This window comes from Cellulosimicrobium cellulans (assembly GCF_006539945.1).
Classification (GTDB): Bacteria; Actinomycetota; Actinomycetes; order Actinomycetales; family Cellulomonadaceae; genus Cellulosimicrobium; species Cellulosimicrobium cellulans.
In genome coordinates this window covers 1-56883 of sequence record NZ_BJNZ01000028.1, presented here as the reverse complement: position 1 = coordinate 56883, position 56883 = coordinate 1, and the positions used below count along the sequence as shown (strand labels likewise).

The following is a 56883-nucleotide window of genomic DNA, read 5'->3' as shown; positions in this document are numbered from 1 at the left end:
TCCGTCGTGACGACCGGTTACGGTAACGACGGTGACACGGTCGCCCTCGTCGGCTCGATCGGGCCGACCCGCATGGACTATCCCGGGACCATCGCGGCGGTGCGCGCCGTCGCGCGCTACCTGTCACGGGTGCTCGGCACGTGAGCCCCGCCGCGGCCTCCCCGCACGCGGCGGGCACCCTCGACGACCGGCCCCGTACCGGTCTCACGACCCCCACCAGCCCCTTCACGACCGGCCCCGCGCCGGCCTCACGACCCGCACCAGCAGAGAGTGACGTGTGAGCGACTACTACGAGATCCTGGGCGTGGCGCGCGACGCCAGCCAGGACCAGATCAAGAAGGCGTACCGCAAGCTCGCGCGCGAGCTGCACCCGGACGTCGCGGGCGAGGAGGCGGGCGACCGCTTCAAGGACGTCGCGCGCGCGTACGAGGTGCTCTCCAACCCCGAGAAGCGCCAGCAGTACGACCTCGGTGTCGACCCGAGCGCGCCCGGCGGCGGCAGCGGCCCCATGGGCGGCGGCTTCGGCTTCCAGGACATCTTCGAGACGTTCTTCGGCGGCGGGCAGGCGCAGCAGGGCCCGATCCCGCGCGCCCGCCGCGGCCAGGACGCGCTCGTGCGGCTCGACATCGACCTGTCCGAGGCGACGTTCGGTGCGCAGCGCGAGCTCCAGGTCGACACCGCGGTCGTGTGCGGGACGTGCGGCGGCTCGTGCTGTCGTCCGGGCACCTCGCCGCGCACGTGCGACGTCTGCCACGGTCGCGGCACCGTCCAGCGCGTGGCGCGCTCGTTCCTCGGCCAGGTCATGACCAGCGCCCCGTGCGCCGCGTGCCAGGGCTTCGGCACCGTCATCCCCGAGCCGTGCGCCGAGTGCTCCGGCGAGGGTCGCGTGCGCAGCCGCCGCAGCATCACGGTCAACGTCCCCGCGGGCGTCGACACCGGCACGCGCATCAAGCTCACCGCGCAGGGCGAGGTCGGCCCGGCCGGCGGCCCGGCGGGCGACCTCTACGTCGAGATCCGCGAGCGCAACCACGACACGTTCGTGCGCCGCGGCGACGACCTGCACTGCACGCTCCAGGTGCCCATGACCGCGGCCGCGCTCGGCACGGTCCTCGAGCTCGAGACTCTCGACGGAGCGCAGGAGATCGACCTGCGCCCGGGCACGCAGCCGGGCCAGATCGTCACGCTCAAGAACCTGGGCGTCGGGCACCTGCACGGCAGCGGCCGTGGCGACCTCAACGTGCACATCGAGGTCCAGGTGCCGCGCGAGCTCGACGAGGAGCAGGAGCAGCTCCTGCGCACGCTCGCGACGCTGCGCGGCGAGGAGCGACCCGAGCCGCGTCTGTCCGCCGCGCACCCGGGCGTGTTCTCGCGCCTGCGCGACAAGCTCTCCGGGCGCTGAGAGGGGCGGGCGCGTGAGTGCTCCGGTGTTCCTCGCCGAGACCGGGCTCGACGCCGTCGCGCCCGGCGACCGCTACGTCCTCGACGGGGCGGAGGGTCGCCACGCAGGCGTCGTCCAGCGCCGCGCGGCGGGCGAGCGGATCGACGTCGTGGACGGGGACGGGCTGCGCCTGCGCTGCGTCGTCGAGCACGCCGACGCGGGCCGCGTGACCCTGCTCGTGCAGGAGGTCGACCGCGAGCCCGCACCCGCCGTCGTCGTGACGCTCGCGCAGGCCCTGGCCAAGGGCGACCGCGACGAGATGGCGATCGAGGCGGCGACCGAGATCGGGGTCGACGTCGTGGTCCCGTGGCAGGCGGAGCGCTCCGTCGTCGTGTGGCGGGGCGAGCGCGCCGCGAAGTCCCGCGCGCGCTGGCTCGCGACGGTCCGCACCGCGACCAAGCAGGCGCGGCGCGCGCGCCTGCCGCACGTGGAGGTGGCCCTCGACTCGCGCGGCCTCGCCGCCCGGGCGGCCGACGTCGTCGCGCGCGGCGGGTGCGCGATCGTGCTGCACGAGGAGGCGACGACGCCGCTCGCCGACGTCGCGCTGCCCGACGGCGCGACCCCGGACGACGGGTCGGCGCCCGAGGTGCTGGTCGTCGTCGGCCCGGAGGGCGGGATCTCCGACCGCGAGGTCGCCGACCTCACCGCGGCCGGTGCGGTCGCGGCCCGGCTGGGCCCGCACGTGCTGCGCACGTCGACCGCCGGACCCGTCGCCGTCGCGCTGCTCGCCGAGCGCCTCGGCCGCTGGGGCGTGGGGGCCGGGCCTGGACTAGCCTCGGGGTCATGACGAGCACCGACGCACGCACGGACCCGGACTGCCTCTTCTGCCGCATCGTCGCGGGCGAGCTCCCCGCCGACGTCGTGGCGACGAGCGAGCGCTCGATCGCCTTCCGGGACATCGACCCCCAGGCCCCCGTGCACGTGCTCGTCGTGCCGCGCGACCACCACGGCGACATCGCCCAGCTCGCGGCCGCCGACCCGGAGCTGCTGAGCGACGTCGTCGCGCTCGCCGACGAGGTCGCGGGCGACCAGGCCGACGGCCAGTTCCGCCTCATCTTCAACTCCGGCCCGCGCGCCGGGCAGAGCGTGTTCCACGTGCACGGGCACGTCATCGCGGGCGCCGAGCTCGGGTGGACGCCCGCCTGAGCCCTGCGCGAAAGGACGTGTGGGGCCCGGGCGCGCTCGGTACGATGGAGGCGATCTGCGGGGCCCTGGCGGCCCCGGCCCTACCGTCCGACCGAAGGAGCGCAGCGGCGCAAGCCGGCTCATGACCTCTCCGTCCCGAGAACCCGACCCCCAGCAGCACCGGGTCGAGCACCGCATCGTCATCCCGAACCACGTGCCGATGGTGGCGCTCCTCGGCAGCCGCGACTCCGTGCTCCGGGCCGTCGAGGAGGGGTTCGGCTCGGTCGACGTCCACGTGCGCGGCAACGAGATCGCGGTCTCCGGCCCTCCGGGTGACGTCGCGCTCGCCTCCCGCCTGCTCGACGAGCTCGTCGAGGTCGTCGAGGCCGGCACGCAGCTCACCGCCGACGTCGTCGCGCGCTCCATCGCGATGCTCACGGCCGCGACGGCGTCGCGCCCGGCCGAGGTGCTCACGCTCAACATCCTGTCGAGCCGCGGCCGCACGATCCGGCCCAAGACCGTCGGGCAGAAGCGCTACGTCGAGGCGATCGACGCGAGCACCATCACGTTCGGCATCGGGCCGGCAGGCACGGGCAAGACGTACCTGGCGATGGCCAAGGCCGTGCAGGCGCTGCAGTCCAAGCAGGTCAACCGGATCATCCTCACGCGCCCCGCCGTCGAGGCGGGGGAGCGGCTCGGGTTCCTCCCGGGCTCGCTGACGGAGAAGATCGACCCGTACCTGCGCCCGCTGTACGACGCGTTGCACGACATGATCGACCCCGACTCGATCCCCAAGCTCATCGAGGCGGGCACGATCGAGGTCGCGCCGCTGGCCTTCATGCGCGGCCGCAGCCTCAACGACTCGTTCATCATCCTCGACGAGGCGCAGAACACGACGACCGAGCAGATGAAGATGTTCCTCACGCGCCTCGGGTTCGGGTCGCGCATGGTCATCACGGGCGACGCGACGCAGGTCGACCTGCCGGGCGGCACGCAGTCCGGCCTGCGGGTCATCGAGGACGTCCTCACCGGCGTGGACGACGTCGAGTTCTGCCGCCTCACGTCGTCCGACGTGGTGCGCCACCGCCTGGTGAGCGAGATCATCGACGCGTACGCACGGTGGGACCTCGCGTCCGGGACCGGCGCCGGGGCGCGACAGGGGACGGGCGGCGGACCGCGCCGCCGCGACGACGAGCGCCGCGGACGCCCCGCGGGCAGGGACCGACGGACGAGGGACGACGCGTGAGCATCGAGGTCAACAACGAGACCGAGACCGAGGTCGACGAGGCCGAGTTCGCGGCGCTCGCGCGCTACGTGCTCGACGCGATGCGCGTGCACCCGCAGAGCGAGCTGTCGATCCTCTTCGTCGACACCGACGTCATGACCGAGCTGCACGTGCGCTGGATGGACGAGCCCGGCCCGACGGACGTGCTCTCCTTCCCCATGGACGAGCTGCGGCCGGGCCGTGACGGTGAGGTGTCCGGACCGGGCCAGCTCGGCGACGTCGTGCTGTGCCCCGAGGTCGCCGCGCAGCAGGCGGTCACCGCCGGGCACTCAACGGCGGAGGAGATGCTGCTGCTCACGACGCACGGCATCCTGCACCTGCTCGGCTACGACCACGCCGAGCCGGAGGAGGAGAAGGAGATGTTCGCGCTCCAGCGCAAGCTGCTCCTGACCTTCCTCGCCGGCCGGTGAGCGGCGAACCCGTCGCGCTCCTGGCGGTCCTGACCGTCCTCACGGTCGTGCTCGCCGCGGCGCTGAGCGCCGGCGAGGCGGCGGTCCTGCGCGTGACGCGCGCGGCGGTGAGCGAGGCCGCGCTCGGCGACGACCTGACGACGCCGCCGCGACCCTCGGGACGTCGCGCGCTCGCCCTGCTCGGAGACCCGGCCGCGACCGCCCGCTCCGTCGGCTTCGTGCGCGTCGTCGCCGAGGTCGCCGCGATCACGTGCCTCACGCTGCTGGTCGCCGCGTGGCTCGAGCCGTGGTGGCAGGTCCTGCTCGTCGCGCTCGCGGTGAGCGTCGTGGTCGGGCTCCTCGTCGTGCGCGTCAGCCCCCGGTCGCTGGGCCGCCGGCACGCCGTCCGCGTCCTGCTCGCGCTCTCGGGCCTCCTCACGGGGATCGTCGCCGCGACCCGGTGGCTCACGCGCCTCGCGCCCGCGCCCGACTCGGGGGCGCACGAGCGCGAGCTCCAGGACATGGTGGACCGCGTGAACGAGTCCGAGGTCATCGAGGACGAGGAGCGCGAGCTCATCCGCTCGGTGTTCGAGCTCGGGAGCACGCTGACGCGCGAGGTCATGGTCCCGCGCACGGACATGGTCACCACGGGTCGCGACACGCCGCTGCGCAAGACCCTCTCGCTGTTCCTGCGCTCCGGGTTCTCGCGCATCCCCGTGACGGGGACGTCCGCGGACGACCTCGTCGGCGTCGCCTACTTCAAGGACGTCGTGCGCGTCCTCCAGGGCGGCCCGGGGACGGACGCGCGGCCCGTGGGCGACGTCGCGCGCGCCGCGATCTTCGTCCCGGAGTCCAAGCCCGTGGACGACCTCCTGCGCGAGATGCAGGCGTCGTCGTCGCACATCGCGATGGTCGTCGACGAGTACGGCGGCATCGCCGGGCTCGTGACGATCGAGGACGCGCTCGAGGAGATCGTCGGCGAGCTGACCGACGAGCACGACCGGCCCGAGCCCGAGGTCGAGGACCTCGGCGAGGGCGTGCTGCGCGTCCCCGCACGCCTCGGCGTGGACGAGCTCGGCGAGCTCTTCGGGCTCGACCTGGACGACGACGACGTGGACACCGTCGGCGGCCTGCTCGCCAAGACCCTCGGCAAGGTCCCGCTGCCCGGTTCCGTGGCCGACGTCCACGGCCTGCGGATCGAGGCCGACCGGGTCGAGGGGCGGCGCAAGCAGCTCGCGACCGTCCTCGTCTCCCACGCCGTTCCACCGTCCGCCGTACCGCCCGCGGCGGCGCCCCACGAGCCGGAGACCCCGGCCGACACCCGACCCTCCCTCCCGACCGTGAAGGACACCCCGTGAGCACGACCACCCCCGAGCACCGCTCCGGATTCGCCTGCCTGGTCGGGCGGCCCAACGCCGGCAAGTCGACCCTGACCAACGCCCTCGTGGGCCAGAAGGTCGCCATCACGTCCGGACGGCCGCAGACGACGCGCCACACGATCCGCGGGATCGTGCACCGCCCCGACGCGCAGCTCGTCCTCGTCGACACCCCGGGCCTGCACCGGCCGCGCACGTTGCTCGGCGAACGCCTCAACGACCTCGTGCGCGAGACGCTGACGGAGGTCGACGTCATCGCGTTCTGCCTGCCGGCGGACCAGAAGATCGGGCCGGGCGACCGGTTCATCGCGAACGAGCTCGCCGAGCTCATGCGCGGGCGCCGCGGCACACCCGTGGTCGCGGTCGTGACGAAGGCGGACCTCGTCGACCGCGGCACGCTCGCCGCGCACCTGCTCGCCGTGGACCGGCTGGGCGAGATCGCGGGCGGCTGGGCGGACATCGTGCCGGTCTCGGCGCAGGACGGCTACCAGGTGGACGTCCTCACCGACGTCCTGGTCTCGCACCTCCCCGAGGGGCCGGAGCTGTACCCGGGCGGCGAGCTCACCGACGAGCCCGAGGCCGTGATGGTCGCGGAGCTCGTCCGCGAGGCCGCGCTCGAGGGCGTGCGCGACGAGCTGCCGCACTCGCTCGCCGTCCAGGTCGAGGAGATCGTGCCCCGCGAGGGCAGCGGCGACGAGGCCGGTGGGCGTCCGCCCCTGCTCGACGTGCGGGTCAACCTCTTCGTCGAGCGCGACTCGCAGAAGGCGATCGTCATCGGCCGGGGCGGCTCGCGGCTGCGCGAGGTCGGCACGCGCGCCCGGCACGGCATCGAGGCGCTCCTCGGGACCCGCGTCTACCTCGACCTGCACGTCAAGGTCGCCAAGGACTGGCAGCGCGACCCCAAGCAGCTCCACCGGCTCGGGTTCTGACGCGTCCGACGACCGGGGCGGGGGAGAGCCCCCGTCCGGCCGTCGGGGCGTCACCAGGGACCCGCGTCCGGGGCGCGACGTACGATTCCCCGGTGATCTTCCGGACCGCCGCGACCACCGCCGCCCTGGCGATCGTCCTCGCGATCGTCGGTGCGGTCACGGGACCGCAGTGGGACCCGGTGCCCGTGACCGAGCACCTGGAGCCCGCGACGCCCGACACGACGATCGGCGGCCAGCCCCCCGGGGGTGCCGCTCCGGTCGGCACGTTCGACGTGCGCGAGACGGACGTGACGATCCGGCTCGACGGCGCGACGGTCGGCGGCGTCCTGCGCGAGCCCGTCGACGCGGGGGACGATCTCCCGGGCGTCGTGTTCGTGCACGGCGCGGGCACGGGCCTGGCGACGGAGGCGTTCGTGGACGTCGCGGCCGACCTCGCGAGCGCCGGCGTCGTCACCCTCGTGCCGGACAAGCGCCTCGACACGTACACGACGCGCCACCGCGACTACGAGGCCATGGCGCGCGACTACGAGCACTCCGTGGACCTGCTCCGGGCGCGGCCGGGGGTCGACCCGGACCAGGTCGGCCTGTACGGGGAGTCGGAGGGCACGTGGATCGTTCCCGTCATGGCGGTCGACGACCCGACGGTCGCGTTCTCCGTGCTCGTGTCCGCCCCGGTCGTGCCGCCGCGCCAGCAGGCCGCGTTCGCCGTCGACAGCTACCTGCGCAACACGGACGTCCCGCACGGGGTGTTCCGCGCGATCCCGCGCGCGGTCGGCATGGCGATCCCGGGAGGTGGGTTCGAGTACGCCGACTTCGACGTCGAGCCGTTCCTCGAGCGGCTCACCCAGCCGGTCCTCGTCGTCTACGGCACCGCGGACCCGTCGATGCCGGTCGAGCAGGGCGCGCAGCAGATCCTCGACGCGACCGGACCGTCGTCGGCGTCCGGCGGCGCCGACGTCACCGTCCGGTTCTACGAGGACGCGAACCACGGGATCAAGATCGACGACGTGCTCGTCCCCGGCTTCCCGCGCGACCTCGGGGCCTGGATCACGTCCCTCCCGGCCAGCGCGACCGCGCTGCCGCAGGTGGCCGGCGCCGAGCCGAACCAGCAGTACCTCGCCGGGCCCGTCCCGACCCCGCGCTGGCTCGGCAACGGCGACCTCCTCGTCGGGCTCGTGCTCGGCGCGGTGGGCCTGCTCGTGCTCGGGCCGGTCGTCGGGCTCCTCGGCGGGCTCGTGCGGCGCCTGCGCCGCGTCGCGGGACGACCGAGCACGCCCGCCGGGCTCGCGCCCGGCTTCCGGCTGCCCCTCGCCGGGCTCGGGGCCGGTGCCGTCGGGACGACGGCGGCCCTCGTGGTGTACCTCGTCGCCGTCGCCCGGCTCGCGCTCGACTACGAGAAGGACGCGTGGGTCGTGCAGGGCGGCTGGGTCGGGGTGCGGCTCATCGGTCTCGCCACGCTCGTCGCGGCGGCGCTGCTCATCAACCGGTCGGCCGAGGTCCGGGCCGTGCGCCGCGCGGCGGCGGACCTGGCCGAGGCATCGGGCACGGACGTCGTCGACGAGGGTCGGGCGGGAGCGCTGCGGGTCGCGCGGGGTGCGACGGCACGCGTCATGCTGTGGTGCGTCCTGGTGGGCTCCGCCCTCTTGCTCGTGATCCTCGCGTACTGGGGCGTGTACCAGCTCGGCATCTGACCGCTCGCCCGGGCGCGGGCGCCGCCGCGTGCGTATCGTGGACAGGTGAGGCGCCGTCGGCTCGCGCAGGACCGGGCGGCTCGTGCCGGGCACGTCACCCACGAGCCGACGACGGACGGTGCCGACGCACCGGCGAGCTTCCTCAGCTTCGAGCTCCTCCCGCCCGAGCTGCGCACGGACGACCGCTTCGACGCCGTGTTCGACGACGAGCCGGAGACCGTACGTGACCACGACGCAGTCGTCCCGGCGATCCCGGCCGCCCGGAGCGGCCGACGCCGCGCCGCCCCGCACCCTCCGGGCGACGGGAGCACGCCGCGACCCTCGACCCCTGCGGCGCGGTCCGCCGCGACCGGCCGCGAGCAGGGGCAGGGCAGCGGTGACACGGGCGTGCCGCGGCGCGCCTGGTACGCGCACCCCGTGCCGTGGGTCGCCGTCGCGGTCGCCGCGGCGTTGGCGGGCTCGGTCGCCGTCACGGCCTCGATGGAGGACGCGCGGCCCGTCGACGTCACCGCGCTCGCGGGCGGGCTGCGCCCGCTCGAGGAGTCGCCCGAGCCGCGCTGGACCGTCCCGATGGCACCGGGCTCCGAGATCGTCCCGGCAGTGGGCGCCGTCGTCACGGTCGACGGCGGGCTCACGGCGTACTCGGTCGAGGACGGCTCGGTGCTCTGGCGGTCCGAACGTCTGGGCGACCGGGCCACGTGCCTGCCGGCCCAGGGCGAGCCGGCCCGCGAGGTGGTCGTGTGCGCCGTGCCGTCAGGGTGGCGAGAGCAGGTCGCCCGGCTGGTCACCGTCCGGTCCGGGACGGGCGAGGTGGTGGGGGACCGGACGGTGGAGACCGCGGGCAGGCTGTCGGTCGTGCCTGTCGGAGCCACCGACGTCGTGCGTGCCTGGTGGCGGGGTGGCGAGGTCGCCGTCGTGCGCGAGGACGCGGCGACCGGAGAGGTCCGCTGGGACCGGTCGCTCGAGCACGACGGGCTCGGGCGCGGGGGCGACGTCGTGCTCGACGTCCGCCGCGGGGTGGTGGACGTCCTGGCGCCGGGCGTCGCCGCGGCGCTCACCGAGGACGGCCGCTCGCTCGTCGAGGACGACGTGTGGACCATCGTGCGGCTCCAGGACGGGCGCTACGTGGGGAACGAGTACGGGCGTGGCACGGCGACCGTGTTCACGGCCGCGGGCGAGCCGGCCTTCCGGATCAAGGGTCGCGTCCTGGAGACCCCGCTGTCCGACGGCTCCGCTCCCGGGGTGCTCGTCACGAACACGTTCGGGAGCATCGTGGGGGTCGACGCGGCGACCGGCTCGGAGCTCTGGTCCCTCCCGGGGACCGGCCTGCGGGCGGTGGCGCGCGTCGACGGGCGCGTCGTCGTGCAGACGGACTCGTCGTACCGCAGCGTCGACGCGCGCACCGGCGAGGAGGCCTGGGCCGTGGACCTCGACGACAGCGGGCCCTGGCCGGTGCTCACGGACGGCCGGTCGCTCTTCGTGACCGAGCGCGGCCGGGAGGGCCAGGGGCTCGTCTCGCTCGCGCTCGACGACGGGGCCGTCGAGTGGCGTTGGACGCTGCCCGAGGACACCTACCACGTGGTCGCGGTCGAGGGGCGGCTCTTCCTGCTCGGCGTCGACCGGCTGACGGCCGTGTCGTGAGCCGCGTCCCCGGATCGGGGCCGGCGCCGCGTGGGCGCTTGAAGACGCACGTGATGAACCGGTAGAAACGGTCGGGGCCCGTCGGGCCGGCGTGCGTGCGTACGGCACGGCGCGACAGCGTAGGGAGTGCACGATGACCAACCAGACAGAGCCGGCCGAGGACCCGCAGCCCCGTGCTGCGGGCACCGGGCCGACCACGGCGCCCGACGGCGTCGCGGTGGGTGACGGGGACTCCTCGGCCGAGCGCGCGCCGGTCGGGACGCCCGCGGAGCCGAATCTCGGAGATGGCGGACCTGGCGACGAGGAGAGGGCCGAGCCGGTCGCCCCGTCGGGAACCGCCTCGCCCTTCGCCGGGATCCCCGTGAGCGACTACGTGCGCGACGGCGTCGCCGCGCTCCTGCTCCTCGTGTCCCTCGCCCTGCCCTGGGACGCCGCGAGCCGTGCGTCGGACAAGATCGAGGTCGTCCTGCTGACGATCCTCTCCCTGCTCACCCTCGCGCTGCCGTACCTGGCACGTACCGGGGTGCTCCCCGCGACCTGGACCGTGCACACCACGCGGAAGGTCCGCCTGCTCGCCAACGCCCCGTACGTCCTGCTCGTCGGCGTGTACCTCGTCGTCGACGTCGTCGGGGGCGGCGACCTCGGCGACGGGTGGGGCGGCGTGGGCTCCGCGGCCGCGCTCGGGCTCGCGGGCGCGCTCCTCGCGGCGCAGCCGCGCGAGAGCGAGCTCGGTCCGCAGGACCAGGACCGCGCCGTCACGGACCGGTGGCTCCAGGCGCTCCTCGTCGGGGCCGCCGTCCTGGCGGTGACCGTCCTGCTCACGGTCATCCTCACCGTGACGGGGACCCGTCTCGGCGGCGCCCTCTTCGTCCTGCTCGTGCTCGTGTCCGCGCTGTTCGTCCTCGCGCTCGCCGGGCTGCCGACGTACGGCACGTGGCGCCGCTCCGAGGCGGCGCGCCTCACGCTCGTCGGCCTCGGCGTCATCCTCGCGGTGGCGTTCGTGCTCGGCTCGGGCAACAACGGGCTCGTCACGATCGAGAGCACGCACCGCGGCCGGTTCGGGCTCGTGCTCGTCCCGGCGCTCGCCGCGATCGCCGCCGCGCCCGCCGTGCACCGGGCGATGGCCGCCGCCGACCCGGTGAAGACCTGGGTGCGCGTCGCCGTGAACGCCCTCGACCTCGCGCTCGTCGTCGCGGGGTACGTCGCCGTGAGCGCCGTGCTCACGCTGGCCGAGGGCGCTCGCGGCGTGCCGGTCGTCCTCGCCGTCGTGGTGGGGGTGCTCGCGGCGGCCGTCGCGTTCGTCGCGCGACGCTCGCTCGCCCGCGACGCGACGTCGGGTCGCCCGCTCGCCCTCGGTGGTGCCGGGGTCGTCGCCCTGCTGGGCATCGTCCTGCTCGTCGTGACGTCCAACCGGGTCGTGTTCGGCGGCGGCGTCGAGCACGTGCTCCTCGCCTTCGGGCTCCCGCTGCTCGTCGTCGGCGCCCTGACGGTCCCGCGCGAGGTGCGCGCGTACTTCGCCGAGCACCGCCCGGTGCCCGCCGCGGCCGCCGGGGAGGCGGCGCGGGCGTACGTCTGGCAGCCGCCCGTGCCCAAGCCGGTCCGCCCGGCGCCCGCCGCGCCGTCCGGTCCCGAGGCGGCGCAGCCGCCGGCCGGCTCCTACCCGGTGACGCCGCACGGTGGTGCGGTGCACCCGGGTGCCGCGCAGACCGGACCGGTCGCGGCGCAGCAGCCCGGGCAGGGCCGCTGGGCCCCCGCGGGCGGCGACGCGACCGAGGTCCTGCCGGTCCAGCAGGTCGAGCCCGAGCGCAGCGGGTACGCGGCGCGCCCGGGGCTGGACCCCGACCAGGGCCCCTCGACCGCCGTCATGCCGGCGTACCAGGAGGGGCAGCCGGGCACCGGCCCGCAGCCGACCGCGCAGCCCGGCGCCGCGTCACCCGCGCAGGGCTACCAGGGGTACGGCCAGCAGGGCTACCCCCAGCAGGGCTACCAGCAGCAGCCGCAGCAGGGCTACGGCGCCGGGTACGGGCAGCAGCCCGCGGCGCAGCCGCAGCAGTCGTACTCGCCGCCCGCCCAGGTGCCGGGCTTCACCGCTGCCCAGGCGCTCGACCCGAGCACGCCGCTCGAGGTCCTCGCGCAGATCGTCCAGGACGCGCCGCACCTGCGGCCGCAGGTGGCGGCGAACCCGTCCACCTACCCGGCGCTGCTGGAGTGGCTCGGCAACCTCGGCGACCCCGCCGTCGACGCCGCGCTGCGCTCACGCCGCTGACCACCCGACGACGCCCGGCCGACCTCCCCGCGGGGGCGGCCGGGCGTCGTCGTGCCGTCGCGCGGGGAGGCGCGACCCTGCCACGGCCCTCCCACGGACGGCGTGCCCGAGGAGCGGACGTCCTCGGGGCAGGGACCGTGGAGGAGTACAGTGGCGTCGTGCACCTGATGCGGCAGCTCCTCCTTCGTTGCCGCGGCGAGGCTCTCTAGCCGGTCCCTCGTCGCGGTGGTCGGTGTGCCGGCTGACACCCATCAGACGACCCGAAGGACCCACGATGAACGCCTCCGCCCCCTCCTCGACGCCGACCGCCACGGACGCGAACCCGCAGCAGCCGTCGGGCATGCCGATCCACAAGTACCTGCCGTTCCACCGGCAGATCGACGTGTCGGTGCCCGACCGCACGTGGCCCGACAAGCGCATCGAGACCGCTCCTCGCTGGTGCGCGGTCGACCTGCGCGACGGGAACCAGGCCCTCATCGAGCCCATGAACGCGGAGCGCAAGCTGCGCATGTTCGAGCTGCTCGTCGAGATGGGCTACAAGGAGATCGAGGTCGGCTTCCCGTCGGCCTCGCAGACCGACTTCGACTTCGTCCGGATGCTCATCGAGGAGGACCGCATCCCCGACGACGTCGTCATCCAGGTCCTGACGCAGTCGCGCGAGCACCTCATCGCCCGCACCTACGAGGCCATCAAGGGCGCCAAGCAGGCGATCGTCCACCTGTACAACTCGACGTCGGTGCTCCAGCGCGAGGTCGTGTTCCGTTCCGACCCCGAGGGCATCATCGCGATCGCCGTCGACGGCGCGCGGCTGTGCAAGAAGTTCGAGGAGACCGTCCCGGAGACGACGGTCTACTACGAGTACTCGCCCGAGTCGTACACCGGGACCGAGCTCGAGTTCGCCGCGCGCATCTGCAACGAGGTGCTCGAGGTCTTCGAGCCCCGCCCGGACCGCAAGGTCATCATCAACCTGCCCGCCACGGTCGAGATGGCGACGCCGAACGTCTACGCCGACTCGATCGAGTGGATGAACCGGCACCTGAACCACCGCGAGAACGTCGTCCTGTCGATGCACCCGCACAACGACCGCGGCACGGCGGTCGCGGCCGCCGAGCTCGGCTACCAGGCCGGGGCCGACCGGATCGAGGGCTGCCTGTTCGGCAACGGCGAGCGCACCGGCAACGTGTGCCTCGTGACGCTGGGCATGAACCTGTTCAGCCAGGGCGTCGACCCGCAGATCGACTTCTCCGACATCGACCACGTGCGCCGCACCGTCGAGTACTGCAACCAGCTCGGCGTGCCCGAGCGCCACCCCTACGCCGGCGACCTCGTCTTCACGGCGTTCTCCGGCTCGCACCAGGACGCCATCAAGAAGGGCTTCGACGCGATGGCCGTCCACGCGGAGGCCGAGGGTAAGACGGTCGACGACCTCGTGTGGGCCGTCCCGTACCTGCCGATCGACCCCAAGGACGTCGGCCGCTCCTACGAGGCCGTCATCCGCGTCAACTCGCAGTCCGGCAAGGGCGGCATCTCCTACCTGCTGAAGTCGGAGCGCCACCTCGACCTGCCGCGGCGGCTCCAGATCGAGTTCAGCCAGGCGGTGCAGCACCACACCGACCAGCAGGGCACCGAGGTCACGGGCGAGGACATCTGGCGGATCTTCTCCGACGAGTACCTGCCGGTCGAGCCCGACTCGGGCCTGGAGCCGTGGGGTCGGCTCAGGCTGCGATCGACGCGCGCGTCGTCGAGCGAGGACGGGCCGGACACGCTGAGCATCGACGTCGTCGACCGCGGCGAGCAGCTCACGCTCGAGGGCACCGGCAACGGCCCCGTCGCCGCCTTCGTGGACGCGATCGCCCAGGTGGGCGTCGACGTCCGCGTGCTCGACTACGCCGAGCACGCTCTGTCCGAGGGCGGCGACGCGCTCGCCGCCGCCTACGTCGAGTGCCAGGTGGGCGACGACGTGCTGTGGGGCGTCGGCATCGACCCGTCCATCACGACGGCGTCGCTCAAGGCCATCGTCTCCGCCGTGAACCGCGCGGAGCGCGCGGAGGGCTGACCCCCGCCTCGCCGATCTCCCGACGGCCCGGACGACCTCGTCGTCCGGGCCGTCGGCATTTTGTCGACGCGATGTTGGTAAGATACCGACGCACTGTCGACAACATTGGAAGGCTCCTCATGTTCCTCGCGTTGCGCGAGCTCGTCTTCGCGCGCACCCGCTTCCTGCTCATGGGCGGTGTCGTCGCGCTGGTCGCGGTCCTCGTCGTCCTGCTCTCCGGGCTCTCCGCCGGCCTCGTCAACGACGGCGTCTCCGGCCTCAAGCGCACGCCCGTCACCGACTTCGCCTTCGCCGAGGGCACCGGGACCGACGCCGCGTTCACCCGGTCGATCATCGAGACCGACCAGGTCGGCACCATGGCCGATCAGCCGGGCGTGCTCGACGCCGCCCCGTACGGCCTGCTCCTGGCGAACGCGCACCGGGAGGACGGCTCGCCCGTCGACCTCACTCTCGTGGGCGTCGAGCCCGGCTCGTTCGTGGCCCCGGCCGCGATCGCGGAGGGCGACGCCGTCGGGCCGGCGGACGGCATCGTCGTCTCGGCGACCGCCGCCGAGGACGGCCTCGCCGTCGGGGACACCGTGGCCCTCGCGCGCCCGGAGCGTACGCTCACCGTCGTGGGCGTCCTCGAGGACCAGCACACGTTCGGCCATGTCGACATCGCGTACCTCCCGCTCGGCACGTGGCAGGAGCTCCTCGCCGGTGCCGACCAGCCGGGAGCCGACGTCCCGGACGTCGCGACCGCCGTCGCGCTGCGGACCGACCCCGGGTCGTTCGACCGGGAGGCCGCCGACGCGGCGGCGGGCACGGTGACGCGCACGCTCACCGAGTCGTTCGGCGCCTCGCCGGGGTACACGGCCGAGACGGCGACGCTCCTGCTCATCCAGGTGTTCCTCTACGCGATCTCCGCCCTCGTCGTCGGCGCGTTCTTCACCGTCTGGGTCATCCAGCGGCGGCACGAGATCGCCGTCATGCGCGCCATGGGGGCGCGGCGCCGGTTCCTGCTCGCGGACTCCCTCGGCCAGGCCGCGGTGCTCCTGCTCGCCTCGATCGGCGTGGGCTTCGCCCTCGGCATCGCGGCGGGCGCGGGTCTCGGCGCGTCCCCGATGCCGTTCGCGCTCCAGGCGCCCGACCTCGTCCTGGCCGGCGTCCTGCTCTTCGTCCTCGGGATGGCCGGAGCGGCCGTCGCCGTCGCGCGCATCACCTCCGTCGACCCCTTGACCGCCCTGGGAGGGCAGCGATGAGCACCACCACCCCCGCCACGCCCGTGCTCGAGATCGACCGCGTCACCGTCCGTCACGGCGACGGGGACTCGACCGTCGTCGCGCTCGACGAGGTGAGCCTGAGCGTCGCCGCGGGCGAGCTCGTCGGCGTCGTCGGGCCGTCCGGCTCCGGCAAGTCGAGCCTCCTGGCCGTCGCCGGCGCGCTCACGGCGCCGGAGTCCGGGACCGTCCGCCTCGAAGGGGTCGACCTCGGTGCGTCGAGCGAGCGCGAGCGCGCCCGGCTGCGGCGCGAGCGCATCGGCTTCGTCTTCCAGTCCGGCAACCTCCTCCCGGCGCTCACGAGCGTCGACCAGCTCCGGCTCGCGCTGCGGATCGCCCGGATCGACGAGCGCGACCCCCGCGCCCGCGACCCCCGCGCGCTCCTGGAGTCCGTGTCCATGAGCCACCGTGCGGACCGTCGCCCGGACCAGCTCTCCGGGGGCGAGCGGCAGCGCGTGGGCATCGCCCGAGCTCTCGTCGCGAGCCCCGCGCTGCTCCTCGTCGACGAGCCGACGGCGGCGCTCGACCGGGCGCGCAGCCACGAGGTCGTGAGCCTTCTGGCCCGCGAGGCAGAGGCGTTCGGCGCCGCCGCGCTCATGGTGACGCACGACCACGACGTGCTCGAGCACTGCCACCGGGTCGTCGAGATGGTCGACGGCCGGCTCGGCCTGCCCGCCGTCACGGGCTGACGCCGGTGGGTGGCTCCGGGAGAGCCGCCCACGCGCCCCCGGTCGGGCATGATGGTCCGGCCGGGGGCCGTCGTGCTCCCGGGGGAGTGCTCCGAGAGCGCTCCGGGAAGGAGGACCATCGTGCCCAAGATCGCCGCCCCGACGGTGGCCGAGCACCGCGCCGCGCAGCTCCGGGCCCTGCTCGATGCCGCGCGCGAACTCATCCGCGAGGACGGGAGCGGGCTCACCCTCGCCGCCGTCGCGGCGCGTGCCGGGCTCGCCCGGTCGAGCGTCTACCAGTACTTCGGGTCGCGGGAGGCGCTCCTGGACGCCGTCGTCGCCGACGTCGTGCCGCGCTGGTCGGCTCGCATCACGGCCGCGGTGGCCGCCGCGGCCACCCCGGAGGACGCGATCGTCGCGTACGCGCGCGAGAACCTTCTCCTCGTCGCCGAGGGCGAGCACGCGGTCGTCGCCGCGCTGCGCGCGGAGGCGGGCCGCGAGGCGCTGGCGCAGCAGAGCGCAGCGATGCACGCGACGATCCTCGTGCCGCTCGTGGAGGCTCTGGAGCAGCTCGGCGTCCCAGAGGCCGAGCGCTCCGCGGAGCTCGTCAACGCGGTCGTCCTCGCCGCGGCCCGGCAGGTGGAGGCGGGCGAGGACGCGACCACGACGCTGGACCGCGTGCGGGCGGTCCTCGGGTGCCTCGCGCCGGCCTGAGCGTCGTCGGCGGGTGGTGCGCGCCGTGTCGGCGGCGTGACGGACAATAGGGGCGTGGTGCTGTACCGAGACGACGCGATCGTGCTGCGCGCCCAGAAGCTGGGCGAGGCGGACCGTATCGTCACCCTCCTGACGCGCGAGCACGGCAAGGTGCGCGCGGTGGGCAAGGGTGTGCGGCGCACGTCGTCCCGGTTCGGGGCGCGGCTCGAGCCGTTCATGGTCGTCGACGTCCAGCTCTACGCGGGCCGGTCGCTGGACACGGTGACGCAGGCGGAGACGATCGGCCCCTACGCGCGCCGGATCTGCGAGGACTACGGCCTGTACACGGCGGGCGCCGCGATGCTGGAGACGGCGGAGCGCCTCGTCGCCGACGAGCGCGAGCCCGCCGTGCAGCAGTACTGGCTGCTCGCGGGCGCGCTGCGGGCGCTGTCCGAGCAGGCGCACGCGCCGGGGCTCGTCCTGGACTCCTACCTCCTGCGGGCGCTGGCGGTCGCGGGCTGGGCGCCGTCGTTCGTCGACTGCGCGCGCTGCGGTGAGCCGGGCCCGCACCACGCGTTCGCCGTCGCGCAGGGCGGCGCGGTCTGCTCGCGCTGCCGCCCGCCGGGGTCGACGGCGCCCGCCCCCCAGACCTTCGCCCTCCTCGCCGCGCTGCTCGCGGGGGAGTGGGAGACCGCCGACGCGTCGGACGCCCGGCACCGCAAGGAAGCGAGCGGCCTCGTGGCCGCGTACAGCCAATATCACCTGGAGAGAACGTTGCGATCACTGCGCATGGTCGAGCGGGACGCACCCGCCGCCCCGCCTGCCGCCTCGCCCGCCGGACCGGTCGGCGTCGCCGCGGACCGCCAGGGCCGCGGGGAGGGCGCCTGATGGCGAAGCGGACGTACGCTCCGCCGTTCCCCCACCCGAGCGGCGAGCGGGCACCGGCGATCCCGGCGCAGTTCGTGCCGAACCACGTGGCCGTCGTCATGGACGGCAACGGTCGCTGGGCCAACGCGCGCGGGCTGCCGCGCACCGCGGGCCACGAGGCGGGCGAGGCCGCGCTGCTCGACGTCGTCGCGGGGGCGATCGAGATCGGGGTCAAGCACGTGTCGGCGTACGCGTTCTCGACGGAGAACTGGAAGCGCTCGCCCGACGAGGTGCGGTTCCTCATGGGCTTCAACCGCGACGTGATCCGGCGGCGCCGCGACGAGATGGACTCGTGGGGGGTTCGCGTGAGGTGGGCGGGGCGCCGTCCGCGGCTGTGGACGTCCGTGATCAAGGAGCTCGAGATCGCGGAGGAGCAGACGAAGAACAACGACGTGTGCACCCTGACGATGTGCGTCAACTACGGGGGGCGCGCGGAGATCGCCGACGCCGCGGCCGCCATCGCGCGCGAGGTCGCCGCCGGGCGGCTCGACCCCGGCAAGGTCACCGAGCGCACCGTCCAGCAGCACCTCGACGAGCCCGACCTGCCGGACGTCGACCTGTTCCTGCGCAGCTCGGGAGAGCAGCGGACGTCCAACTTCATGATCTGGCAGGCCGCGTACGCGGAGCTCGTGTTCCTCCCCGAGCCGTGGCCGGACGTCGACCGTCGGTCGCTGTGGCGCGCGGTCGAGGAGTACGCGCGCCGTGACCGCCGCTACGGCGGCGCGGTCGACGCGGTGGGCGGTACCGCCTGAGGTCGTGGCCGGGCCGTGCGGGGGACGGCGTGGGCGGCGGCCGGTAGCGTGCGCGTCATGGCTCTGAGCATCGGCATGGTGACCGTCGACTCCACCGACCCGCGACCGCTCGCGCAGTGGTGGGCGCGTCAGCTCGGCGGACGGGTGGTCGACGAGTCGGACGGGTGGTTCCTCGAGGTCGTGCCCGCGGAGGGTGTGACCGCCCCGGTCCTCGGCTTTCAGCGCGTCGAGGACCCGACCCCCGGCAAGAACCGGCTGCACCTGGACCTCGGGACGTCCGACCGCGAGGCCGACGTCGCTGCGCTCCTGGCCGACGGTGCCACGTTCGTCGCCGAGCACACGATGCCGGGCTACCGCTGGGCGGTGCTCGAGGACCCGCAGGGCAACCAGTTCTGCGTCGGCGCGGCCGACGGCTCCGCGACGACGCTCGGCTGAGCCCGGTCCGGCGGAGCCGCCGGCCCCCTCGGTCATCGCCCCGCCCGGGACGGGCTGTCAGCCGGCGAGGGCGTCGAGCCGGGCGGCGAGCTCGACCGGCCGGCTCAGCGCCACGAGATGGCCCCCGGGCAGCGTCTCGACCTGGGCGCCGAGACGCTCGCGGGCGACGGCGCGCTGGAAGGGCACCGGGAAGAGCCGGTCGTCGTCGCCCTGGAGCACGACCGTCCGCACGTCGGGCCACGAGCGGGCCGGCCACGGCTCGGCGAACGAGCGCTCGGACGGCTCGCGATCGCTCTGCGCCACGACGGCTGCGACGGCGTCGGGCACGTCGTGGAGGAAGTCGTCCACGGGGTCGAACGGCCCGAGTCCCGTCGCGCCGCGCCGCGCGGCGTGGTCGGTCGCGCGCCACCAGTCGGCACCTGTCTCGCCGGGCAGCGGGATCATCGGGTTGAGCAGCACGAGCAGGCGGACCGCCTCGCGCTCGCACACGAGCGGGCCGACGTATGCGCCCATGGACTGGGCCACGACGACGAGGTCGTCCCGCTCGACGGGCCCGGCCGCACGGCGCAGAGCCGCGACGGCGACGTCGGTGAGGTCGGCCCAGCCGAAGCGCTCGTCGTGCTGGGGCAGGTCGACGGGGACGGGGAGGTGGCCGAGCCGAGCGAGCTCCGGCGCGAGCAGGTCCCAGTACGCGGGGTCGCCGCCGGCGCCGGGCAGCAGGAGGAACGTGGTCATGCAGGTTCGGACGGTCGGGCGCGCGTCATCTCATCGGTCGAGGGGCGTCGCGTCCCGCGCGTCCTGCACGTGGGCGTCGGCGTCCACGACGAGGCCGGTCCCGTCGAGGGCGACCGCCGATCCCGCCGCGGCGACGCGGCCGCGGGCGGCGCGGCGTCGAACCATGACGACCGCCCCGACGACCAGGGCGAGGACCACGAGGACCAGCGCCGCGACGCCCCACGGCGACCCGGTCGCCGCGGCGAAGGCGGCGGTCCACACGGCCCAGCCGACGGTCGCGTAGATGGTCGCGTGGACCGCGCACCCGAGCGTCATCGCGGCGAGGTAGCGGCCGAACGGCATCCGGACGACGCCCGCGGCGGCGTTGACGACCGTCTTGGTCCCGGTCGCGAGGAAGGACACGGGGACGGCGAGGACGCCCCAGCGGCGGACGGTCTCGATCCCCCGCGCGGCGGAGCGGCCGGACAGCCACGCGTGGACGCGCGCGACCCACGGCTTCACGGGCCGCGTGCGGTCGAGCGTCCACGTCGTGACGAGCCGCGCGATCCAGTACGTCGCCTGCGTCCGCACGAACGCGATCGCGAAGAAGAACGCGAACAGAGCGGCGAACGGGGCGCCGTCCAGCGCGGCGGGCACGGCTCAGTCCCGCACGGACGCGCGTGCGCACCCCGCGCACGTGCCGAACAGCTCGATCGTGTGCTGGATGTCGACGAACCCGTGCGACGTGCCCACCTGGTTGGCCCACGCCTCGACGGTCGGGCCGTCGATCTCGACGGTTCGACCGCACGTGCGGCACACGAGGTGGTGGTGGTGCTCGCGGCGCTCGCACCGGCGGTAGAGGTTCTCGCCCTCCTCGGTGCGCAGCACGTCGACGTCGCCGCCGTCCGCGAGGCTCTGGAGCGTGCGGTAGACGGTCGCGAGCCCCACGTTGTCCCCGCGCGTGCGCAGGATCTCGTGGAGCTGCTGGGCGCTGCGGAAGTCGTCGAGGTCCTCCAGCGCGTCCGAGACGGCCGCGCGCTGCCGGGTCATGCGCTGCACGTGTCACCTCCGGGTGTGCGGTCCGACGCCCCCGAGGGTACGAGGTCGAGCTCGACGTCGTCGGGGATGTCCGGGTGCGGGTCACGTGCCACGCGCGGGCGTCGCCGGACCCACAGAGGCCGCAGGACGGCGACGAGGAGGTACGTCGCGATCGCGAGGACCACGATGGTCGCGCCGGGAGAGACGTTGTTCCAGTACGTGAAGGACAGCCCGACGACGCACACGACCACGCCCACGACGGACGCGACGAGCATCGTCCGGCGGAACGAGCGCGTGACGAGCTGCGCGACCGCGACGGGCACGATCATCAGGGCGCTGACGAGCAGCAGCCCGACGACCCGCATCGAGACCGTCACGGTGAGCGCGGCGACGACGGCGACCGCGATGTTGAGCGTGCGCACGGGCAGGCCCGACGCGCGCGCGAACTCCTCGTCGTGGCTCACGGAGAACAGGGCCGCGCGCAGCCCGACGCCGACCAGCAGGATCACCGCGCTGAGCACGACCGTGAGGACGAGGTCCGAGGACGTGACGGTCGAGATGGAGCCGAACAGGTACTGCATGAGGCTCCCGGACGAGCCGCCCGCGAGGCCGATGAGCAGCACGCCGCCGGCGATGCCGCCGTAGAAGAGGAGCGCGAGCGCGAGGTCGCCGCTCGTGCGGCCGCGCTCGCGCACGACCTCGATGGCGACCGCACCGAGCACGGCCGCGACCACCGCGCCCGGGATCGCGAGCGCGTCGTTCGGGACGACGCCCATCGCGGCGCCGACGAGCCAGCCGAGCGCGACGCCGGTGAGGGCGACGTGTCCGATGCCGTCGCCGAGGAGCGAGAGCTTGCGCTGCACGAGGTAGGTGCCCACGACGGGCGCGCTGACGCCGACCAGGAGCGCGGCGAGGAGAGCGCGCTGCATGAGCGGGTCGGTGAGCATCAAGGAGATCTCGGAGAACAACGTGGTCATGAGGCCGTCCTGGGTGCATGGCCCGCGGCGAGGTCGGGGTTCAGGGTGTCGGTGAGACCCGTCTCCGGGCCCGTGGCGCGGTTGTCGCTGTCCGCGGGCTCGTGCGGGTGCAGGTGCTGGTGCGCGGCGCCGGCGTGGGTCGACGACGCGCGGGGCGGGGCGCCGTCGTGCACGACGCGGCCGTGCCGCAGCACGACGGCGCGCTCGATGAGAGGGGCGAGCGCCCCGAGCTCGTGGAGGACGACGAGCACGGTGAGCCCGTCGCCGACGAGCCGCGTCATGGTCGCGGCGAAAGCCTCCTGGCTGGGCTTGTCCACGCCGGCGACCGGCTCGTCGAGGACGAGGAGGTCGGGCCGGCGGACCAGGGCCCGTGCGATGAGCACGCGCTGCTGCTGGCCGCCCGACAGCTCGGCGGTGGAGTCGTCCGCGCGGTCGGCGAGCCCCACGAGGTCGAGCGCCTCGACCGTGCGCGCCCGCCAGCCGCGGGGGAGCCGGAGACGGCCGCCGCCGAGGAGTCCGGAGGCGACGACCTCGGACGCCGTGGAAGGCATGCCCGACGGCGCGGCGACGCGCTGCGGCACGTATCCGAGCCGCTGCCAGGGAAGGCGGGGACCGAGCGGTGCGCCGAACAGGTCGACGGAGCCGCGGGACAGCGGCACGATCCCGACGAGCGCCCGCACGAGCGTCGACTTGCCCGACCCGTTGGCGCCGAGGACCGCGACGACCTCGCCGGCGCGGACCGTCAGGTCGATGCCGCGCAGGATCTCGCTCCCGCCGAGGGTCACGTGGACGTCGCGCGCGGCGACGAGCTCCGCTGCGTCCGTCATGAGCAGACGAGGCCGGAGGTGAGCGCCTCGAGGTTGGACTCCATGACCTCACGGTAGTCCGTCGCGCCCTCCGCGAGGCTCTCGAGCGGGTCGAGCAGCGCGGTCCGGACACCGAGGTCGTCGGCGAGCGTCTGGGTCACCTTGGGGCTGACGAGGGTCTCGAAGAAGAGCGTGGTCACGCCGTTCTCCCGGACGACCTCGCCCACCTCGCGCAGGCGCGCGGGCGAGGGCTCCGCCTCCGGGTCGATCCCGGAGATCCCGACCTGATGCAGGTCGTAGCGCTCGGCGAGGTAGCCGAAGGCCTCGTGCGAGGTGACGAGCGTCGCGCCCGCGCACGGCGCGAGCGCCGCGGCGAACTCCGCGTCCAGGTCGTCGAGGTCCGCGGTGAGGGCGGCGGCGCCGGCCGCGTAGTCGTCCGCGTGGTCGGGGTCGATCGCGGAGAGCTCGTCGGCGACGGCGTCGCCCACGGCGGCCAGGCGCGTCGGGTCGAGCCAGAAGTGCGGGTCCGTGGGGCCGTGGTCGTGGCCGTCCCCGGACTCGTCCGCGTGCTCGGCGTGCTCCTCCGCGGTCTCGTCGGCGTGGTCGCCCTCGCCGCCGGGGTGCTCCTCGAGCCCGGCCGACGCCGCGGCGTCGACCACGTGCTCGGGCGCCCGCTGCTCGATGCCTTCGTCCACCGCGGGCTGGAACCCCGAGAGGTAGACGACGAGGTCGGCGTCGCCGATCGAGCGGACCTGCGCGGGCGCGAGCTCCAGGTCGTGCGGCTCGGCCGCGGGCGGCGTGAGGTTCGAGACGTCGACGTGCTCCCCGCCGACCTGCTCGACGACGTACTGGAGCGGGTAGAACGACGCGAGCACCTGGAGCCGGCCGTCGTCGCCGCCCCCTCCCGAGCCGCCGGCACCGGGGGAGCACGCCGCGACGAGCGCGGCCGTGGCGAGGGCGGCGGTGGTGGCGAGGGCGCGACGGCGCCGGGCGGGGGAGCGGTGCATGACCACCAGTCTCCGCCTTCTTGAGAATGAATGTCAAAACCGTTCCCGGTGAGCCGGGTCACGGCCGGGTACGCTGGTCGGTCGGCGCCCGTGCGGGCGTCGCCCACCCGTCCAGCCCCCACGAGCCACGTGCGGGGCCGTGAGCACCAGGAGTGATGTCCGTGGCCGCAGCGCCCTCACCCACCGCCCGTCTCGACGCCGTCGTCTCCCTCGCCAAGCGGCGCGGGTTCGTCTTCCCCTCGGGCGAGATCTACGGCGGTACCCGCTCCGCCTGGGACTACGGGCCGCTCGGTACCGAGCTCAAAGAGAACATCAAGAAGCAGTGGTGGCGTGCGATGGTCACCAGCCGCGACGACGTCGTGGGCCTCGACTCCTCCGTCATCCTCCCGCGCCAGGTCTGGGTCGCCTCGGGCCACGTCGGCGTCTTCACCGACCCGCTCACGGAGTGCCTGCACTGCCACAAGCGGTTCCGCGAGGACCAGATGATCGAGGAGTTCGAGGAGAAGAAGGGCCGTGCGCCCGAGGGCGGCCTCGCCGAGATCGTCTGCCCGAACTGCGGCACGCGCGGACAGTGGACCGAGCCCCGCGACTTCAACATGATGCTCAAGACGTACCTCGGCCCCGTCGAGGACGAGTCGGGCCTGCACTACCTGCGCCCGGAGACGGCTCAGGGCATCTTCGTGAACTTCGCCAACGTCATGGGCGCGAGCCGCAAGAAGCCGCCCTTCGGCATCGGCCAGATCGGCAAGTCGTTCCGCAACGAGATCACGCCGGGCAACTTCATCTTCCGCACGCGCGAGTTCGAGCAGATGGAGATGGAGTTCTTCGTCGAGCCGGGCACGGACGCCGAGTGGCACCAGTACTGGATCGACACGCGCACCGACTGGTACGTCGACCTGGGCATCGCGCGCGACAACCTGCGCCTGTACGAGCACCCGCAGGAGAAGCTGTCGCACTACTCGACCCGCACGGTCGACATCGAGTACCGCTTCGGCTTCTCCGGCTCGGAGTGGGGCGAGCTCGAGGGCATCGCGAACCGCACCGACTTCGACCTCAAGACGCACGCCGAACACTCCGGCAAGGACCTCTCGTACTTCGACCAGACGAAGAACGAGCGCTGGGTGCCGTACGTCATCGAGCCGGCCGCGGGCCTCACGCGCTCGCTCATGGCGTTCCTCGTCGAGGCGTACACCGAGGACGAGGCCCCCAACGCGAAGGGCGGCGTGGACACGCGCACGGTCCTGCGCCTCGACCACCGCCTCGCGCCGGTCAAGGCCGCCGTCCTGCCGCTGAGCCGCAACGAGCAGCTCTCGCCCAAGGCGAAGGGCCTCGCGACCGAGCTGCGCAAGTACTGGAACGTCGACTTCGACGACGCCGGTGCCATCGGCCGCCGGTACCGCCGCCAGGACGAGATCGGCACGCCGTTCTGCATCACGGTCGACTTCGACACGCTCGACGACCAGGCCGTGACGATCCGGCACCGCGACTCGATGGCCCAGGAGCGCGTCGCGCTGGACAAGGTCACCGAGTACCTGGCGGGGCACCTGCTCGGCGCCTGACCGTCTGCCCGAGCGCGCGCCCCGAGGGTCCGCGCGCCGGGCACGCAGGAGGGACGGGACCGTTGCGGTCCCGCCCCTCCGTCGCGTCGTGTCGGGACGCGTCGCCCCCTGCGGCCTCGCGCTAGCGGGCCGCCCCCTTCGCCCGGTTGAGCAGACCGATCACGAGGCTCACGACCAGCACGATGATGCCGATCCAGATGAGGATCTTCGCGGCCTCGATGGCGACGCCGAGGATGAGCAGCACGGCGCCGACGATGACCAGGATGAGCCAGAGAGGCATGTCGTCCCTTTCGTCCATGTCCGGCCCGGATTGCCGGACCTCCTCAACACTGCCACGACCGGCCGCTGCTCGCTCGCTGAACGCCTCTCGCGGGTGAGGCCGCACCGGATGGGACAATGGAGCGCGTGACTGCTCCCGCCCCCGTCCTCAGCACGACGACCAGCGACCCCGGCACGGCCTCCGCCGGCGCGGGTCCGCTGCTCGCGCCGCTGCGGATCGGCCCGATCGTCGCCCGGACGCCGGTGGTCCTCGCCCCGATGGCGGGCGTCACGAACCGCGCCTTCCGCACGCTGTGCCGCGAGGCCGGTGCGAGCGGCGGCGACGACCCGGGCCTCTACGTGGCCGAGATGGTCACGAGCCGCGCGCTCGTCGAGCGCAACACCGAGGCGCTGCGCATCGTGACGTTCGGCGCGGACGAGACGCCCCGCTCTGCGCAGGTGTACGGCGTGGACCCGGCGACCGTGCGCGAGGCCGTGCGCATCATCGTCACCGAGGACCGTGCCGACCACGTCGACCTCAACTTCGGCTGCCCGGTGCCCAAGGTGACGCGCAAGGGCGGGGGAGCGGCACTGCCCTGGAAGCGCGACCTGTTCACCGCGATCGTGCGGGGCGCCGTCGAGGCGGCGCGCCCGTACGGGGTCCCCGTCACGGTGAAGATGCGCAAGGGCATCGACGACGACCACCTCACCTACCTCGAGGCCGGCCGCATCGCCGAGGGCCTCGGCGTCGCCGCGGTCGCGCTGCACGCGCGCACGGCCGCCGAGCACTACTCGGGCACCGCGGACTGGACCGCGATCGCCCGCCTCAAGGAGGCGGTCACGAGCGTGCCGGTGCTCGGCAACGGCGACATCTGGTCCGCCGAGGACGCGGTCCGCATGGTGCGCGAGACGGGCTGCGACGGCGTCGTCGTCGGACGCGGGTGCCAGGGGCGGCCGTGGCTGTTCGCCGACCTCGCCGCCGCGTTCGCGGGCCGGTCCGAGCGCGTGCGACCCGGGCTGCGCGAGGTGGCCGACACGATCTACCGCCACGGCGAGCTCATGATCGAGTACTTCGACGGCGACGAGGGCAAGGGCATGCGCGACCTGCGCAAGCACATGGCCTGGTACCTCAAGGGCTACGCGGTGGGCGGCGACGCGCGCCGCGCGCTCGCGATGGTCTCGACCCTCGACGAGCTGCGCGGGCACCTCGACGCGCTCGACCTGGACGCCCCGTACCCCGGCGAGGCCGCCGAGGGGCAGCGCGGCCGTGCCGGGTCGCCCAAGACGCCGCACCTGCCCTACGGGTGGCTGGACTCGCGCGAGCTCGACGCCGAGAACGAGGAGCGCCTGCGCGAGGCCGAGCTGAGCGTCTCCGGCGGCTGACGCCGGTCCGACAGCCCACGGCGACGAGCGAGAGGGGTCCGCGGTGCGGTTCGAGGCTCGGCCGGGGTGGCGCCTGTCGGTGTCGGACGGCGGGGACCTCGACCTGCTGCTGTGGGTCCGCGACGCGCTCGGGCTCGTCGCCGCGGTCGACGACACGCCGCCGCACTGCGAGCCGGCACCGGCCGACCGGTCGGCGCTGCTCCCGGCGGACGCGCGCGATGCCGCGGCGTCGCGATGGATCGTCTGGTGGCGCGCCGCCCTCGCGTTCGAGGCCGCCGGAAGGATCGAGGAGCCTCCGTCGGGGGAGGACGCGTTCCTCGGCTGGGTCCGCGCGCGGTCCGTGGCGCGGGACGCCGTCGGCTCACCGCCCGCATTCGCGGCGCTGGACGACGTGCCCGCGCTGCGCGACGCCGTCGCGCGCCTGTTGCCCGAGGCGCACCGTGCCCTCGCGGAGCGCGAGGCGGACCGCGCCGAGGTGCTGCACCGACGAACCGCGGCGGACCACCGTCGCGCGCTCGCCGCGGACGTGGCCCGCACGCACGGCGTCGGGATCGGTGACGTGCGTGGCGCCGTGCTCGTGGTCCCGGTCGCCGGATCGTGGTGGCGCGTCGCCGCCCCGGGGACGGTCGTGTGCTCCGCGTCCGCCTACGTCGACGACGCGGCGTTCGCCACCGAGGTGGTCCGCGCCGCGTTCGAGTCCGGCCTGCGGGCATGAGGACGGCCGGGGCCCTCGCGGACCCCGGCCGTTGCTCGGCTCACCCGGTCAGAGCGCGCGCAGCCACACCGTCGTGTCGGACGGCACGCGGACCTGCGGGTCCGCGGAACGGTCGGTGAGGACGGGGTCCGACGCCACGAGCACCTCCGTGCCGCGCGGCAGCACGACGGGCTCCGTGCCGAGGTTGGCGAGCACGACGACGTCGCGGTTGCGCAGCGCGACGACGTCCACGGAGTCCGCGTAGTCCTCGACCCACGCGAGCGTGCCCGAGCCGAGGCGCTCGGCGCGGCGCGTCGCGAGCGCGGTGCGGTACGTCTCGTACGTCGACCCCTCGACGCCGCGCTGCGCGTCGGCGGCGTAGCGCGCGTACGACGCGGGCTGGGGGAGCCACGTCTTCCCGGACGGGCCGAAGCCGAAGCCGTCGGCGTCCGCGCGCCAGGGGAGGGGGATGCGGCAGCCGTCACGGCCCGCCTCGGCGCCCTGTGTGCGGAAGAACGCGGGGTCCTCGCGCACGTCGTCGGGCAGGGCGGTGTGCTCGGGCAGGCCCAGCTCCTCGCCCTGGTAGAGGTACGACGACCCGGGCAGGCCGAGCATGAGCAGCGACGCGGCGCGCGCGCGGCGCAGACCGAGCTCCTCGTCGGGCTGCGGGTCGTGCGCGAAGATCCCGTTGGGACGCAGGCCGGGGTCCGCGAGGCCGAGGCGCGAGGCGTGCCGCACGACGTCGTGGTTCGACAGGACCCACGTGGTGGGCGCGCCGACCTCGTCGTTCGCGCGCAGCGACGACGCGATCACGGTGCGCAGGGGCGCCGCCGACCACGCGGTGGTGAGGAACGAGAAGTTGAACGCCTGGTGCATCTCGTCCGGCCGCACGTAGCGCGCGAGGCGCGAGAGCGGCTCGACCCACGCCTCGGCGACGAGCGCACGGTCGCCGTCGTACTCGGCGAGCACGCGGTGCCACGCGCGGTAGATCTCGTGCACGCCGTCCTGGTCGAACATCGGGCCGGAGTTGCCGGCGCCCGTGGAGCCGTCCTCGGGGGCGCCCGGGTCGGTGCCCTCCTCGCCGGCCTCGGTTCCCTCGACCATCGAGACGGTGCCGTCCCAGTCGGGCAGGCCGTCGGCCTTGATCATGCCGTGCGCGACGTCGACGCGGAACCCGTCCACACCCTTGTCGAGCCAGAAGCGCAGGACCTGCTCGAACTCCTCGCGCACCTCGGGGTTGTCCCACGCGAGGTCGGGCTGCGTGGAGTCGAACAGGTGCAGGTACCACTGGCCGGGCGTCTCGCCCTCGGCCCCGGTGACGGGACGGGCACCCGGGCCAGCGGTCACGCGGGTCCACGCGGGGCCGCCGAAGATCGACTGCCAGTTGTTCGGGGGCAGCTCGCCGTGCTCGCCCTCACCCTCGCGGAAGACGTAGCGGGCGCGCTCGACCGAGCCCTCGGGCGCGGCCAGCGCCGCCTGGAACCAGGCGTGCTGGTCCGAGGTGTGGTTCGGGACGAGGTCCACGATGATGCGGATCCCGCGCGCGTGCGCCTGGGCGAGCAGCTCGTCGAAGTCCGCGAGCGTGCCGAACAGCGGGTCGACGTCGCGGTAGTCCGCGACGTCGTAGCCCGCGTCCTTCTGGGGCGAGCGGTAGAACGGGCTCAGCCAGACCGCGTCGACCCCGAGCTCGGCGAGGTGGTCGAGCTTCGAGGTGATGCCGGGCAGGTCGCCGACGCCGTCGCCGTCGCCGTCCGCGAACGAGCGCGGGTAGACCTGGTAGATCACGGCGTCGCGCCACCACTCCGGCGCCTCGCCCGGGCCGGTGTGCACGAGCGCCCCGGTGCTGAAGGGCGCGGTGGCCGTCGCGGTGGTGCTGGCGGTCGGCGTCGAATCGATACGAGTCATCGAGCTGTCGGTCCTCACGTGCGTGGTGGCGGGTTCTTCAGGGGGGATCACTCGGCAGACGGAGCGGGGGTGACGCCGACCCTCCGTCGAGTGTAAGCGCTTGCGGTGGCGGGACGACGGGTCTCCGTCCGGCGGTCCGGAGGGGTGGTCGTCGACGCCGCGGCGTGCGTCGCGCCGCGTTCGTGCTGCGCCGGCGTGGTGCCGTCAGGCGGTGGGCGAGCCCGTCGCCGGGGCGGCGCCCGTGGAGTCGCGGACGATGAGCTCCGGCTGGAACAGGAGCTCCGAGCGCGGAGCGCGCTCGCCCGCGATCTCGGTGAGCAGCGCACTCACCGCGGCGTGCGCCATGGCGTTGACGGGCTGGCGCACCGTGGTGAGCGGCGGGTCCGTGAAGGCGATCAGCGGCGAGTCGTCGTAGCCCACGACCGAGACGTCCTGGGGTACGCGCAGGCCGCGCGAGCGGGCCGCGCGGATCGCGCCGAGCGCCATGAGGTCGGACCCGCAGATGATCGCGGTGTGGCCGGAGTCGATGAGCTCGCCGGCCGCCGCCTGCCCGCCCTCGACGGTGTACAGGGTGACGACGACGTGTTCCCCCGCCTCGGACTCGTCGGCGACGAGCCCGTGACGCACGAGCGACTCGGCGAAGCTCGCAAGCTTGCGCCGGGCAGGGACGAACCGGTCCGGCCCGATCGCGAGCCCGACGTTGCGGTGCCCGAGCGAGACCAGGTGCCGCACCGACAGCTCGACGCTCGCGACGTCGTCGGGGGAGACGAACGGCGCGTCGATGCCCTCGGCGAAGCCGTTCACCAGCACGATCGGGATGCCGCGGCTGCGCAGGCGCTCGTAGCGCTCGTGGCTCGCCTGCGTGTCGGCGTGCAGGCCCGAGACGAAGACGATGCCGTCGACCGCGTGGTCCATGAGCATGTCGACGTAGTCGTCCTCGGTCGTGCCGCCGGGCGACTGCGTGCACAGCAGCGGCGTGTACCCGTGCTCCGACAGGAGCGACTCGATGGTCTGGGCGAACGCGGGGAAGACGGGGTTCGTCAGCTCGGGGACGACGAGCCCCACGAGGCCGGCGGAGCGGGTGCGCAGCGTCGAGGGACGTTCGTAGCCCAGCACGTCGAGAGCCGCGAGCACCGCCTGGCGGGTCTCGCTCGCGACGCCGGGCTTCCCGTTGAGGACGCGCGAGACCGTCGCGGTGGAGACGCCGGCCTGGGCGGCGAGATCGCTGAGACGGGTGCGCACATGGGGAAGCGTAGGGGACACCGGACCTCCTCGTCCTGGTCGTCCGGCCGGTGAGCCGCGAATCTCCGTGCGGAGGCGCGCGAACCCGTCGGCCGGGGGAGGCGGGTGGGCGCCGGACGGCGCCCTGCAAAGCGTTGCATGAAAGTTACCGCAACGACTTGCATCCGTGCCACCTCGCGATCTACCGTCGTCGCATCAGGGCCACGGTCGGTGCGAACCGACGTCGGCCACCACCGCACTGCAACATGCTGGGAGTGACCACTGATGCGACGGAGCATCCTTCTTGCCGCCGCGCTGACCACGACGTTGGCGCTGGCCGCCTGCTCGTCCGGCGGCTCGGGAGACGAGAGCACCGACGAGCCGAGCGCGGAGGAGACCTCCGGCGGCGGCGCGCTCACCGTCTGGGTCGACGAGACCCGTCAGGACGCCGTGACCGCGGCGGCCGAGTCCTTCGAGTCGGAGACCGGCACGACCGTCGAGGTCGTCCTCAAGAACTTCGAGGACATCCGCGCGGACTTCCTCGCGCAGGTCCCGACGGGCGAGGGCCCCGACATCACGGTCGGCGCGCACGACTGGCTCGGTGAGCTCACGACGAACGGCGTCGTGGCCCCGCTCGAGCTCGGCGACAAGGCGGCCGAGTTCGAGGACGTCTCCATCGAGGCGTTCACGCAGGACGGCCAGGTCTACGGCCTGCCCTACGCGATCGAGAACATCGCCCTGATCCGCAACACCGCTCTCGCGCCGGAGGCGCCTGCCACGTGGGACGAGGCCGTCGCCGCCGGCCAGGCTGCGGGGACGAAGTTCCCGATCCTCGTCCAGTCCGACGGTGACAAGGGTGACCCGTACACCCACTACCCGTTCCAGACGTCGTTCGGCGCCCCGGTCTTCACGCAGAACGAGGACGGCAGCTACTCGTCCGAGCTCGCGATGGGCGGCCCGGAGGGCCAGGCGTTCGCGCAGTGGCTCGGCGCGCAGGGCGCGGCCGGCGTGCTCAGCCAGGACACCACGTACGACATCGCCGTCGAGGCGTTCAAGAACGGCGAGTCCCCGTTCATCGTCGGCGGCCCGTGGATGATCGACTCGTTCGAGGGCATGGACCTGTCGATCGACCCGATCCCGACCGCGGGTGGGCAGCCCGCTCAGCCGTTCGTCGGCGTCCAGGGCTTCTACCTCAGCGCCGAGAGCAAGAACGCGATCGTCGCGAACGACTTCCTCGTCAACTTCCTCTCGACCGAGGAGGCGCAGCTCGCCCTCTACCAGGCAGGCAACCGTCCGCCGGCGCTGACGGTCGCGGCCGACTCCGCCTCTGCGGGCGACCCGATCGTCGCGGGCTTCCGCGCCGTCGGTGCCGAGGCCGTGCCGATGCCGTCGATCCCCGAGATGGCGTCCGTCTGGAGCTTCTGGGGCGTGACGGAGGCCGCGATCGTCAGCGGTGCCGACCCCGTCCCCACCTGGGACAAGATGATCGCCGACATCCAGGGCGCGATGGGCTCCTGACCCGGCTCGGACCGGACCGCCGTCGCGGTGCGCAGGGTCACCTGCGTGCCGCGACGGCGTGACCGACGGTCCGGCACCGGCCGCGACGCGGCACGACGACACACGGGACGACGCGGGACGAACCGCGTCACGACCTCGGAGGCACCAGGATGTCCGCCCCACAGACCACGACCGACGCGGAAGTCGGCCCTCTCGGAACCGACGGGCCGCCGCCGCGGCGCACCCGTGGGCTGCGCGCTGCGGACGCCTCGCACGCGCGCGACTACAGCCCCGGGTTCTTCGTCAAGCTCGCGCTCATGGCCGTCGTCGACGCGCTCGGCGTGTACGTGGTCTGGTCCGCGTGGACCGAGGGCTCGTACGGGATCCTCGTGGCGTCCCTCGCGATGCTCGTGGTCGCGAACTGGGTGTACTTCTCGAAGCGCGCGCTCCCGCTCAAGTACATCCTTCCCGGCCTGCTCTTCCTCCTCGTCTACCAGATCTTCGTGGTCGGCTACACCGGGTACGTCGCCTTCACCAACTACGGCACCGGGCACAACGCGACCAAGGAGCAGGCGGTCTCCGCGCTGCTGATCCAGAACGAGCGCCGCGTCGAGGGCTCCCCCTCGTCGGCTCTCACCGTGGTCGAGGACGGCGACGCGCTCGGCTTCGCGGTCGTCACCGAGGACGGCGAGGTCGAGGCCGGGACGGCAGACCGGCCGCTTGCCACCGTGGACGGCGCGACGGTCGAGGACGGGCGCGCGACCGACGTCCCCGGCTTCACCGTGCTGCCCCGCGACCAGGTGCTCCAGCGCCAGGCCGAGGTGACCGAGCTCCGTGTGCCGGTCTCGGACGACCCGGAGGACGGGTCGATCCGCACCACGGACGCGCGAACCGGATACGTCTACACCTCGGCGCTCGAGTGGGACGCCGCGGCGGACACCATGACCGACACGACGACCGGCACCGTCTACACGCCGAACGACGAGGGCCAGTTCCAGGCTCCCGACGGCTCCACCCTCGCGGTCGGGTGGCGCGTGCCCGTCGGGTTCGACAACTTCGTCACCGCGTTCTCCGACGCCCGCTACGCGCAGCCGTTCGTCAAGATCCTCGTGTGGACGTTCGTCTTCGCGATCGGCTCGGTCGTCACGACGTTCCTGCTCGGCCTCTTCCTCGCGATCGTCTTCAACGACACGCGGATGCGCGGGCGCAAGGTCTACCGCACGCTCATGATCCTGCCGTACGCGATCCCGGGGTTCCTCGCCGCGCTGCTGTGGTCCGGCCTGCTCAACACGCGCTTCGGGTTCATCAACGAGGTGATCCTCGGCGGCGCGCACATCCCGTGGCTCACGGACCCGTGGCTCGCGAAGCTCTCCGTGCTCGGCGTGAACCTGTGGCTGGGCTTCCCCTACATGTTCCTCATCTGCACGGGCGCCCTCCAGTCGTTGCCGGGCGACGTGACGGAGGCGGCGAAGATCGACGGCGCAGGACGCTGGCGCATGTGGCGGTCCATCACGCTGCCGCTCCTGCTCATCGCGACCGCGCCGCTGCTCATCTCGTCGTTCGCCTTCAACTTCAACAACTTCACGCTCATCTACATGCTCACCGGCGGCGGTCCACGGTTCGCCGACGCGTCCGTCCCCCTCGGCCACACCGACATCCTCATCTCGATGGTCTACTCGATCTCGGGTGTCGACGGGTCCGCGCAGAAGGACTTCGGTCTCGCGAGCGCGCTGTCGATCGTCATCTTCGTCATCGTGGGGACGATCTCGGCCATCGCCTTCCGCAGCACGCGCAAGTTCGAGGAGATCAGCTGACATGGCGACCACCCAGGCACCCCCCGTCGTCGGCGGTCGGCCCGCCCCGTCCTCGATCCCGCGGACCCGCATGAAGCCGGGCCGCTGGTTCTCCGAGCTCGGCTGGCGGCACGTCGTCGGCGTGATCGCCGTCGTCTACGCGGCCTTCCCGCTCGTCTACGTCCTCTCGGCCTCCCTGTCGGAGAACGGCACGCTCACCGGCTCCAACACGCTCTTCTCGGACGTGAGCGGCGCGAACTACGCCGAGCTCGGCACCACGATGTTCTGGACGTGGATGGGCAACACGCTCGTGATCGCGGTCGCGACGTCCGTCGGCACGGTCCTCATGGGCGCGGCCGCCGCGTACGCCTTCTCTCGCTTCCGGTTCGCCGGTCGCCGCATGGGCCTCACGTCGCTGCTCATCGTCCAGATGTTCCCGCAGATGCTCGCGTTCGTGGCGATCTTCCTGCTGCTCATCGGGCTCGGGAACGTCGTCCCGATCCTCGGCCTGAACAGCAAGATCGCCCTCATCGCCGTGTACCTGGGCGGCGCGCTCGGCGTGAACACGTTCCTCATGTACGGGTTCTTCAACACGGTCCCGCGCGAGCTCGACGAGGCCGCCAAGATCGACGGCGCCACGCACTCGCAGATCTACTGGACGATCATCCTGCGCCTGGTGGCGCCGATCCTCGCGGTCGTCGCGCTGCTGTCGTTCATCAGCACGTTCGGCGAGTTCATCATCGCGCGCATCGTCCTCACGTCGGAGCGCAACTGGACGCTCGCCGTCGGTCTCTACGGGTGGGTGTCGTCGCTCAAGGAGGCGAACTGGGGCCTGTTCACGGCCGGCGCCGTGATCTCCGCGCTGCCCGTGCTCGCGCTGTTCCTCTACCTCCAGAAGTACATCGTCGGCGGTCTCACCGCCGGTTCCGTGAAGGGCTGACCGCGTGCGCGACGTCGCCACCCCCGTCCCGCACCACGACGGCTCGGCGCTGTACGTCCCCGAGGGCGTCCCCGCCCTCGGGGACACGGTCCCGGTCCGCGTACGCGTCCCCCGGTCGGCGGGCGTGCGCGACGTGTGGCTGCGCACCGTGCGCGACGGCGAGCCCCGGCTCGCGCCCGCGCGCCTCGACCGCTCGGACGAGCACGAGGACTGGTACGTCGCCGAGGTGCTCGTGCACAACCCCGAGACGGGGTACCGGTTCTTCCTCGACGAGGGCGAGCGCGGGTACCGCTGGCTCAACGGCCGCGGGGTGTGGGACCGCGACGTGCCCGACGCCGCGGACTTCCGCCTCACCGTCCACGAGGGGGCGCCCGCGTGGATGCGCGACGGCGTCGTCTACCAGGTCTTCCCGGACCGGTTCGCCCGCTCGGCCGCGGCCGACGGGCGCCCGCTCCCGGAGTGGGCCGTCCCGGCGGCCTGGGGCGACGAGCCGCACGGGTCGGGGCCCGACGTCGGGACGCAGCTCTACGGGGGCGACCTCGCGGGGGTCGAGGAGCGGCTCGACCACCTCGTCGCGCTCGGTGTGACGACCCTGTACACGACCCCTGTCTTCCCGGGCCGGTCCAACCACCGCTACGACGCGAGCACGTTCGACCACGTCGACCCGCTGCTCGGCGGGGACGCGGCGTACGCATCGCTGATCCGCGCCGCGCACGCGCGCGGGCTGCGCGTCATGGGCGACCTCACGACCAACCACACGGGCGCCGGGCACGAGTGGTTCGCGCGGGCGCTCGCGGACCCCGGCGCACCGGAGCGCGACTTCTACTACTGGACCGACGGCGAGCCCGGGTACGTGGGCTGGCTCGAGCACGCGTCGCTGCCCAAGCTGTCGTACGGCTCGGCCGAGCTCGGGGCGCGCATGATCGACGGGCCCGGCTCCGTCGTCGGGCGCTACCTGGGCGAGCCGTTCGGTCTCGACGGCTGGCGGATCGACGTCGCGAACATGACCGGCCGGTTCGGTGCCGAGGACCGCACGCTCGAGGTCGCGCGGCGCCTGCGCGCGACCATGCAGGCCGCGAACCCCGAGGCGGCGCTCGTCGCGGAGCACTTCCACGACGCCTCGGGCGACCTCGCGGGCGACGGCTGGCACGCGAACATGAACTACTCGGCGTTCACGCGTCCGGCCTGGACGTGGCTGTCCCCGGCGGACTCGCCCGTGCCGTACCTCGGGCTGCCGGTGCGCACGCCGCGGCGCGGGGGGCGCGACGTCGTCGCGACCATGCGCGAGTTCGACGCCGTGCTGCCGTGGCGTGTCACGGCGTCGCAGTGGAACATGCTCGGGTCGCACGACACCCCGCGCCTGCGCTCGATCGTCGGCTCGCGCGAGATGGTCGAGGTCGCGGCGACGCTCCTGCTCACCTACCCCGGCACGCCGGTCGTGTTCGCGGGCGACGAGGTGGGGCTCACGGGCCTCAACGGCGAGCACGGTCGCGCGACCATGCCGTGGGACGACGGCGCACGCTGGGACGCCGCGACGTTCGACCTGTACCGAGCGCTCGTCGCGGTGCGGCGCGGCTCCGACGCGCTGCGCCACGGCGGCCTGCGCTGGGTGCACGTGGACGACGACGCCCTCGTCTACCTGCGCGAGACGCCCGGCGAGCGCGTGCTCGTCGCGCTCGCCCGCGCGCCGTGGGACGGCGTCACGCTGCACCCGGGGCTCGTGGGCCGCGGGGAGGCGGAGCGGCTGCACGGCACGCTGGACCTCGCCCGGCACGACGGCGGCGCGCGGCTCGCGGGCGACGGCCCGGCCGTCGGGGTGTGGCGCCTGGGCTGAGCGCTCAGCGGAAGAGGTGCGCGACCTGGCGCACGGCGTCGTCGTACTGCGCGCGGTCGAACGTGAACGCGCCGAGCGCGGAGTAGTCCCACTCGGGCCGGAACGGCTGGGTGAGGTCGCGCCAGACGACGGTCGTCGGGTCGGCGTCGACCGTCACCTCGAACGGCCAGCACCCGGCCTCGTGGCAGTCGCACGCGAGCACCCACGCGTGCCCGCCCGACGGCGTCCGCCCACGGCCGTACCACTGGTGCGCGGCGTCGCCGTACCGGAAGAACGCGGGAACCAGCCCGCCGTACGCGCCCGCGGGGGAGTAGCCGCGCGCCGACTCGTGCCGTCCGACGAGGTCGACGAGCGAGCGGCCGTCGACGTACGGGACGACCTCGACCAGGCCGTCGACGGTGACGGCCCGCAGCTCGAGCGCCTGCGCTGCACCCATGTGCGCGAGGCTACGCCCCACCACGCCCGCACGCCGCGCGACGGGCGTCTACCCGGGCCTCGCGGACCCGGCTCCCGCCACGGCCTGACCGGCGTCGTTACGCTGGGGCCCGTGCAGACGTTCGAGCAGGAGGCGTTCGACCCCGCGGTCGTGGGGACCGGGCCGCGCCCGGCGCGCGGCGAGGAGGGCACGGCGTCGTACTCGGACGCCGACACCGAGCGGTGGTTCGTGGAGTCCGCCAAGTCCCGGGCCCGCACGCCGTTCGAGCGCGACCGCGCGCGCATCGTCCACTCGTCGGCGCTGCGGCGCCTCGGTGCCAAGACGCAGGTGCTCGGGCCGGGCAGCGACGACTTCGTCCGGACCCGCCTGACGCACACGCTCGAGGTCGCGCAGGTGGGCCGCGAGATCGGCAAGGCGCTCGGGTGCGACCCGGACATCGTCGACACCGCGTGCCTCGCGCACGACCTCGGGCACCCGCCGTTCGGGCACAACGGGGAGCGGGCGCTCGCGGACCTCGCGGTCGACGTCGGCGGGTTCGAGGGGAACGCGCAGACGCTGCGCCTCCTCACGCGGCTCGACCCCAAGGTCGTCGACGAGGACGGGCGGTCGTACGGGCTCAACCTCACGCGCGCGAGCCTCGACGCGAGCGTCAAGTACCCGTGGGGCGCGGGGGAGGCGCCGCTGCGCGCCGACGGACGTCCGACGCACAAGTTCGGTGTCTACGAGGACGACCGGCCCGTGTTCGACTGGCTGCGCGCGGGCGCGCCGAGCCAGGTGAAGTGCCTCGAGGCGCAGGTCATGGACCTCGCGGACGACGTGTCGTACTCCGTGCACGACGTCGAGGACGCGATCGTGGGCGGGCGCATCGAGCTCGCGGTGCTGGACGACCCCGACGAGCGGGCCCGGGTCGTGCGCGCGGTCCACTCCTGGTACGGCACCGCGTACGACGAGGCGGCGCTCGACGCCGCGATCACGCGCCTGCAGGGCACCGGGCACCTGGTCACCGGGTTCGACGGCTCGCGCCGCGCGCTCGCTGCGCTCAAGGACGCGACGAGCCAGCTCATCGGCCGGTTCACCGGGGCGGCGCAGGACGCGACGCGCGCCCTCTACGGGGACGGGCCGCTCACGCGGTACGCCGCGCGGCTCGTGGTCCCGGACGAGACGGTCGCGGAGATCCTCGTGCTCAAGGGCGTCGCGGTCGCCTACGTCATGGCGCCGCGCGAGCAGGAGCCGCTCTACCAGCGCCAGCGCGAGGTCATCGCCGACCTCGTCCACGTCTTCGCCGACCGAGCGCCCGTCGCGCTCGAGCCGTCCTTCGCAGCCGACTGGGAGGCCGCCGCCGACGACGCGGCCCGGCTGCGCGTCGTCGTGGACCAGGTCGCCTCGCTCACGGACGTCTCGGCGATGCAGTTCCACGCACGCCTCGTGCGCCCGCCGGCCTGAGGCCGACGGGCGCGACCCGCGGTCGCCTCAGGCCTGCTCGGCCATCCAGGCGTCGCTGGCGCGCTGCACGTCCGCGGCCGTCACGGAGTCCGCGACGGTCACGAAGTACCAGCGGTGCCCGAACGGGTCGCGGACCGCGGCCTGCCGGAACCCCTCGAACCAGTCCGCGGGCTCCGCGATGCTCGACCCGCCGGCTGAGACGGCCCGCGCGTACGCGGCGTCGGCGTCCTCGACCGGGATCGTGAACGACGCGTGCGTCGGCGCTCCGGCCTCGGGTGCGACGGAGTCGGGCGGGAACGCCTCCGCGACCGTGAACGTGGACGTCCCGGCGGGGGAGACGAGCCGCAGGTCGGAGTGGATGATCGTGTCGCCCGCCGTGATCGTGTCGACCACCTCGGCGGCGAGCGCCGCCTCGTAGTACGCGATCGCCTCGCGCGCGCCGTTCACCGTGACGTTGGGGTGCAGTGCCGACATCTCCATGGTGTCCTCCTCGTCGTGGTCGCCCGCGAGGTGCGGGCCGTCCCACCATGCTCGTGTCGGCGGGCCGTGCCAGTCTTGGAGGAATGCGACAGGTGTTCGAACCCTCTGGACGCGCCGACGCGGGAGCGGCGTCCCGGCGCCGTCCGACGACGTCCCTGCGGGGGCTCGTCGACCCCGCCTCCGCTCGGCGCGGGTTCGAGCTCGTGCGCGTCGAGCCGGCGCCCGACCTCACGGACCTCGTCGAGCGGCACTGGGTCGTGCGCTGGGACCTGCCGCCGGGGGAGTCCTTCACCCAGGTCCTCGTGCCGCACCCCGTCGCGAACGTCGTCGCCGAGGAGTCGGGCTATGCCGCGCACGGCATCCCGCCCGGCCTGTTCGAGCGCACCCTGACCGGCTCGGGCGCCGTCGTCGGGACCAAGCTGCGGCCCGGTGCGTTCCGGGTGCTGCTCGGGCACCCGGACGCCGTGCGCCCGGGGGTGCAGGTCCCCGCCGCCGCGTTCCTCGGCCCGACGGCGGAGCGCACCGGGGTCACCGCGCTCGGCCTCGCCCACGGGGGCCGGGACGAGGACGCGGCGCGCGCCGTCGAGCCGCTCCTGCGTGCGCGGGCCGAGCGCGCCCGGACCGTCCGTGCCGAGCGCGACCTCGACCGCGTCGCGCGCGCGTTCGCGGCCCTCGTGGGCGGCGAGCTCGGGCCGGGCGCGGGCGTCGGCGACCTCGCGGGGGTCGTCGGGACGTCGTCGCGCTCGCTCCAGCGCCTCTTCGCCGCGCACGTCGGCGTGAGTCCCAAGTGGGCCCTGCAGCGACACCGCGTGCACCTCGCCGCCGACCTGCTCGCGGCCGACCCCGACCAGGACCTCGCGGCGCTCGCGACCGCCGTCGGCTACTACGACCAGGCGCACCTCGGCACCGACTTCGCGCGCGCGACCGGGTCCACGCCCGGTGCCTACGCACGCCGCTGCGCGGCGTCGCGCGACGCGCTCGTCGGGGCCGCGTCGGGGTCGGCCCAGGGGTGACCGACGCCGCCGTCGAGCCATCCCCGACGGCATCGCCGGGCGCATAGACTCGCTCCGTGGCAGGCCTGATTCGACGCGAGGACGTGGAAGCCGTCCGCGACCGCGCACGGATCGACGAGATCGTCTCCGCGCACGTCACCCTCAAGACCGCGGGCGTCGGCTCGCTCAAGGGCCTGTGCCCCTTCCACGACGAGCGGTCGCCGTCGTTCCACGTGCGCCCCGGCGTCGGGCGCTGGCACTGCTTCGGGTGCGGCGAGGGCGGCGACGTCATCTCGTTCGTCCAGAAGATCGACGGCCTGACCTTCGTCGAGGCCGTCGAGTACCTCGCCGACCGGGTGGGGATCCAGCTCCGCTACGAGGACTCCGGCGGGCCGCAGCGCCCGCGCGAGGAGCCGGGCCGGCGCCAGCGGCTGCTCGAGGCGCACCGCGTGGCGGCGCAGTACTTCTCCGAGCAGCTCTTCGCGCCCGGGGCGCAGGCGGCCCGCGCGTTCCTCGCCGAGCGCAGCTTCGACCGCGCCGACGCGGAGCACTTCGGCGTCGGGTACGCGCCCACCGGCTGGGACAACCTCCAGCGCCACCTCCAGGGGCGCGGCTTCACGCAGCCCGAGCTCGTGGCGTCGGGCCTCATGAGCCAGGGTCAGCGGGGCATCTACGACCGGTTCCGCGGGCGGCTCGTGTGGCCCATCCGCGACGTCACGGGCGAGATCGTCGGGTTCGGCGCGCGCCGCCTCTACGACGAGGACCAGGGGCCCAAGTACCTCAACACGCCCGAGACCTCGCTCTACAAGAAGTCCCACGTGCTCTACGGCATCGACCTCGCCAAGCGCGAGATCGCCAAGCAGAAGCGCGTCGTCGTCGTCGAGGGGTACACCGACGTCATGGCGGCGCACCTGTCCGGCGTGACGACCGCCGTCGCGACGTGCGGCACGGCGTTCGGCTCCGACCACGCGCGGATCGTGCGACGGCTCCTCGGCGACACGACGGCCGGGGGAGGGATGCAGCTCGCGTCGGGCGCGTCCGTCGGGGGCGAGGTCGTGTTCACGTTCGACGGCGACGCGGCGGGGCAGAAGGCCGCCGTCCGCGCGTTCGGCGAGGACCAGCGCTTCTACGCCCAGACGTTCGTGGCCGTCGAGCCGAGCGGCATGGACCCGTGCGAGCTGCGCATGGCGCGCGGCCCCGACGCAGTGCGCGCCCTCGTCGACGGGCGCCAGCCCCTCTTCGAGTTCGTCATCAGGACGACGCTCGCGACGTTCGACCTCGACACCGCCGAGGGCCGCGTCGGCGCGCTGCGCGCCGCGGCACCCGTCGTCGCCGGGATCCGCGACGCCGCGCTGCGCCCCGAGTACGCCCGCATGCTCGCGGGCTGGATCGGCATGGACGCCGAGCGCGTCCGCCGCGAGGTGGCAGCCGCCGCCAAGCGGGGCAGCGCGCCCGGTCCGGTCCGCACCGCCCGGACCGACGCCGCCCGCCCAGGCGCGGAGGCCCCCGCACCCGAGCCCGAGGTCCCCGCGCTGCCCGCGCCCGACCCGCGCGACCCCGTGGCGCGCCGCGAGCGCCTCGCGCTCGTCGCCGTCCTGCAGTACCCCCAGCACGTGCCGCCGGTGTTCGACGACCTCGGGGAGGACGCGTTCGCCGTCCCGGCCTGGCGCGCCGTCCACGCTGCGATCCGTGCCGCGGGCGGGGTGCGGGAGGGGGCGACGCTCGGCGCGGGGCACTGGGTCGAGGCCGTCGTCGAGCAGGCTGCCGAGCCCGTGCGCGGCCTGGTGACCGAGCTCGCCGTCGCGCCCCTGCCGGAGGACCGGGAGAACGTCGTCGGCGGCTACGTCGCCGGCGTCGTACGCGGCCTCGTCGACCTCGGTCTCACCCGCCGCGTCGCCGACGCGAAGAGCCGGCTCCAGCGCCTCGACCCCACGGCCGACCTCGCCGCGTACCAGGAGGCGTTCGCCGCTCTCCTCGCCGTCGAGGCGGAGCGCCGCACGCTGCGCGAGGGCGAGATCGCCTGAGCCGTCCGGGAGGTCAGTCCGTCGCATCCGCGGTCGCGGCGGCCGTCGCCGCCCGGCGGTCGCGCGCGGCCTGACGGTCCGGCGGCATGAGGGCCGCGAGGACGACGAGAACCGCGGCGCTCGCCGCGAGCAGGACGAACACGACGTGGATCGCGGCCATGAGGCCCGGGCCCTCGGGGGTGCCGTCGGCGCCGAGCGTCGTGCGGGCGTTGATGATCGCGCCGCAGACCGCGACGCCGACGGCCGAGCCCAGCGACCGCGCGAACATGTTGGTGCCGGTCACGGCGCCGCGTTCCGTGAAGGCGGCCGACGACTGGGCGGCGATGAGCGTCGGGACGGCGGTCAGCCCCATCCCGACGCCGACGACGAACGTCGTCGCGGCGAGCGCGAAGACCGACGACGACGTGCCGAGCAGGAGCGTGAGCGAGGTGCCGGCGAGGACGAGCGCCGACCCGATGACGGCGGTCCACCGGAACCCGATCCGCAGGTAGAGGCGCCCGGCGTTCGAGGCGGAGATCGGCCAGCCGACCGTCATCGCCGCGAGCGCGAAACCCGCCACGAGCGGACCGACGCCGAGGACGCCCTGGGCGTAGATCGGCACGTACGTGGACAACGCGAGGACGATCACGCCGACGAGGAGCGAGACGGCCGTCGAGACCCCGACGACGCGCCGGCGCAGGATCGCGAGGTCGACCACGGGATAGCGCGTGCGCCGCGAAGACGCCGAGCAGGAGGACCGCGGCGCCGAGGACCGCGAGCGACGCGGGGGAGGCCCACGCCCACGTGGACCCTCCCTCGAGCAGCCCGAGCAGCAGCAACGTGCTGCCCGCGGTGAGGAGCGCGGCACCGACGTAGTCGATGGGCTCGCGCGCGCCCTCGCGCGGTGTCTCGTGGTACCGGCGGTGCAGCATCCACGCGGCCAGCGCGCACAGGGGCACGTTGACGAAGAAGATCCACCGCCAGCTCACGAACTCGGAGAACACGCCGCCGAGCGTCGGGCCGACGACGGACGAGATCGCCCACACCGACGCGAGGTAGCCCTGCGCCTTCGCGCGTTCCTCGAGCGTGTAGATGTCCGCGGCGATCGTCTGGGAGACGGGCATGACCGCACCGGCACCGAGGCCCTGGAGCACGCGCCCGGCGACGAGCGCGGGCATCGACCACGCGAACCCGCACAGCACGGACCCGAGGAAGAAGAGAGCGACCCCCGCCAGCATGAGGCGCTCGCGGCCGAGGACGTCGGACAGCCTGCCGAAGACCGGCGTCCCGACCGCCTGGGCGAGCAGGTAGCTCGAGAACAGCCAGGGGAGCTGCGCGAACCCGCCGAGCTCGCGCGCGATCGTCGCCGACGCCGTCGCGATGATCGTCGCGTCGAGCGCGACGAGGGCCGTCGACAGCATGAGGGCGAGGAGGACGGGGCCGCGCTCGGAGCGCAGGCCGATCCCGGCGGGGGACGTCGTGGTCACAGGAGACGAAAGCCCCGGGCAACGGTCGAGTATTCCCCGGATGCCGGAGATCTGGCGCGGCGCGAGGGAGGACCGGGCGGTTCGCGACGGGCCGGGGAACGACTCAGGCCCCGGTCCGCTGCTGCGGTCGGGCCCGGTGCAGGCTCCCGCGTTTGTGTCCTGGCTCAGGACACCGGTAGGGGGGCCCACTCCTGTCACCTGCACCGGTTACCGACGAGGACAAGCCGTGTCGAGCGTCGACAGCGAACCAGGCACGGGCAGGGCGGTCAGCCCGCTCTCTCCGCGAAGACCTCGGCTGCGATGGTGTAGCCATCGAACGCTCGAGCGGCTCCGGCGTAGGCCTCGAGATGAATGAACAGCTCGACGATCTCCTCGGGCGTCGCACCGCTGTTGAGCGCGATGCGTATCTGCCCCCGCAATGGCTCGTGCACACCGAGGGCCGCGGCGATCGTGACGGAGATCAGAGCTCGCGTCCTGGTGTCCAGGTACTGCGTCCGGGGCCAGGAGTCCCCAAAGGCATGCACCGTGGCGATCCGTTTGAAGTCGGCGGCGTTGTCCGGTTCGCCCGGGGTGGCTTCGAGGAAGGTCTCCAGGCGGAATCCGAGCCGCTGCTCGGCCTCGTCGAGCGCACGCCGGTAGGCTGCCTGTTCTTCTGCTGTTGCCACAGTCCTCGTCCTCTCGTGCTTCGCGCATCGTCGTGATGGTGTCGGCCGAGCGGAGCGGTCGAGGCGGGGCCGTGCGCGCACGGCCCGTGCGGACCTTCATGATCGCGTCGAAAGGCACGGCAAGCACGGCGAGACGGGCGCCCCTCACGGCAGCTGACGCTGCCCACCGACCCGATCTACGGCTGAGGTACCAGCGTTGGCGCTGGGTTTCCGCGGGGTCGGCACCGTGCAACAGAACCAGCAAGGCCCGGAACCGTCGAGGTTCCGGGCCTGGTGGCTCCCGCGGTAGGACTTGAACCTACGACCGTCCGATTAACAGTCGGATGCTCTGCCAGCTGAGCTACGCGGGATCGATCATGGCTGACCCGGTCTGCACCGTGTCGGCCGGGGAAAACTCTAGCAGGCTCAGAGGGGTAGTCCGGACGCCGACCGGACCCTGCCCTCCGCAGCGTCCACCCGGGCCGTCACCTCCGGGTCGGTCAGGTCGACACCGGGGTCGGCGACCACCTGCGAGAAGAGCTCGCCGTCGCCGTCGCGCCGCACCGCGACCCGCGCGGTGAGCCCTGCGGCGAACGTCACGGTCTCCGACAGGACCACCGACGACTGCACACGCTCGCGCAGCGTCTGGGCGAGCGACGTGCGGCGCGCGTCGGCGAGGTGGAGAACCAGGGGAGCGCCGCCGTCGACCCACGAGACCGTGATCGTGGCGGTCTCCGGCGCGTACCCCGCACGGTCGACGTCCGACCACGGGCGTCGCGCGACCGTCCCGCCCGCGGCGTCGCTCGTGAGGAGCTCGGTGCGCGTCGCGACCGCCCACGAGCCGTCGGTCAGCTCTGCCGAGGCGAGCACGCGGTCGTCCGCCGGGACGTCGAGCGCGCGGCGGACCGGGTCGGGCAGGCTGGGACGGCGAAACCAGGACACGACCCCACCGTAGCCGCTCCGGGTCGGCCCGCCGGACGGGCGGTATGCTCGCCCGCGCGCCCCGTTAGCTCAGCTGGTCAGAGCAGGAGACTCATAATCTCTCGGTCGCGGGTTCAAGTCCTGCACGGGGCACCACCGGGCTGCTCGCCCACGCCCACGTCCGCGTCCACCGTGCGGATGCGGTGCGCGGCACCGCGCGGTGTCATGGCCCCATGACGGTACGGATCAAGCGGGTGTACGCGCCGGTCGAGGAGGGTGACGGGTTCCGCGTGCTCGTCGACCGGCTGTGGCCGCGCGGGGAGACCAAGGAGAAGGCACGCGTGGACCTGTGGCTCAAGGAGGTCGCGCCGTCCACGGAGCTGCGGCGCTGGTTCCACCACGAGGAGCCGCTGTTCGACGAGTTCGCCGAGCGGTACCGGGCCGAGCTGGACGCGAACGGCGAGGCCGTGGGAGAGCTGCGGGACGTCGTCGGGCAGCATCCCGTGGTGACGCTCGTGTACGGGGCGAAGGACGAGGAGCACAACCAGGCGGTCGTGCTGCGCGACTACCTGGCCGCGACCGGTCCGTCCTGACGCGCCAGGGCGCGGCCCGCGGGGCCGGCGTCGCGTCGGAGGTCGCGGTCGAGGGCGCGGCGCAGCCGCGGGCCGAGCGGGCGTTCGACGGCGCGGTGGATCACCCAGGCGAGCACCAGGCACACGGCGACGGCCACGGTCAGCGTCGCTGCCCGGGACAGGTACGGGTGCACCGACTCGATCACCCACCGCCCCCACGACGAGTGCACGAGGTAGAGCGGGTACGTCAGGGCGCCGAGCGCGGTGAGCCAGCCCCAGGAGATCCGGGCGAGCGGGGTGAGTGTCGCGGCGGCGACGACGGCGAAGCAGAGGACGATCGCGACCCACCACACGGTGGGGGACACGACGACGTCGGTGCTGTTCTCGATGCGGGCCGCCTGGATCCTGCCCGAGACGGCTGCCGCGAGCACCACGTCGAGCGCGAGCGCCAACCACAGGACCGGCGAGCGGCGCTCGCGCGTGAGAAGGTAGAGCACCATCCCGCCGGCGAAGAGCGGGGCGTCGGGCGCGACGAGGACGGTGGCGACGAGCTCGGAGCCCGTCTGCGTGGCGATCGCCCCCGCGACGGGCCACAGCACGACGAACGCGAGCACCCGTCCGCGGGTGAGCCCGACGGCGACGAGCACGCCGACGAGCACGTAGAACCGCAGCTCCGACCAGAGCGTCCAGTAGACGGCCTCCAGGTCAGGGATCCCGAACGCGCGCTGGACCATGGTGAGGTTGGCCGCCGCCTCGGGGAGGTCGACGTCACGGCGCCCGGGGATCACGAGGACGAGCAGCAGCAGGGTGAGGATGACCGCCGCCCAGTACGCGGGGAACAGCCGGCCGGCGCGCGAGGCGACGAAGCCGCGCACGTCCCGTCCCCACGCGGTCATGAGGATGACGAACCCGGACACGACGAAGAAGAGCTGGACGCCGAAGGAGCCGTAGGCGGCGACGCCCTGCGCGCCCGGCAGGGAGTCGCTCGTCCGCTCGCCCCACGCGTGGTGGTTGACGGCGACGAAGTGGTACACGAGCACCGCCGCGGCGGCCGCGAACCGGAGTCCGTCGAGCACCGCGAGGCGTGGAGTCGTCGAGGGCATCCGAGGCACGTTACCAAACCGTGATCTGAAGAACCTGGGAGTGCCGTTCGACGTGCGTGCACGGCGCAGGGCTGGCACCGTGTCCGGGCCGGAGAACCCGGCGGCGCTGGGGGCGGCGTCCCGACGACCGAGGAGGTCCAGTGGCACCGAGCATCAGCTCGACGGGCAAGGCGGCAGCGCGAGGCGCACGGGGCAGCAGGATGCTCGAGCTCCTGGCACGTGCCGGGTACGCGGTCAGCGGTGTGCTCCACCTCGTGGTGGGCGTCCTCGCGGTCCAGGTGGCGACGGGCGCGGCGTCGAGCGAGCAGGCGGACCAGACCGGCGCTCTGACCGCCATCGCGCAGACGCCGGGCGGCACCGTCCTGCTCTGGTTCTCCGTCGTGGCGTTCGCCGCGCTCGCGCTGTGGCAGCTCACCGTGGCGGTGAGCGGCGCCGCCGAGACGTCCGACCGCCTGAAGGCCGCCGGCAAGGCGGTCCTCTACCTCGCGCTCGGGGTGCTCGCCGTGCAGGTCGTGAACGGGTCGGCGGGCGGATCCGGCCAGGAGGAGAGCATGACGGCGACGCTCATGCAGAAGCCGGGCGGCGTCCTCCTCGTGGGTGCGGTCGGCGTCGGGATCGTCGCCGCCGGGGTCTACCACGTGGTCAAGGGCTGGCGGAAAAAGTTCCTCGAGGACCTCGAGGGCGGCACGGGTGGGAACGTCGGTCGCGCCGTCGTGACGCTCGGCCGGGTCGGCTACATCGCCAAGGGCATCGCGCTCGGCGTGCTCGGCGCGCTCTTCGTCGTGGCCGCCGTGCAGCACGACCCGGAGCAGGCGGGCGGGCTCGACACCGCGTTCGCGACCCTCGCGGCCCAGCCGTTCGGCGCGGTGCTGCTCGTCGCGGTCGGGCTCGGCTTCGCCGCGTACGGGCTCTACTCCTTCGCCCGCGCCCGGTACGCCCGCATGTGACGCGGTGGACAGGCGCGCCGGCCGTGAGGCCGGCCGCCCGTCCGCGCGCGCATGGAAGAATGGCGACCATGGCGATGAGAGAGATCCGGACCATCCCGGACCCCGTGCTCCGCACCCCCTGCGACGAGATCACCACCATCGACGACCGCGTGCGCTCGCTCGTCACGGACCTCGTCGAGACCGTCGACCACGAGGGCCGCGCGGGCCTCGCCGCCAACCAGATCGGCGTGAACCTCCGGGCGTTCTCCTGGAACATCGACGACGAGATCGGGTACGTGCTCAACCCGCGCATCGTCGAGCTCTCCGACGACTACCAGGACGGCGACGAGGGCTGCCTCTCCGTGCCCAACCTCTGGTACCCGACGCGACGCGCCTGGTACGCGCGCGTCGTGGGGACGGACCTCGACGGCAACGAGGTCGTCGTGGAGGGCACCGAGCTCATGGCCCGCTGCCTCCAGCACGAGTGCGACCACCTGGACGGCATGCTCTACCTCGACCGCCTCGACCGCTCCGTGCGCAAGAAGGCGATGCGGGAGCTGCGCGCCCACCTGTGACGACGCGCGTCGCCTGAGCGCGGGCGGGCACGCCCGGCGAATCTCTCGCGCGAACGCGCGATGTCGTGCAAGATGGGCACGAGACACGCCGCGACGAACGTGTGACGTGCTGTGACACCACCCTCGGTGAGGACGTTGGGGAAGACGCAACCTCGACCTAGGGAGGCAGACATGGCCGGTGCCATCACCCGCGGTGTTCTTTACGTGCACTCAGCACCGCGTGCTCTGTGCCCGCACATGGAGTGGGCCGCGGGCAACGTCCTGGGCGTGCGCGTGTCGCTCGACTGGACCGAGCAGCCCGCCGCGCGCGGCCTGTACCGGGCCGAGTACTCGTGGCAGGGCGCGCAGGGGACGGGCGCCAAGCTCGCCTCCGCGCTGCGCGGCTGGTCCCACCTGCGCTACGAGGTCACCGAGGAGCCCAGCCACGGCGTCGACGGCGGCCGGTGGTCCCACACGCCCGACCTCGGCATCTTCTACGCGCAGACCGACGTGCACGGCAACATCGTCGTCCCGGAGGACCGCATCCGCGCCGCCCTGGAGCAGGTGAGCGAGCCGTGGGCCATGCGCGACGCGCTGCACCTCGCGCTCGGCAAGGCGTGGGACGACGAGCTCGAGCCGTTCCGCTACGCCGGGGCCGGCGCCCCGGTGCGCTGGCTCCACCGCGTCGGCTGACGCCGCGCGCCGCCTGCACCACGACACGACGGAGGGCGCCTGCCGGGATCTCCCGGCAGGCGCCCTCATTCGTGGTGCGCCTAGCTCGCTCGGCGCGCGTGGTGCGCGCGGAGCCGGACGCCGGCGCCGACGGCGACCAGCAGGAGCGCGGCGACCAGGAACAGGCCCAGGTCGTCGGTGCCGGTCCGGGCGAGGTAGCCCGAACCGTTGCTGCTGCCGTCGCTGCCGGACCCCGCGCCGCCCGAGCCGCTGCCGGAACCGCCCGGGCCATCACCGTCACCCGTGGTGGAGGTGAGGTAGACCTCGAACGATGCGACCGTGGAGTCCCCGACCGAGACGCTCGTCGCGGTACCGGTGTGCGGGCCGACCTCGAAGTCCGCCGGGACGACGAACGTCCAGCTGACCTGACCGCTCGCGTCGGCGGTCGCCGCCGGCAGGATCAGCGGCTCCGAGTTGATGACGGCCTGGACCGACTCGCCCGGCTCGAAGCCCGACGCGACGAAGGTCTGCTCCGCCCCGCGCAGCACGCGAGGGGTGGCGAACGACGAGACCAGGGCACGGTCACCGGTGTCGACGATCGTCAGCGGTGCCTCCGCCTCGTTCCCGGTGTCGTCGGACGCGTGCACGGTGTAGTCGCCCGGCGCCGCGTCGTCGGGCACCGTGACCGGGGTGGTGAAGCTCCCCTCCTCGTCGGTCTCCACGTCGACCGTCGCGACGACGTCGCCGTCCTCGTCGACGAGGACGACCGTGACCGTGGTGCTCGGCGGCCAGCCCTCGCCGGTCACGGTGACCTCGTCGCCGGGGTTTGCCGTGGTCGGGTCGACCGTGACGGTCGGCTCCGACACCCCGACGCCACCGACGCCGAGCGGGGTCTCCGCCTCGGTCTCGGTCGTGTCGTCGATGCCGACGACGGTGTAGTCGCCGGGGGTGGTGTCCGCGGGGACGGTGATCGGGCTGGTGAAGTCACCCTCGCCGTCGGTCGGGACGTCCTCGACCGTCTCGATGACGGTGCCCGAGCCGTCGCGGATCTCGACCGTGACGGTGGCGTCGGGGGTGTAGCCCGCGCCGTCGACGGTGACCTCGTCGCCGGGGTTCGCGGTGGTCGGGTCGACGGTGATGGTCGGTTCGATGGCAGCCGCCTCGACGGTCAGCGGGGTCTCCGCCTCGGTCGTCGTGGTGTCGTCGATGCCGACGACGACGTAGTCACCCGGTGCGGAGTCAGCAGGAACGGTGATGGGCGAGGTGAAGCCGCCCTCGCCGTCGGTCGGCACGTCCGTCAGGGTGGCGACGACGGTGCCCTCGCTGTCGCGGACCTCGACTGTGACGGTGGCGTCGGGGGTATAGCCGGTGCCGGTGACGGTCGTCGGGGTTCCGGCCGGGACCGTGGCCGGGTCGACGGTCACCGTCGGTGTGATGGCCGCTGCCTCGACGGTGAGCGGGGTCTCGGCCTCGGTGGAGGTCGTGTCGTCGATCCCGACGACGACGTAGTCGCCGGGGGTGGTGCTCTCGGGGACGGTGATCGGGCTGGTGAAGTTGCCCTCGCCGTCTGTCGGGACGTCCTCGACCGTCTCGATGACGGTGCCGGAGCCGTCGCGGATCTCGACGGTCACGGTCGAGTCCGGCGTGTAGCCGGTGCCGTCGACGGTGACCTCGTCGCCGGGGACGGCCGTTGTCGGGTCGACCGTGATGGTCGGCTCGATGGTAGCCGCCTCCACGGTGAACGGGGTCTCGGCCTCGGTCGTCGTGGTGTCGTCGATGCCGACGACGAGGTAGTCGCCGGGTGTGGTGTCGGCCGGGACGGTGATGGGTGTGGTGAACCCGCCCTCGCCGTCGGTCGGGACGTCGGTCAGGGTGGCGGCGACGGTGCCCTCTGTGTCGCGGACCTCGACGGTCACGGTGGCGTTGGGCGTGTACCCGGTGCCGGTGACGTTCGTCGGAGTGCCTGCGGGGACGGTCGTCGGGTCGACGGTCACCGCGGGGGTGATCGGTGCTGCCTCCACGGTGAGCGGGGTCTCGGCCTCGGTGGAGGTGGTGTCGTCGATCCCGACGACGGTGTAGTCGCCGGGGGTGGTGCCCGCGGGGACGGTGATCGGGCTGGTGAAGCCGCCCTCACCGTCGGTCGGGACGTCCTCGACGGTGGCGATGACGGCGCCGCTCTCGTCGCGGATCTCGACGGTGACGGTCGAGTCGGGGGTGTAGCCGGTGCCGTCGACGGTGACCTCGTCGCCGGGGTTCGCGGTGGTCGGGTCGACGGTGATCGCCGGTTCGATCGCTGCTGCTTCCACCGTGAGGGGCGTCTCGGCCTCGGTGGAGGTGGAGTCGTCGATGCCGACGACGACGTAGTCACCGGGCGCGGTGCCGACCGGGACGGTGATCGGGGTGGTGAAGCCGCCGTCGCCGTCGGTCGGGACCCCCGTCAGCGTCGCCACGGCGGTGCCGGTCGTGTCTCGCACCTCGACCGTCACGGTGGCGTCCGGGGTGTAGCCCGTGCCGGTGACGGTCGTCGCGGTGCCCGCCGGGACGGTCGACGGGTCGACGGTCACCGCGGGGGTGAGCGCCGCGACCGTCGAACCACGGACGGTCGCGGAGGCGAGGTGGAGCTCCGCGAGTCCCGTGCCCGTGCCGACCTCGAGGATCGACAGGGTCAGCGCCCGCTGCGTGAACGTCGCGTCGGCGACGGACGGCTCGGGCTCCTGGACGTTGACGACGAGGCTCACGACCTCCGTGAGGATCTCGAACACCGGCGAGAGCGCGGTGAGCACAGGGCCGGTGACCTCCGACGTGATCGTGCCGGCGAGCGTGCTCACCAGTCCGGTCCCGTCGGCGAAGAGCACGGTGTTGAGCGGACTGGCCAACGCGGTGACGAGGTCGCCCAGCGGGAGCGTGAGCGGCAGGCCCGAGAGCGCGATGGTGATGGTCGCGTCGCCGGGCGCCACCGCCCCGTCGACCACGTCGCCGACGGTCGTGTCGAGGTTGATGTCGAGGTTCAGCAGGTCGGGTGCGAGCGGGATCGGGTTGTCCACCACGGCCTCGACCGACAGGGTCAGGCTCGCGGCGTGCAGGGCCGTGTTCACCGCCTCGACGAGTGCCGTCGTGAGGTCGTCGAGGGCCGCGCCGAGCCCGTCGAGGATCGCGTTGATCGCGGTGTCGTCGAGGACCTCGGTGTTGGGGTCGAACCCGTTGAGCGACCCGGTGCCGCCGAGGATCGTGTCGAGGTCGACCGTGACGGTCCCGTCGCCGACGTTGAGCACGACGCCCTCGTCGCCGAAGTCCTGGTCGAGCACGGGCGCCAGCGCGCTGTCGAGGTCGACGTCGATCGCGACGGTCGGCTCGAGGTCGGCGCCGAGGACCTCCAGGACGCCGGCGAGCGCGCCGATCGAGTTCAGCGCCTGGGCGAGCAGCCCGTCGGTCCCGACGAGCTGGCCGACGGCGCCGTCCACGAGCGGGACGACCTCGTCGTCGACCGTCGTGGCGATGTCCGAGACGGCGGGGCTGTCGAGGGTGAGGGTCGCACCGGCGATCTGGTAGTCACCGGTCGGTGCCGTGCCGCCGGTCCCCTCCGCGGTCGCGGACAGCGCGCCGAGCGACAGGTCGAGGTCCGCGACGACCGACTCGAAGCCGGGGCCGAGGAGCTGCGTGAGGTTGAGCTGCGCGTCGGACGGGAACTCCTCGCTGCCGCCGACGGAGATCGCGCCCTGGTCGGAGACGGCACCCGACGCGGCGCGTGCCGAGCCGTCGTCGTTCGCCTCGCCGTACTGGTTGACCGCACCGAGCTGGAGGATCCCGTTCGGCCCCAGCAGCTGGAGGGTGCCCGTCAGGTCGATCCCGAGCGACTGGAAGACGGAGGCGGCCAGAGGGTTCGTGACGACGGGGTTCGCTCCCGAGGGGTTCTCGGCCACGGCCCCCTCGAGCGCCGCGATGGTCGCGAGGTCGAGCCCGGCCACGGTGCCGCTGAGGAACTGCCCGCTCCCCTCCGAGTCGTCGGTCGGTGCCGCCGTCGCCGCGATCCCGCCCGCGAACGTCAGGGCGCCGATGACGCTCCCGACGGCCGCGAGCGCCGTCGCTCGCCTCCAGCGGGGTGGTGCCTGGGTGGAGAGGTGTCTCGCCGTTCGGGTCACGTGCCTTGTCCTTCCGCTCGCCTGCCTCGAGGTGTGACGTGGCAGGCGCCACATCACGCCCACAGGGTCGGCGATGGGACGCAGGCGTGCTCGACGGGTGACATGGGGCGCGGGGTGAAACCCGACGCGCGGCGGCAGGACGGGGGACTGCGTCCGGCTTTGGGATGGCTTGCCCGGACAAAAGGGATGGGTGAAATCGCAACGATCTGGACGATCGTCCATCTCAGGAGCCGAGACCTCGGCGTCCGGACCGTCCGACCACGGACGCACGAGAGCCCCGGGGCGACGGCTCGGCGTCGCCCCGGGGCTCGCGGAAAGGCTGGTCAGACGCTCGCGACGGCGAGCGCGACGTTGTGGCCGCCGAACCCGAACGAGTTGTTCACCGCGACGATGTCGCCCTCGGGCAGCGGAGCCGGGGTGTCACGCACGAGCGGCACCTGGAGCTCCGGGTCGGGGTTCGCGACGTTGATCGTCGGGGGAGCGAGACGCTCGGCCACGGCCTTGATGGTGAAGATCGACTCGAGCGCGCCCGCGCCGCCCAGCAGGTGGCCGGTCATCGACTTGGTGGCCGAGAGGAGCACGTGGTCCGTCTCGGAGCCCAGGAGCGAGCGGATCGAACGGGTCTCGGTGAGGTCGCCCACCTTGGTCGAGGTCGCGTGCGCGTTGACGTGCACGACGTCGCGGCCGGTCACCCCGGCCTCCTCGATCGCGCGGCGCATCGCGGCGACCTGGCCGCGGCCTTCCGGGTCCGGGGAGGTGATGTGGTAGGCGTCGGCGGAGAGGCCGACGCCCGCGAGCCGCGCGTACACGCGCGCACCACGTGCGGCGGCGTGCTCGGCGCTCTCCAGGACGACGACGCCCGAGCCCTCGCCGATGACGAAGCCGTCCCGGTCGACGTCGTAGGGGCGCGACGCGCCCTGCGGGTCGTCGTTGCGCAGCGAGAGCGTGCGCGAGGCGGCGAAGGCCGCGATGGGCATGGGGTGGATCGTCGCCTCGGTCCCGCCCGCGACGACGATGTCCGCGCGGCCCGCGCGGATCATGTCGACGCCGTAGCCGATCGCCTCGGCGCCGGACGCGCACGCCGAGACGAGCGCGTGGGCGCCCGCACGGGCGCCGAGCTCGAGCGACACGTACGCGGTGGGGGAGTTGGGCATGAGCATCGGCACGGTCATCGGGAGCATGCGGCGAGCACCGCGCTCGCGCAGCGTGTCCCAGCCGTCGAGCGTGGTCCAGATCCCGCCGATCCCGGACGACACGACCGTGCCGAGCCGGTCGCCGTCGACCTCGGGGCTGCCCGCGTCGGCCCACGCCTCGCGCGCCGCGATGATGGCGTACTGCGTCGAGGGGTCCATGCGCTTGATCTCGGGTCGTGCCAGGACCTCGGCGGGGTTCACCTTGAGGGTCGCGGCGAACGTCACCGGGATCTCGTAGCGCTCCGCCCAGTCGTTCTCGAGCGTGCGGGCGCCGGACTCGCCGGCGAGCGCCGCGGCCCAGGTCGAGGGCACGTCGCCGCCGAGCGGCGTGGTGGCGCCGAGGCCGGTGACGACGACTTCAGTAGCGGCGGACATGGTGCTCCTCGGGTGGGGTGAGGCGGGGGCGGGAGGACGGGCGGGCCGGCGTGGGTGACGCCGACCCGCCCGCAGGCCTGCGGGGCAGGCGGGGCGTGCTCAGGCCTGGGCGCCCGTGATGAAGGACACGGCGTCGCCGACCGTCGTGAGGTTCTTGACCTCGTCGTCCGGGATGCGGACCCCGAACTTGTCCTCGGCGTGCGTCACGATCGTCATCATCGACAGCGAGTCGATGTCGAGGTCGTCGGTGAAGGACTTCTCGAGCGCGACGGCGTCGGTGGGCAGACCCGTCTCCTCGGCGACGATCTCCGCGAGGCCGGCGAGGACTTCCTGCTCGGTGTAAGCCATGGTTTCTCCTTGTCGTGGGGCCGGCGGCGACCGGTCCCGGTGGCGTTGCCCGGTGGGTGTGCCGGGCGGTACAGCGGTAGACGGTGCGTGCGACGGACGGGTCCGCCGACGGCGTGGGTCCTCCCGCGGGGGGAGGGCGGCCGTCCGTCCAGGGTGATTCTCCCCTACGGCAGGACGACCACCTGCGCCGCGTAGACCAGCCCGGCGCCGAACCCGATCTGGAGCGCGAGGTCGCCGGAGCGGACCTGGCCCTCGTCGAGCAGACGCCGCGCGGCGAGCGGGATCGAGGCGGCCGACGTGTTGCCGGTCTCCGCGATGTCGCGGGCCACCGCGACGGTGTCGGGGAGCTGGAGCTGCTTGATCATCTGGTCGATGATGCGCATGTTCGCCTGGTGCGGGACGAACGCGCCGATGTCGCCCGGGGCGACCCCGGCCTCGGCCATGGCCTTGGCCGCGACGGGCGCCATCTGGAACGCGGCCCACTTGAACACGCTCTGCCCGTCCTGGCGCAGAGTGGGCCAGCCGAGCGAGGGGTCCTCGCGCAGGTCCGACCACGCGTGCGTCTGGCGGATCGCCTGGGCCTTGCCGCCGTCGGACCCCCACACCGTGGGACCGATGCCCGGGGTGTCCGAGGGGCCGACGATCGCGGCGCCCGCGCCGTCGCCCAGGAGGAACGAGATCGACCGGTCGGTCGGGTCGATGAAGTCGCTCATCTTCTCCGCGCCGACCACGAGCACGTGCGTGGCGATGCCGGCGCGCACGAGCGCGTCGGCCTGCGCGATCGCGTAGGCGTAGCCCGCGCACGCGGCCGAGACGTCGAACGCGGCGGCGGGCGTGGCGCCCAGGCGCTCGGCGAGCACGGCGGCGGCCGCGGGCGTCTGGTGGAAGTACGTGACCGTGGAGACGATGACGGCGTCGACGTCGGCGCCCTGGAGCCCCGCGCGGGCGAGCGCGTCGCGCGCCGCCGCCTCGGACAGGTCGAGCACGTCGACGTCGGCTCCGGCGCGGCGGCGCGTGACGATGCCGGTGCGCTGGCGGATCCACTCGTCCGACGAGTCGATCGGTCCGGCGATGTCGTCGTTCGTGACGACGTTCTCGCCCCGGACGCCGCCGATCGCGAGGATGCGCGAGTGCGCCGGGCCGGTGGCCTGGCGCAGCGTCACGCCGCTCACGCGTCGTCCCCCGGGGGGACGGAGGTCTTCGCCGCGCCGAACGCGACGGAGTGGCGGGCGATCAGGTCGCGGGCCGCCTCGACGTCGTCGGGCGACTTCACGGCCACCGACTCCACGCCCTTGAGCGTGCGGCGCGCGAGACCCGTGAGGACGCCGCCGGGCGCGAGCTCGAGGATCGCGGTGACGCCGAGCTCCGCGAGCGTCTCCTGGCACAGGTCCCAGCGCACGGGTGCGGCGATCTGCGCGGTGAGGCGCCGCACGACGTCGCGCGCCTTGCCGTACGTGCTGCCCTCGATGTCGATCGTCCCGTAGGACTCGCCGTCGGCGTTCGAGAGGAACGGCAGCCGCGGGTCGGCGACGTCCCACGACGCGGCCACGGGCTCGAACTCCTCGAGCGCGGGCTGCATGAACGGCGTGTGGAACGCCCCGGCGACCTGGAGCGGGATGACACGCGCCTTGGCCGGCGGGTTCTCGGCGAGCGCGGCGAGGTGGTCGAGCGCCCCCGCGGCGACGACCTGGCCCCCGCCGTTGACGTTGGCGGGCCACAGGTGCGCTGCCTCGATCGCGGCGAGGACCTCCTCGGGGTCGCCCCCGACGACCGCGCTCATGCCCGTGGGCGTGGCGGCGGCGGCCGCGGCCATGGCGCGCGCACGGTGCGCGACGAGCCCGACGGCGCCGACGTCGGTCAGCGCGCCCGCGACCGCGGCGGCGGCGAGCTCGCCGACCGAGTGGCCCGCGGTCACGTCGACGACGTCCGCGGTGTCCCGGCCGTCGAGGATCGTCCGCAGGGCGACCAGGGACGACGCGACGATGAGGGGCTGGGCCACCGCGGTGTCACGGATCGTGTCGGCGTCGGACTCCGTCCCG

The 56883-nt window shown here is 73.7% G+C and carries 51 protein-coding genes, 2 tRNA genes and 1 pseudogene (1 of these 54 only partly in view); 33 read left to right on the top strand and 21 right to left on the bottom strand.

Annotated elements, in window-relative coordinates; all coding sequences use genetic code 11:
- The 18 genes from hrcA to CCE02nite_RS16980 all read left to right on the top strand — a co-directional run.
- Positions 1-144 carry the end of a heat-inducible transcriptional repressor HrcA gene (hrcA, locus tag CCE02nite_RS17070; RefSeq protein WP_141390812.1) on the top strand. 873 nt of this gene lie to the left of the window's left edge, so 144 of the gene's 1017 nt are visible here — the last part of the coding sequence; its start codon lies beyond the left edge, outside the window; the stop codon is at positions 142-144.
- A 133-nt stretch (positions 145-277) separates the two neighbouring features.
- Entirely contained in the window at positions 278-1399 is a 1122-nt protein-coding gene (gene dnaJ / locus CCE02nite_RS17065) for a molecular chaperone DnaJ (protein ID WP_141390811.1), read from the top strand.
- 13 nt (positions 1400-1412) lie between these two features.
- Positions 1413-2225 (top strand): 16S rRNA (uracil(1498)-N(3))-methyltransferase, encoded by an 813-nt coding sequence (locus tag CCE02nite_RS17060; protein ID WP_141390810.1) that lies wholly within the window; start codon positions 1413-1415, stop codon positions 2223-2225.
- Positions 2222-2584, top strand: coding sequence for an HIT domain-containing protein (locus tag CCE02nite_RS17055; RefSeq protein WP_047232993.1), 363 nt, complete (start codon positions 2222-2224; stop codon positions 2582-2584). Before CCE02nite_RS17060 ends, CCE02nite_RS17055 begins: the two co-directional genes overlap by 4 nt.
- Before the next feature lie 121 nt (positions 2585-2705).
- The gene (locus tag CCE02nite_RS17050) at positions 2706-3809 is read left to right on the top strand and encodes a PhoH family protein (protein ID WP_141390809.1); all 1104 of its coding nucleotides are present in this window, start codon (positions 2706-2708) and stop codon (positions 3807-3809) included.
- A complete protein-coding gene (gene ybeY / locus CCE02nite_RS17045; RefSeq protein ID WP_141390808.1) occupies positions 3806-4258 on the top strand; it encodes an rRNA maturation RNase YbeY in 453 nt (150 codons plus the stop codon). The genes CCE02nite_RS17050 and ybeY overlap by 4 nt, the downstream gene beginning before the upstream one ends.
- Complete coding sequence (locus CCE02nite_RS17040) at positions 4255-5595, top strand: hemolysin family protein (RefSeq protein WP_141390807.1); 1341 nt, start codon at positions 4255-4257, stop codon at positions 5593-5595. The genes ybeY and CCE02nite_RS17040 overlap by 4 nt, the downstream gene beginning before the upstream one ends.
- Entirely contained in the window at positions 5592-6542 is a 951-nt protein-coding gene (gene era / locus CCE02nite_RS17035; protein ID WP_141390806.1) for a GTPase Era, read from the top strand. Before CCE02nite_RS17040 ends, era begins: the two co-directional genes overlap by 4 nt.
- Positions 6543-6634: 92 nt before the next feature.
- Positions 6635-8233 (top strand): alpha/beta hydrolase family protein, encoded by a 1599-nt coding sequence (locus CCE02nite_RS17030; RefSeq protein WP_141390805.1) that lies wholly within the window; start codon positions 6635-6637, stop codon positions 8231-8233.
- A 45-nt stretch (positions 8234-8278) separates the two neighbouring features.
- Positions 8279-9874, top strand: a complete 1596-nt coding sequence (locus tag CCE02nite_RS17025; RefSeq protein ID WP_141390804.1) for an outer membrane protein assembly factor BamB family protein — start codon at positions 8279-8281, stop codon at positions 9872-9874.
- Between the two features lie 133 nt (positions 9875-10007).
- Positions 10008-12140 carry a DUF7937 domain-containing protein gene (locus tag CCE02nite_RS20680; protein ID WP_174774930.1) on the top strand — a complete coding sequence of 711 codons (2133 nt, stop codon included), beginning with the start codon at positions 10008-10010 and terminating at the stop codon, positions 12138-12140.
- A gap of 274 nt (positions 12141-12414) precedes the next feature.
- On the top strand, positions 12415-14196 hold the full coding sequence (gene leuA, locus CCE02nite_RS17010) for a 2-isopropylmalate synthase (protein ID WP_141390803.1): 1782 nt from the start codon (positions 12415-12417) through the stop codon (positions 14194-14196).
- Between the two features lie 119 nt (positions 14197-14315).
- Entirely contained in the window at positions 14316-15437 is a 1122-nt protein-coding gene (locus CCE02nite_RS17005; protein WP_141390802.1) for an ABC transporter permease, read from the top strand.
- Positions 15434-16144 carry an ABC transporter ATP-binding protein gene (locus tag CCE02nite_RS17000; RefSeq protein WP_141390801.1) on the top strand — a complete coding sequence of 237 codons (711 nt, stop codon included), beginning with the start codon at positions 15434-15436 and terminating at the stop codon, positions 16142-16144. Before CCE02nite_RS17005 ends, CCE02nite_RS17000 begins: the two co-directional genes overlap by 4 nt.
- Before the next feature lie 120 nt (positions 16145-16264).
- Positions 16265-16837: a TetR/AcrR family transcriptional regulator gene (locus CCE02nite_RS16995; protein WP_141390800.1), complete on the top strand. Its 573-nt coding sequence runs from the start codon at positions 16265-16267 to the stop codon at positions 16835-16837.
- A gap of 54 nt (positions 16838-16891) precedes the next feature.
- On the top strand, positions 16892-17704 hold the full coding sequence (recO, locus tag CCE02nite_RS16990) for a DNA repair protein RecO (RefSeq protein WP_141390799.1): 813 nt from the start codon (positions 16892-16894) through the stop codon (positions 17702-17704).
- The gene (locus CCE02nite_RS16985; protein WP_141390798.1) at positions 17704-18495 is read left to right on the top strand and encodes an isoprenyl transferase; all 792 of its coding nucleotides are present in this window, start codon (positions 17704-17706) and stop codon (positions 18493-18495) included. Before recO ends, CCE02nite_RS16985 begins: the two co-directional genes overlap by 1 nt.
- A 57-nt stretch (positions 18496-18552) precedes the next feature.
- Positions 18553-18930, top strand: a complete 378-nt coding sequence (locus CCE02nite_RS16980) for a VOC family protein (protein WP_141390797.1) — start codon at positions 18553-18555, stop codon at positions 18928-18930.
- A 57-nt stretch (positions 18931-18987) separates the two neighbouring features.
- On the opposite strand, the gene CCE02nite_RS16975 is transcribed toward CCE02nite_RS16980, so the two are convergent.
- The 6 genes from CCE02nite_RS16975 to CCE02nite_RS16950 are packed head-to-tail and all read right to left on the bottom strand — an operon-like array spanning position 18988 to position 23472.
- Positions 18988-19665 (bottom strand): alpha/beta fold hydrolase, encoded by a 678-nt coding sequence (locus CCE02nite_RS16975; RefSeq protein WP_141390796.1) that lies wholly within the window; start codon positions 19663-19665, stop codon positions 18988-18990.
- Between the two features lie 30 nt (positions 19666-19695).
- Complete coding sequence (locus CCE02nite_RS16970; protein ID WP_174774929.1) at positions 19696-20301, bottom strand: DedA family protein; 606 nt, start codon at positions 20299-20301, stop codon at positions 19696-19698.
- A gap of 3 nt (positions 20302-20304) precedes the next feature.
- Positions 20305-20694 (bottom strand): Fur family transcriptional regulator, encoded by a 390-nt coding sequence (locus tag CCE02nite_RS16965; RefSeq protein WP_053371578.1) that lies wholly within the window; start codon positions 20692-20694, stop codon positions 20305-20307.
- A complete protein-coding gene (locus CCE02nite_RS16960; RefSeq protein WP_141390795.1) occupies positions 20691-21659 on the bottom strand; it encodes a metal ABC transporter permease in 969 nt (322 codons plus the stop codon). The genes CCE02nite_RS16965 and CCE02nite_RS16960 overlap by 4 nt, the downstream gene beginning before the upstream one ends.
- Positions 21656-22486, bottom strand: a complete 831-nt coding sequence (locus CCE02nite_RS16955; protein ID WP_141390794.1) for a metal ABC transporter ATP-binding protein — start codon at positions 22484-22486, stop codon at positions 21656-21658. The genes CCE02nite_RS16960 and CCE02nite_RS16955 overlap by 4 nt, the downstream gene beginning before the upstream one ends.
- Complete coding sequence (locus tag CCE02nite_RS16950) at positions 22483-23472, bottom strand: metal ABC transporter substrate-binding protein (protein ID WP_141390793.1); 990 nt, start codon at positions 23470-23472, stop codon at positions 22483-22485. The genes CCE02nite_RS16955 and CCE02nite_RS16950 overlap by 4 nt, the downstream gene beginning before the upstream one ends.
- 161 nt (positions 23473-23633) lie before the next feature.
- On the opposite strand from CCE02nite_RS16950, the gene CCE02nite_RS16945 reads away from it, so the two are divergent.
- Complete coding sequence (locus CCE02nite_RS16945) at positions 23634-25031, top strand: glycine--tRNA ligase (protein ID WP_255318929.1); 1398 nt, start codon at positions 23634-23636, stop codon at positions 25029-25031.
- A 121-nt stretch (positions 25032-25152) separates the two neighbouring features.
- On the opposite strand, the gene CCE02nite_RS20565 is transcribed toward CCE02nite_RS16945, so the two are convergent.
- Positions 25153-25311, bottom strand: a complete 159-nt coding sequence (locus tag CCE02nite_RS20565) for a hypothetical protein (protein WP_021483859.1) — start codon at positions 25309-25311, stop codon at positions 25153-25155.
- A 116-nt stretch (positions 25312-25427) separates the two neighbouring features.
- On the opposite strand from CCE02nite_RS20565, the gene dusB reads away from it, so the two are divergent.
- Entirely contained in the window at positions 25428-26672 is a 1245-nt protein-coding gene (dusB, locus tag CCE02nite_RS16940) for a tRNA dihydrouridine synthase DusB (protein WP_141390791.1), read from the top strand.
- Positions 26673-26715: 43 nt separating this feature from the next.
- On the top strand, positions 26716-27387 hold the full coding sequence (locus CCE02nite_RS16935) for a hypothetical protein (RefSeq protein WP_141390790.1): 672 nt from the start codon (positions 26716-26718) through the stop codon (positions 27385-27387).
- Between the two features lie 48 nt (positions 27388-27435).
- Here the strand turns inward: CCE02nite_RS16935 and CCE02nite_RS16930 are convergent, their stop codons facing one another.
- Together CCE02nite_RS16930 and CCE02nite_RS16925 are read right to left on the bottom strand one after the other, a co-directional pair.
- Positions 27436-29271: a glycoside hydrolase family 13 protein gene (locus CCE02nite_RS16930; RefSeq protein WP_141390789.1), complete on the bottom strand. Its 1836-nt coding sequence runs from the start codon at positions 29269-29271 to the stop codon at positions 27436-27438.
- Between the two features lie 204 nt (positions 29272-29475).
- The gene (locus tag CCE02nite_RS16925; RefSeq protein ID WP_255318928.1) at positions 29476-30513 is read right to left on the bottom strand and encodes a LacI family DNA-binding transcriptional regulator; all 1038 of its coding nucleotides are present in this window, start codon (positions 30511-30513) and stop codon (positions 29476-29478) included.
- Positions 30514-30777: 264 nt separating this feature from the next.
- On the opposite strand from CCE02nite_RS16925, the gene CCE02nite_RS16920 reads away from it, so the two are divergent.
- From CCE02nite_RS16920 to CCE02nite_RS16905, 4 genes are all read left to right on the top strand, one after another.
- Positions 30778-32010: a sugar ABC transporter substrate-binding protein gene (locus CCE02nite_RS16920; protein WP_141390787.1), complete on the top strand. Its 1233-nt coding sequence runs from the start codon at positions 30778-30780 to the stop codon at positions 32008-32010.
- 149 nt (positions 32011-32159) lie between these two features.
- Positions 32160-33803 carry an ABC transporter permease subunit gene (locus tag CCE02nite_RS16915; RefSeq protein WP_141390786.1) on the top strand — a complete coding sequence of 548 codons (1644 nt, stop codon included), beginning with the start codon at positions 32160-32162 and terminating at the stop codon, positions 33801-33803.
- Position 33804: 1 nt separating this feature from the next.
- A complete protein-coding gene (locus CCE02nite_RS16910) occupies positions 33805-34722 on the top strand; it encodes a sugar ABC transporter permease (RefSeq protein WP_141390785.1) in 918 nt (305 codons plus the stop codon).
- 4 nt (positions 34723-34726) lie between these two features.
- Positions 34727-36556: a glycoside hydrolase family 13 protein gene (locus CCE02nite_RS16905; RefSeq protein WP_141390784.1), complete on the top strand. Its 1830-nt coding sequence runs from the start codon at positions 34727-34729 to the stop codon at positions 36554-36556.
- Positions 36557-36560: 4 nt separating this feature from the next.
- On the opposite strand, the gene CCE02nite_RS16900 is transcribed toward CCE02nite_RS16905, so the two are convergent.
- On the bottom strand, positions 36561-36992 hold the full coding sequence (locus CCE02nite_RS16900) for a hypothetical protein (RefSeq protein ID WP_141390783.1): 432 nt from the start codon (positions 36990-36992) through the stop codon (positions 36561-36563).
- Between the two features lie 150 nt (positions 36993-37142).
- Between CCE02nite_RS16900 and CCE02nite_RS16895 the strand changes: the two genes are divergently transcribed.
- Positions 37143-38435 carry a deoxyguanosinetriphosphate triphosphohydrolase gene (locus CCE02nite_RS16895; RefSeq protein ID WP_255318930.1) on the top strand — a complete coding sequence of 431 codons (1293 nt, stop codon included), beginning with the start codon at positions 37143-37145 and terminating at the stop codon, positions 38433-38435.
- A 27-nt stretch (positions 38436-38462) separates the two neighbouring features.
- Here the strand turns inward: CCE02nite_RS16895 and CCE02nite_RS16890 are convergent, their stop codons facing one another.
- Positions 38463-38915, bottom strand: a complete 453-nt coding sequence (locus CCE02nite_RS16890; RefSeq protein ID WP_141390781.1) for a VOC family protein — start codon at positions 38913-38915, stop codon at positions 38463-38465.
- Positions 38916-38998: 83 nt separating this feature from the next.
- On the opposite strand from CCE02nite_RS16890, the gene CCE02nite_RS16885 reads away from it, so the two are divergent.
- Positions 38999-39928, top strand: coding sequence for a helix-turn-helix domain-containing protein (locus tag CCE02nite_RS16885; RefSeq protein WP_170227363.1), 930 nt, complete (start codon positions 38999-39001; stop codon positions 39926-39928).
- Positions 39929-39984: 56 nt separating this feature from the next.
- The gene (gene dnaG / locus CCE02nite_RS16880) at positions 39985-41931 is read left to right on the top strand and encodes a DNA primase (RefSeq protein ID WP_141390779.1); all 1947 of its coding nucleotides are present in this window, start codon (positions 39985-39987) and stop codon (positions 41929-41931) included.
- A gap of 13 nt (positions 41932-41944) precedes the next feature.
- On the opposite strand, the pseudogene CCE02nite_RS21315 reads toward dnaG, so the two are convergent.
- The 4 genes and pseudogenes from CCE02nite_RS21315 to CCE02nite_RS20560 all read right to left on the bottom strand — a co-directional run bounded on the left by CCE02nite_RS21315 (position 41945) and on the right by CCE02nite_RS20560 (position 44983).
- Positions 41945-43397, bottom strand: a pseudogene (locus CCE02nite_RS21315) (MDR family MFS transporter).
- 266 nt (positions 43398-43663) lie between these two features.
- Positions 43664-44062 (bottom strand): carboxymuconolactone decarboxylase family protein, encoded by a 399-nt coding sequence (locus tag CCE02nite_RS16870; protein ID WP_141390778.1) that lies wholly within the window; start codon positions 44060-44062, stop codon positions 43664-43666.
- Between the two features lie 274 nt (positions 44063-44336).
- Positions 44337-44412 (bottom strand) — tRNA-Asn (locus CCE02nite_RS16865).
- A gap of 55 nt (positions 44413-44467) precedes the next feature.
- Positions 44468-44983 carry a hypothetical protein gene (locus CCE02nite_RS20560; RefSeq protein ID WP_170227362.1) on the bottom strand — a complete coding sequence of 172 codons (516 nt, stop codon included), beginning with the start codon at positions 44981-44983 and terminating at the stop codon, positions 44468-44470.
- A 58-nt stretch (positions 44984-45041) separates the two neighbouring features.
- On the opposite strand from CCE02nite_RS20560, the gene CCE02nite_RS16855 reads away from it, so the two are divergent.
- Positions 45042-45118 (top strand) — tRNA-Ile (locus CCE02nite_RS16855).
- 77 nt (positions 45119-45195) lie between these two features.
- The gene (locus tag CCE02nite_RS16850; RefSeq protein WP_141390777.1) at positions 45196-45555 is read left to right on the top strand and encodes a DUF488 domain-containing protein; all 360 of its coding nucleotides are present in this window, start codon (positions 45196-45198) and stop codon (positions 45553-45555) included.
- On the opposite strand, the gene CCE02nite_RS16845 is transcribed toward CCE02nite_RS16850, so the two are convergent.
- Positions 45528-46637 (bottom strand): acyltransferase family protein, encoded by a 1110-nt coding sequence (locus tag CCE02nite_RS16845; protein ID WP_141390776.1) that lies wholly within the window; start codon positions 46635-46637, stop codon positions 45528-45530. The genes CCE02nite_RS16850 and CCE02nite_RS16845 overlap by 28 nt on opposite strands.
- 140 nt (positions 46638-46777) lie before the next feature.
- On the opposite strand from CCE02nite_RS16845, the gene CCE02nite_RS16840 reads away from it, so the two are divergent.
- The 3 genes from CCE02nite_RS16840 to CCE02nite_RS16830 all read left to right on the top strand — a co-directional run bounded on the left by CCE02nite_RS16840 (position 46778) and on the right by CCE02nite_RS16830 (position 48810).
- Positions 46778-47584, top strand: coding sequence for a DUF1206 domain-containing protein (locus CCE02nite_RS16840; RefSeq protein ID WP_255318927.1), 807 nt, complete (start codon positions 46778-46780; stop codon positions 47582-47584).
- Positions 47585-47652: 68 nt separating this feature from the next.
- Positions 47653-48138, top strand: a complete 486-nt coding sequence (gene def / locus CCE02nite_RS16835) for a peptide deformylase (RefSeq protein WP_141390775.1) — start codon at positions 47653-47655, stop codon at positions 48136-48138.
- 171 nt (positions 48139-48309) lie between these two features.
- Complete coding sequence (locus tag CCE02nite_RS16830; RefSeq protein ID WP_141390774.1) at positions 48310-48810, top strand: DUF3145 domain-containing protein; 501 nt, start codon at positions 48310-48312, stop codon at positions 48808-48810.
- An 80-nt stretch (positions 48811-48890) separates the two neighbouring features.
- Here CCE02nite_RS16830 and CCE02nite_RS16825 read toward each other — a convergent pair whose 3' ends face one another.
- The 5 genes from CCE02nite_RS16825 to CCE02nite_RS16805 all read right to left on the bottom strand — a co-directional run.
- A complete protein-coding gene (locus CCE02nite_RS16825) occupies positions 48891-52928 on the bottom strand; it encodes a choice-of-anchor G family protein (RefSeq protein WP_170227361.1) in 4038 nt (1345 codons plus the stop codon).
- Positions 52929-53251: 323 nt separating this feature from the next.
- The gene (locus CCE02nite_RS16820) at positions 53252-54496 is read right to left on the bottom strand and encodes a beta-ketoacyl-[acyl-carrier-protein] synthase family protein (RefSeq protein WP_141390772.1); all 1245 of its coding nucleotides are present in this window, start codon (positions 54494-54496) and stop codon (positions 53252-53254) included.
- A gap of 99 nt (positions 54497-54595) precedes the next feature.
- On the bottom strand, positions 54596-54844 hold the full coding sequence (locus tag CCE02nite_RS16815) for an acyl carrier protein (RefSeq protein ID WP_021482065.1): 249 nt from the start codon (positions 54842-54844) through the stop codon (positions 54596-54598).
- Between the two features lie 164 nt (positions 54845-55008).
- Positions 55009-56016 carry a beta-ketoacyl-ACP synthase III gene (locus CCE02nite_RS16810; protein WP_141390771.1) on the bottom strand — a complete coding sequence of 336 codons (1008 nt, stop codon included), beginning with the start codon at positions 56014-56016 and terminating at the stop codon, positions 55009-55011.
- On the bottom strand, positions 56013-56883 hold an 871-nt coding region (locus tag CCE02nite_RS16805; protein WP_141390770.1), incomplete at its 5' end, for an ACP S-malonyltransferase. The genes CCE02nite_RS16810 and CCE02nite_RS16805, both read right to left, overlap by 4 nt.

Bases quoted from the DNA above. Each gene is read 5' to 3' on its own strand.
- CCE02nite_RS17000 (WP_141390801.1), top strand. From the start codon at position 15,434: ATGAGCACCACCACCCCCGCCACGCCCGTGCTCGAGATCGACCGCGTC.
- def (WP_141390775.1), top strand. From the start codon at position 47,653: ATGGCGATGAGAGAGATCCGGACCATCCCGGACCCCGTGCTCCGCACC.
- CCE02nite_RS16830 (WP_141390774.1), top strand. From the start codon at position 48,310: ATGGCCGGTGCCATCACCCGCGGTGTTCTTTACGTGCACTCAGCACCG.
- CCE02nite_RS16820 (WP_141390772.1), bottom strand. From the start codon at position 54,496: ATGTCCGCCGCTACTGAAGTCGTCGTCACCGGCCTCGGCGCCACCACG.
- CCE02nite_RS16950 (WP_141390793.1), bottom strand. From the start codon at position 23,472: ATGCACCGCTCCCCCGCCCGGCGCCGTCGCGCCCTCGCCACCACCGCC.
- CCE02nite_RS17050 (WP_141390809.1), top strand. From the start codon at position 2,706: ATGACCTCTCCGTCCCGAGAACCCGACCCCCAGCAGCACCGGGTCGAG.
- CCE02nite_RS20680 (WP_174774930.1), top strand. From the start codon at position 10,008: ATGACCAACCAGACAGAGCCGGCCGAGGACCCGCAGCCCCGTGCTGCG.
- CCE02nite_RS16960 (WP_141390795.1), bottom strand. From the start codon at position 21,659: ATGACCACGTTGTTCTCCGAGATCTCCTTGATGCTCACCGACCCGCTC.
- CCE02nite_RS16920 (WP_141390787.1), top strand. From the start codon at position 30,778: ATGCGACGGAGCATCCTTCTTGCCGCCGCGCTGACCACGACGTTGGCG.
- CCE02nite_RS16900 (WP_141390783.1), bottom strand. From the start codon at position 36,992: ATGGGTGCAGCGCAGGCGCTCGAGCTGCGGGCCGTCACCGTCGACGGC.
- CCE02nite_RS16850 (WP_141390777.1), top strand. From the start codon at position 45,196: ATGACGGTACGGATCAAGCGGGTGTACGCGCCGGTCGAGGAGGGTGAC.
- CCE02nite_RS17055 (WP_047232993.1), top strand. From the start codon at position 2,222: ATGACGAGCACCGACGCACGCACGGACCCGGACTGCCTCTTCTGCCGC.
- CCE02nite_RS16890 (WP_141390781.1), bottom strand. From the start codon at position 38,915: ATGGAGATGTCGGCACTGCACCCCAACGTCACGGTGAACGGCGCGCGC.
- CCE02nite_RS16930 (WP_141390789.1), bottom strand. From the start codon at position 29,271: ATGACTCGTATCGATTCGACGCCGACCGCCAGCACCACCGCGACGGCC.
- CCE02nite_RS16955 (WP_141390794.1), bottom strand. From the start codon at position 22,486: ATGACGGACGCAGCGGAGCTCGTCGCCGCGCGCGACGTCCACGTGACC.
- CCE02nite_RS16845 (WP_141390776.1), bottom strand. From the start codon at position 46,637: ATGCCCTCGACGACTCCACGCCTCGCGGTGCTCGACGGACTCCGGTTC.
- CCE02nite_RS16915 (WP_141390786.1), top strand. From the start codon at position 32,160: ATGTCCGCCCCACAGACCACGACCGACGCGGAAGTCGGCCCTCTCGGA.
- CCE02nite_RS16985 (WP_141390798.1), top strand. From the start codon at position 17,704: ATGGCGAAGCGGACGTACGCTCCGCCGTTCCCCCACCCGAGCGGCGAG.
- CCE02nite_RS16975 (WP_141390796.1), bottom strand. From the start codon at position 19,665: ATGACCACGTTCCTCCTGCTGCCCGGCGCCGGCGGCGACCCCGCGTAC.
- CCE02nite_RS20565 (WP_021483859.1), bottom strand. From the start codon at position 25,311: ATGCCTCTCTGGCTCATCCTGGTCATCGTCGGCGCCGTGCTGCTCATC.
- CCE02nite_RS16910 (WP_141390785.1), top strand. From the start codon at position 33,805: ATGGCGACCACCCAGGCACCCCCCGTCGTCGGCGGTCGGCCCGCCCCG.
- CCE02nite_RS16885 (WP_170227363.1), top strand. From the start codon at position 38,999: ATGCGACAGGTGTTCGAACCCTCTGGACGCGCCGACGCGGGAGCGGCG.
- CCE02nite_RS16965 (WP_053371578.1), bottom strand. From the start codon at position 20,694: ATGACCCGGCAGCGCGCGGCCGTCTCGGACGCGCTGGAGGACCTCGAC.
- CCE02nite_RS16815 (WP_021482065.1), bottom strand. From the start codon at position 54,844: ATGGCTTACACCGAGCAGGAAGTCCTCGCCGGCCTCGCGGAGATCGTC.
- dusB (WP_141390791.1), top strand. From the start codon at position 25,428: ATGGAGCGCGTGACTGCTCCCGCCCCCGTCCTCAGCACGACGACCAGC.
- CCE02nite_RS16980 (WP_141390797.1), top strand. From the start codon at position 18,553: ATGGCTCTGAGCATCGGCATGGTGACCGTCGACTCCACCGACCCGCGA.
- leuA (WP_141390803.1), top strand. From the start codon at position 12,415: ATGAACGCCTCCGCCCCCTCCTCGACGCCGACCGCCACGGACGCGAAC.
- CCE02nite_RS17005 (WP_141390802.1), top strand. From the start codon at position 14,316: ATGTTCCTCGCGTTGCGCGAGCTCGTCTTCGCGCGCACCCGCTTCCTG.